General features: G+C 52.3%; 35 protein-coding genes and 1 pseudogene. 21 read left to right on the top strand and 15 right to left on the bottom strand.

All coding sequences use genetic code 11. The annotated features are described in order from the left end of the window. Positions 1 to 445 precede the first annotated feature (445 nt). The 5 genes from CA13_RS19870 to CA13_RS19855 all read left to right on the top strand — a co-directional run bounded on the left by CA13_RS19870 (position 446) and on the right by CA13_RS19855 (position 5081). Positions 446 to 2275, top strand: a complete 1830-nt coding sequence (locus CA13_RS19870) for a carbamoyltransferase family protein (RefSeq protein ID WP_146399572.1) — start codon at positions 446 to 448, stop codon at positions 2273 to 2275. Further along, on the top strand, positions 2275 to 2697 hold the full coding sequence (locus CA13_RS19865) for an SxtJ family membrane protein (RefSeq protein WP_146399571.1): 423 nt from the start codon (positions 2275 to 2277) through the stop codon (positions 2695 to 2697). Before CA13_RS19870 ends, CA13_RS19865 begins: the two co-directional genes overlap by 1 nt. An 8-nt stretch (positions 2698 to 2705) precedes the next feature. After that, a complete protein-coding gene (locus CA13_RS19860) occupies positions 2706 to 2924 on the top strand; it encodes a DUF5989 family protein (protein ID WP_146399569.1) in 219 nt (72 codons plus the stop codon). Between the two features lie 673 nt (positions 2925 to 3597). Further along, complete coding sequence (locus CA13_RS35425; protein ID WP_419194602.1) at positions 3598 to 3774, top strand: hypothetical protein; 177 nt, start codon at positions 3598 to 3600, stop codon at positions 3772 to 3774. A 113-nt stretch (positions 3775 to 3887) separates the two neighbouring features. After that, on the top strand, positions 3888 to 5081 hold the full coding sequence (locus tag CA13_RS19855; protein WP_146399567.1) for a DUF1559 domain-containing protein: 1194 nt from the start codon (positions 3888 to 3890) through the stop codon (positions 5079 to 5081). 160 nt (positions 5082 to 5241) lie between these two features. Here the strand turns inward: CA13_RS19855 and CA13_RS19850 are convergent, their stop codons facing one another. Continuing rightward, positions 5242 to 7878: a glycoside hydrolase 5 family protein gene (locus tag CA13_RS19850; RefSeq protein WP_146399566.1), complete on the bottom strand. Its 2637-nt coding sequence runs from the start codon at positions 7876 to 7878 to the stop codon at positions 5242 to 5244. Positions 7879 to 8214: 336 nt separating this feature from the next. On the opposite strand from CA13_RS19850, the gene CA13_RS19845 reads away from it, so the two are divergent. Both CA13_RS19845 and CA13_RS19840 read left to right on the top strand, forming a co-directional pair. Next, positions 8215 to 11703 carry an alpha-galactosidase gene (locus CA13_RS19845; protein WP_419194601.1) on the top strand — a complete coding sequence of 1163 codons (3489 nt, stop codon included), beginning with the start codon at positions 8215 to 8217 and terminating at the stop codon, positions 11701 to 11703. A 175-nt stretch (positions 11704 to 11878) separates the two neighbouring features. Next, complete coding sequence (locus CA13_RS19840) at positions 11879 to 14563, top strand: glycoside hydrolase family 127 protein (protein ID WP_146399564.1); 2685 nt, start codon at positions 11879 to 11881, stop codon at positions 14561 to 14563. Positions 14564 to 14651: 88 nt separating this feature from the next. On the opposite strand, the gene CA13_RS19835 is transcribed toward CA13_RS19840, so the two are convergent. Both CA13_RS19835 and CA13_RS19830 read right to left on the bottom strand, forming a co-directional pair. Further along, the gene (locus CA13_RS19835; RefSeq protein WP_146399562.1) at positions 14652 to 15227 is read right to left on the bottom strand and encodes a hypothetical protein; all 576 of its coding nucleotides are present in this window, start codon (positions 15225 to 15227) and stop codon (positions 14652 to 14654) included. A gap of 183 nt (positions 15228 to 15410) precedes the next feature. Beyond that, positions 15411 to 16280 (bottom strand): DUF6807 family protein, encoded by an 870-nt coding sequence (locus CA13_RS19830; RefSeq protein ID WP_419194600.1) that lies wholly within the window; start codon positions 16278 to 16280, stop codon positions 15411 to 15413. A 599-nt stretch (positions 16281 to 16879) separates the two neighbouring features. On the opposite strand from CA13_RS19830, the gene CA13_RS19825 reads away from it, so the two are divergent. The 3 genes from CA13_RS19825 to CA13_RS19815 all read left to right on the top strand — a co-directional run bounded on the left by CA13_RS19825 (position 16880) and on the right by CA13_RS19815 (position 19494). Beyond that, complete coding sequence (locus CA13_RS19825; RefSeq protein ID WP_146399558.1) at positions 16880 to 17899, top strand: glycoside hydrolase family 43 protein; 1020 nt, start codon at positions 16880 to 16882, stop codon at positions 17897 to 17899. Between the two features lie 75 nt (positions 17900 to 17974). After that, positions 17975 to 18742 (top strand): ThuA domain-containing protein, encoded by a 768-nt coding sequence (locus tag CA13_RS19820; protein WP_146399556.1) that lies wholly within the window; start codon positions 17975 to 17977, stop codon positions 18740 to 18742. A gap of 212 nt (positions 18743 to 18954) precedes the next feature. Continuing rightward, positions 18955 to 19494, top strand: coding sequence for an NADPH-dependent FMN reductase (locus tag CA13_RS19815; protein ID WP_146399554.1), 540 nt, complete (start codon positions 18955 to 18957; stop codon positions 19492 to 19494). On the opposite strand, the gene CA13_RS19810 is transcribed toward CA13_RS19815, so the two are convergent. The 3 genes from CA13_RS19810 to CA13_RS19800 all read right to left on the bottom strand — a co-directional run bounded on the left by CA13_RS19810 (position 19466) and on the right by CA13_RS19800 (position 25667). After that, complete coding sequence (locus tag CA13_RS19810) at positions 19466 to 20395, bottom strand: GyrI-like domain-containing protein (protein ID WP_146399552.1); 930 nt, start codon at positions 20393 to 20395, stop codon at positions 19466 to 19468. The two genes, CA13_RS19815 and CA13_RS19810, sit on opposite strands and share 29 nt — an antisense overlap. A 164-nt stretch (positions 20396 to 20559) precedes the next feature. Next, the gene (locus CA13_RS19805; RefSeq protein ID WP_146399550.1) at positions 20560 to 24006 is read right to left on the bottom strand and encodes an efflux RND transporter permease subunit; all 3447 of its coding nucleotides are present in this window, start codon (positions 24004 to 24006) and stop codon (positions 20560 to 20562) included. Then, entirely contained in the window at positions 24003 to 25667 is a 1665-nt protein-coding gene (locus tag CA13_RS19800) for an efflux RND transporter periplasmic adaptor subunit (RefSeq protein WP_419194599.1), read from the bottom strand. Before CA13_RS19800 ends, CA13_RS19805 begins: the two co-directional genes overlap by 4 nt. A gap of 106 nt (positions 25668 to 25773) precedes the next feature. Here CA13_RS19800 and CA13_RS19795 point away from each other — a divergent pair, with 106 nt between their 5' ends. After that, the gene (locus tag CA13_RS19795; protein ID WP_146399546.1) at positions 25774 to 26403 is read left to right on the top strand and encodes a TetR/AcrR family transcriptional regulator; all 630 of its coding nucleotides are present in this window, start codon (positions 25774 to 25776) and stop codon (positions 26401 to 26403) included. A 34-nt stretch (positions 26404 to 26437) separates the two neighbouring features. Here CA13_RS19795 and nadD read toward each other — a convergent pair whose 3' ends face one another. Next, positions 26438 to 27055: a nicotinate (nicotinamide) nucleotide adenylyltransferase gene (nadD, locus tag CA13_RS19790; RefSeq protein WP_146399544.1), complete on the bottom strand. Its 618-nt coding sequence runs from the start codon at positions 27053 to 27055 to the stop codon at positions 26438 to 26440. Between the two features lie 200 nt (positions 27056 to 27255). Between nadD and priA the strand changes: the two genes are divergently transcribed. After that, entirely contained in the window at positions 27256 to 29670 is a 2415-nt protein-coding gene (gene priA, locus CA13_RS19785; RefSeq protein ID WP_146399542.1) for a replication restart helicase PriA, read from the top strand. On the opposite strand, the gene CA13_RS19780 is transcribed toward priA, so the two are convergent. Together CA13_RS19780 and CA13_RS19775 are read right to left on the bottom strand one after the other, a co-directional pair. Then, on the bottom strand, positions 29667 to 31034 hold the full coding sequence (locus tag CA13_RS19780) for a sulfatase family protein (RefSeq protein WP_146399539.1): 1368 nt from the start codon (positions 31032 to 31034) through the stop codon (positions 29667 to 29669). The two genes, priA and CA13_RS19780, sit on opposite strands and share 4 nt — an antisense overlap. 38 nt (positions 31035 to 31072) lie before the next feature. Further along, complete coding sequence (locus CA13_RS19775; RefSeq protein ID WP_473087470.1) at positions 31073 to 34504, bottom strand: family 78 glycoside hydrolase catalytic domain; 3432 nt, start codon at positions 34502 to 34504, stop codon at positions 31073 to 31075. A gap of 306 nt (positions 34505 to 34810) precedes the next feature. On the opposite strand from CA13_RS19775, the gene CA13_RS19770 reads away from it, so the two are divergent. From CA13_RS19770 to CA13_RS19750, 5 genes are all read left to right on the top strand, one after another. Continuing rightward, entirely contained in the window at positions 34811 to 35740 is a 930-nt protein-coding gene (locus CA13_RS19770) for a helix-turn-helix domain-containing protein (protein ID WP_146399538.1), read from the top strand. Between the two features lie 241 nt (positions 35741 to 35981). After that, positions 35982 to 37331 carry a dihydroorotase gene (locus CA13_RS19765; RefSeq protein WP_146399536.1) on the top strand — a complete coding sequence of 450 codons (1350 nt, stop codon included), beginning with the start codon at positions 35982 to 35984 and terminating at the stop codon, positions 37329 to 37331. A gap of 87 nt (positions 37332 to 37418) precedes the next feature. Further along, the gene (locus CA13_RS19760; protein WP_146399534.1) at positions 37419 to 38123 is read left to right on the top strand and encodes a 3-keto-disaccharide hydrolase; all 705 of its coding nucleotides are present in this window, start codon (positions 37419 to 37421) and stop codon (positions 38121 to 38123) included. Between the two features lie 86 nt (positions 38124 to 38209). Then, positions 38210 to 38881: a sigma-70 family RNA polymerase sigma factor gene (locus CA13_RS19755; protein WP_146399532.1), complete on the top strand. Its 672-nt coding sequence runs from the start codon at positions 38210 to 38212 to the stop codon at positions 38879 to 38881. Between the two features lie 35 nt (positions 38882 to 38916). After that, positions 38917 to 40560: a serine/threonine-protein kinase gene (locus tag CA13_RS19750; protein ID WP_146403778.1), complete on the top strand. Its 1644-nt coding sequence runs from the start codon at positions 38917 to 38919 to the stop codon at positions 40558 to 40560. 4 nt (positions 40561 to 40564) lie between these two features. On the opposite strand, the gene CA13_RS19745 is transcribed toward CA13_RS19750, so the two are convergent. Both CA13_RS19745 and CA13_RS19740 read right to left on the bottom strand, forming a co-directional pair. Continuing rightward, positions 40565 to 41734: a metallophosphoesterase gene (locus CA13_RS19745; RefSeq protein WP_146403777.1), complete on the bottom strand. Its 1170-nt coding sequence runs from the start codon at positions 41732 to 41734 to the stop codon at positions 40565 to 40567. Between the two features lie 5 nt (positions 41735 to 41739). Then, positions 41740 to 42267, bottom strand: coding sequence for a SixA phosphatase family protein (locus CA13_RS19740; protein ID WP_146399530.1), 528 nt, complete (start codon positions 42265 to 42267; stop codon positions 41740 to 41742). Positions 42268 to 42496: 229 nt separating this feature from the next. Between CA13_RS19740 and CA13_RS19735 the strand changes: the two genes are divergently transcribed. Then, positions 42497 to 43852, top strand: coding sequence for a PQQ-binding-like beta-propeller repeat protein (locus CA13_RS19735; RefSeq protein ID WP_419194598.1), 1356 nt, complete (start codon positions 42497 to 42499; stop codon positions 43850 to 43852). A gap of 262 nt (positions 43853 to 44114) precedes the next feature. On the opposite strand, the gene CA13_RS19730 is transcribed toward CA13_RS19735, so the two are convergent. The 3 genes from CA13_RS19730 to ilvB all read right to left on the bottom strand — a co-directional run bounded on the left by CA13_RS19730 (position 44115) and on the right by ilvB (position 47458). Beyond that, on the bottom strand, positions 44115 to 44816 hold the full coding sequence (locus CA13_RS19730) for a DUF533 domain-containing protein (RefSeq protein WP_146399528.1): 702 nt from the start codon (positions 44814 to 44816) through the stop codon (positions 44115 to 44117). Between the two features lie 228 nt (positions 44817 to 45044). Next, a complete protein-coding gene (locus CA13_RS19725) occupies positions 45045 to 45455 on the bottom strand; it encodes a hypothetical protein (RefSeq protein ID WP_146399526.1) in 411 nt (136 codons plus the stop codon). Between the two features lie 227 nt (positions 45456 to 45682). Continuing rightward, positions 45683 to 47458, bottom strand: a complete 1776-nt coding sequence (gene ilvB, locus CA13_RS19720) for a biosynthetic-type acetolactate synthase large subunit (RefSeq protein WP_419194597.1) — start codon at positions 47456 to 47458, stop codon at positions 45683 to 45685. Between the two features lie 335 nt (positions 47459 to 47793). On the opposite strand from ilvB, the gene CA13_RS19715 reads away from it, so the two are divergent. From CA13_RS19715 to CA13_RS19705, 3 genes are all read left to right on the top strand, one after another. Continuing rightward, complete coding sequence (locus CA13_RS19715) at positions 47794 to 48222, top strand: fluoride efflux transporter FluC (protein ID WP_146399524.1); 429 nt, start codon at positions 47794 to 47796, stop codon at positions 48220 to 48222. Beyond that, complete coding sequence (locus CA13_RS19710; protein ID WP_146399522.1) at positions 48219 to 50816, top strand: hypothetical protein; 2598 nt, start codon at positions 48219 to 48221, stop codon at positions 50814 to 50816. Before CA13_RS19715 ends, CA13_RS19710 begins: the two co-directional genes overlap by 4 nt. An 81-nt stretch (positions 50817 to 50897) precedes the next feature. Next, positions 50898 to 51992: a hypothetical protein gene (locus CA13_RS19705; protein ID WP_146399520.1), complete on the top strand. Its 1095-nt coding sequence runs from the start codon at positions 50898 to 50900 to the stop codon at positions 51990 to 51992. A gap of 274 nt (positions 51993 to 52266) precedes the next feature. Here the strand turns inward: CA13_RS19705 and CA13_RS36145 are convergent. Further along, positions 52267 to 52393 (bottom strand): annotated as a pseudogene (locus tag CA13_RS36145) (DUF1559 domain-containing protein); the annotation flags it as partial.

The following is a 52393-nucleotide window of genomic DNA, read 5'->3' as shown; positions in this document are numbered from 1 at the left end:
AGCCACGGTTACACCAACTCAACCCAATTCAGTTGCCAATCACCCCGCGAAGCAGCGGCCGTGAATAATCCGGGCTAGGCTCATCCTGAATGATCGCAGGCTGCGATTGCGGCCCGCCCGGCGCGGACGTGACCAACGATCTTGCCCTGGCTTTCTGGCTTCCTGGATTGTTCGAGGGCTTCGTCTAGGCGTTTATGCGAACTATACTTACGCGGGAGTAGTACCTGACGACGGGCGAGACCTTTGTCGCGTACTTGAGAACTGCGTTATCAAACGGCAATCGATTCGGCAATCGCGAAATCCCGGTGTTTAACGCAGCTGTACCTGGCTACAGCATGACGCCATGCCGTCTTAGAGAGGTCGCGTTGTTACTCGCTGACTTCACACCAGATGAATCGAAGAGCGAAACAACGCTGGCCAGAGAGGCGGAAAGGACCGAATCTCCATGACTTTGATCCTTGGCATATCCGCCTATTATCACGACTCGGCCGTTGCCTTAATTCAAGACGGGCATCCGATCGCTGCTGCTAGCGAAGAGCGGTTTTCCCGAAAAAAGCATGACGCTTCGTTTCCAACTTTGGCCTTGAAGGCGTGCTTGGATCATGCCAATGTTCGGATTGCCGATATTGATTATGTCGGCTTTTACGAAAAGCCATTATTGAAGTTCGATCGGTTGCTGGAAACTTATCTGGCTTACGCTCCTCGAGGTTACCGCTCTTTCGCTCGGGCAATGCCTGATTGGCTACAAACAAAACTCCATTTGCCTCGTGAGATTCGAAAAGAGCTGGGTGGCGATTACCGGCGTCGTATCGTTTTTTGTGAACACCACCAGTCGCATGCCGCTAGCGCGTTCTTTCCAAGCCCATTCCCGAAAGCTGCGATTCTGACAATTGATGGTGTCGGTGAATGGGCGACGACTTGCTGGGGTATCGGAAGCGATCATCGCTTTGATTTGAAGCAAGAAATTCGTTTTCCGCACTCGCTTGGCCTACTCTATTCCGCGTTTACATACTTTTGTGGATTTCGAGTCAATTCGGGTGAGTACAAGTTGATGGGACTTGCCCCCTACGGAAAGCCAAGGTTCGCGTCTCTGTTTCACGAGGAATTGGTAACGCTCTTTGACGATGGAAGTTATCGACTGAATATGGATTTTTTCGACTTCTGCCACAAGTTGCGAATGACGGGCCGAAGACTTGAGCGATTGCTAGGGGTCCCACGCCGATTGCCGGATACGCCTGTGCGTGAAGTTGACATGGATATCGCAGCAAGCATCCAATCCGTTACCGAGGACATTGTCCTTCGGATGGCCGGGTATGTGCATCAGCAAACGGGTTTGGATTCTTTGTGCATGGCGGGTGGAGTCGCCCTCAATTGTGTCTCGAACGGTCGATTGTTGCGTGAGGGACCATTCAAACACATTTGGGTGCAACCTGCGGCGGGCGACGCGGGTGGCGCGTTGGGAATTGCGTGGTCCATTTGGCACCAAATGCTCGGAAACCATCGGGTGCCATGTACGCAGGATTCGCAACAGGGATCGTTTCTTGGTCCTGCCATTGATCAGCAAAACGAAATCGAAGCGTTGCTCCATCAGGGTGCAACTGCAAAGCACTACACAACCGAAAAAGAACTGTGCAGCCACGTCGCTAACTTGATTGCCAACGGCCATGTTGTGGGATGGGCGCAAGGCAGAATGGAATTCGGGCCACGCTCATTGGGGAACCGTAGCATTTTGGGTGATCCGAGGAATCCCGAGATGCAGACAACAATGAACTTGAAGATCAAATACCGGGAATCGTTCCGGCCCTTCGCTCCGTCGGTTCTTCGAGAGCGTGCCCACGATCATTTTCAGGTCGAGCCCAATTCAGACCAGCCGTACATGTTATTCACCTCGTTTGTGAACCCGGAAAAACGAATTGAACAAGACCAGTCCTTCGTTGGGGTTGAGAGGGTTCGGCACCCGCGAAGTGACCTGCCTGCGATAACACACTTGGACTATTCCGCTCGAGTTCAGACAGTCGATCCAGAACGGCACCCGCGGTATCACGCACTCATCACTGAGTTCTATCATCAAACCGGATGTCCGGTTTTGATCAACACCAGCTTCAATGTCCGCGGTGAGCCAATCGTGCAGAGTGCGGCTGACGCTTACCGGTGCTTCATGGCAACGGAGATGGACGTCTTGGTCGTCGGCGATCATGTGTTCCTGAAAGAAAACCAACCGGAAGCAATGCGTAAAACGAGCGAACATTACCTCTCTGCATTGGAGCCGGATTGATGCCATTGATTGATTTGCAGTCACCTCCTACTGAATCAATGCAGCGTTGGTTTGGATTGTCGCTCGGAGCCGTCTTGGCCATACTAGCGTTCTCGGTCGTGCCATCAGGAGCGATCCGACAGGCAATTTTAAGCATCGGGATTTTCGTTACCGTTGTTTATTATGTGATGCCGAGCACAAAATTGCCGATCATCCGGGCATGGCAACGAATCACGTTTCCGATTGCCTGGACCGTGGGGCATTTTCTGTTTGGCATCGTATTCTTTGCATTGGTAACACCGATTGGCTTACTGTTACGAGTTTTTGGCCATGACCCGCTTCGGCTGCGCAAAACCGATGGTACGACATCCTTTTGGAAAGACCGACCGGCTAGAAGTGATGCGAACAAGGAAGACCCAAGACAATATTTCAGACAATATTGAGCGAACTGATGACTAAAACAGAAGACAATGACGACGGCACACAGCAATCCGAGTTTGAACGCGAAGCCTCGCGAGGCGAAAACAGTCTTGTGCGCGAATTCGGTCACTTCTTGCTAGAGAACAAAAAGTGGTGGCTGGTGCCACTGATTAGTTCGCTGTTGCTGCTTGGACTGATCAGCCTGCTCGCTGCCGGAGGAGCCGCGCCGTTCATCTACACGCTCTTCTAGGGGCACAAGAGCTTCTAAGGGCACAAGAGCAAATTCCCATGGACGAATTCGGGGTACCTAAAAAGGAGGCATACGCCGCGTCGTATTTTCTGCCCGCCCCCTTTTTCGCAGCCTGGCGTAACAGTGCTTCAGTGAGCCTACCAACCACATTGAGCAACAATTCCGTCAGCGACATAAGGCAACTAGTTTGATAATGCTGAATTGCAGCTAGTTCCTTCGATGTAACGTTCTTCGGATATGACACGCGTGTTTTCGAAGTTGACTTATTGAAGACGGTACCTCAACCAAGGAACAAGCACTCAGAAACCGCCCCCCTCCCACCCTCTCAGGTGTGACATATTGTCCGCCTAGTCAACTCTCTAAAAAAAAGACCGATGAAGCGTTGCATCGCGTCTACATTGCGTCTACGTTGAAACAGTTACGTTTTTTTGTCCCCCCCCGCCACCACATAGCCCACCAGAATCAAATACCTCCAATTCGTTGAACGATTCGGTATAGGTATTGAACGAAATAGCAAGATGCATGCGTGCGTGCGTCTAGTCAAATTCGCTATTTGGTGCCCCCGAGAACAATGGTGAGTATCCCCTTACTCTTTGATTTATTGTTTATTGGCGCAGGGTCCGAACGAGCGTTTTCCTTGACCTCCGTTGTTTGATTGAAAGGTAGTTTCGCGATGCGTTGTATTGTTTCGATGCTGTTTGTTTGTGCATTAACATCTTTTTCCGCAGTCGGATGTGGTCGTAACACCACGCCAACGGTTATCGAACCGGATAAGACCGAGGAAGAAATGCAGGCTGAATATGATGCTTACGACAAGCAGATGGAAGAAGCTGTTCAAGACAACACATAGTTGTCACGTCGCTAGCGCGTCACGTCTTTCGTCCTCCGCGTTTAGCCCATAACAAAGTCACCCGATTGAGTGATTTTTTCGTTTCGTTTCGTTTTCTTTTTGGAGAATTTGACATGTCCAGATCTTGTCGCAAGGGCTTCACCCTTGTGGAATTACTGGTGGTTATTGCGATCATCGGCGTACTTGTTGGTTTATTACTTCCGGCTGTTCAAGCAGCTCGCGAAGCAGCTCGGCGAATGAGCTGCAGCAACAATTTCAAACAAATTGGTTTAGGCTTTCACAATTACGAGTCCGCGTTCGGTCAACTGCCTATGCAACTAGGTGGAACTTGGCAGTACGGAATCGTAAATGCAACAGGACGCAACAGCGGTGGTACCGGACGGATCTCCGCACAAGGCAACAACCGCTTTCGACTCTCTTGGCTGATCGGCATTTTGCCATTCGTTGAGCAACAAGCGCTTTGGGAGCAAATAAGCAACCCATTCGCCGACGGCAATCCCAATGACCCTTGGCCGGCAATGGGTCCCGCTCCTTGGACGACAGGCTACGATCCTTGGATGACCGACGTTCCAACCTTCCGATGCCCAAGCGATCCTGGGTTCGGTTCACCAACCATGGGGCGCACGAATTACACGGTGTGTCTTGGTGATGCAACTCACCGCAATGACACTGGATTAATCCGGTTTGATAACAATCGGTGGCACGACGGTATTGCCGCAGAAGTCCGTGAATCTTGCCGCGGAATGTTTGTTGGTCGCCAAGTCATGAGGTTCCGCGACGTACTTGATGGCTTGGCAAATACGATGATGGGCGGCGAAATCGCAACGGACCTTGGCGACCGTGACACGCGAACGGCTCCACGGACCGAACGAGATTGGGGACAGATGCATGGTGGCATATTGCCTTGCAGGGACGATCCAGATCCTTTGCGTCCTCAGTTCTGGCGTTCAACGACTAGCAACATCCGTTCAGGAAACCAAACTCGCGGTGGACGTTGGGCAGACGGTGCGCCATTGTACACAAGCTTCAATGCCATTCTGCCACCCAACAACTATTCCTGCATGGGAGGTAGCGACTCTGGAATTGGACAGCTTCCCCCATCAAGCCGACATCAAGGTGGTGCTCACGTCTTGATGGGCGACGGTGCGGTCAAGTTCATCACCGACTCAATCGAAGGTGGTAATCCCCACACGCCTACCGTACGTCGTGGTTCAGGCTATACAGCCCCCGGATCGATGAGCCCCTACGGTTTGTTTGGAGCACTTTCAACGAGAGGCGCCAAAGAAACGATTGAGACGGAGTTCTAGCAAGCCTTGCCGTTGCGCAAGTCTGCTTTAGATACTGAGAGTTTTGAAACCGCGTTTCTTGCGAAACGCGGTTTTTTCGTGCTTCGGCAAAACCAGAGGAAACAACGATACGAACATAGACTTCCACGTTGTCTGACATCCGAGTGTTAGCCGAAACAATTCAGATGTCGATTTCTGCACCGCTACCCTCTTTTGCTCGATCAACAACCAAGACCGGTGCTGGCATTTTTGGGTCGCCACCGAGCAACAGTCGAACGCGCCCTTGCGATGCCGGTTTCATTTCCCGTTGACCGCCCACCGAAACAATTTGCACATGATCGCCGATGACAGGAAGATCGATCATCGCGTCCCCCGTGTCAGCTTGCGCCCAGACAATCCATACCCGCCCAGCCTCAACCCCGTCGCCATCGAGACACTGAAAAGCAACCGCGCTGCCATCGACTACTTCGATTTGATCGCTTGCGGCCAACATGGGAAATGGCCTGGGAAGGACTTCGACGTAGGCCTTGACCGCAATTTGTTCTAGTGGCGAAGCATCCATCACGACCACTTTCCGGATCCCCGCAGCAAAGGCTCTGGTAAAGAACTGAAACCGCCACGCGGCACGACGCTCTTCGGACAACGCACCGACGAAATCGAAGTTGCCTTCGGTGTGCCAATATTCTTTTTTTCGAGAGTATTCATATCCGAGCGAACGGTCCTCCCATTTTTCGAACACGCCTCGCACTTTTTGGAATGCACGACCCACGGTCATATCGTGACCTGAAAAAAACGTGTCGAGGCCTTCGTAATTGTGAAAGCTAACGACATCCACCGCAGGACCGATCGAGTAGGAATTGCCGTTCTGTTTGAAGGTCGGAGAGCCGTTCTTGCCTTCCACATCCAATGTGGATTCAAGCCAGGGGACCACGTGATCACCGCTGGCGACACCGGGTGCCACAATCAACGCCTGAGGGTCAGCCGCCTTGATCCGCGAACTCGCTTTGGCCACAAACTCGGCATAATCCGCTGCTTGGCCTTTCCAATGCGTACGGTAGGCTTCCGGCTCATTGTCCAACTCCCATGCTCGGATGCCATAACTTGTATCCCAACCCTCGCGCTGCGCAAGTGTTCCGCCGGGGCGATACCGCTCGGCTAGCTTACTCGCAAAATCGGCCAATGCGTCCATGTTCTCGGGTGCCGACTTACCGGGTTCTCGCCGGCCAGCCCAAGGCGGAGGCCCACCCGCATTGCCGCCAACAACCGGAGCTTGCATCAGAACATTCAGTTGCCGCTGATGAGCAGCGATAACAAATGAGTCAAGTGCTTGCCAAGCGGGCGGAATTCCTTTGCTTAAATCGACCGGTCCGTCCGGTTCCATGGAACTCCAGTAAACGCTCATGAATGTCCAGCGAAGCCCCATCGCCACTTCCGTATCCAAGTCCGACAACTTAGACGATCCAAACATTCCGCCGCCCTTGCCATCCCAGCTTCCGGTGTGCCCGACATAAGGTGAATCGAAACCCTCAAGCCCACCACCAAGATTGGCCGCTAAAGGGGGCGCTGCGATTGGATGCTCGATCGTCGGATACGTCTTGGGGACCGAATGGCCAATCAAAATGTAGATCAAACCCAGTAATGTGGCGAACAAAAGGCCAACACCACCACATCCAAAACCCGCCAAACGTGTTGCTCGTCGCAAAAAAGATCTGGGCTGTGGTTCCTCATCAAGCTTGTCGTTTGGACTTGCTTTGCCATCGCGAAACCAAGCCAAAATCGTCAGCAAAAACCCCAACGGAGTCCATAACGCAAAGTTCAGCATGATCGGTACAAACAAACCGGGCCATCCCGCGAACGACGACAATACTAATGAAAGTGACATCAAGACAACAAAAAAGGTTTTGACTCGCCGCATTTCCATTGGATCCACCGGAACCGATTCATCAGGCATCGGTTCGCGAGCAGTGTGCCGCCAAAGACCGATGATGGCCAAAGCGTAAAACACACCCGTCGCCAACTGGACAGAGGCTGACGGCATACCTTCCGGGCGCAGGCCAAAATAGGTGACCAAGTACAGTAACACCAAATAGATACAAAGCCCCACAAAGCCCCGCCGACCGAACACCACAATCCGATCGCAATTTGGTCCCGCCAGCGCAGGCCGTGACAGCCGATTTAAGACGAACAGTACAACGATCACCACAACCAGATTGCGGACCAAGTTCAACGGACCACCGGAATTCATCGCGATGATCGGCGGCAATGAGAACAGCAAATAGCACAGAAACAGTCGCACGCCCCGGGTCTTTCCAGTGAACCACACCAGATCCGGAAATAACCCACGCAACGACGGGCACACCAAACATGTCACCGCTAACGGAAGCAGGAACGAGGCTACTGGATGAAACAGGAAGACCATGCTTAATTCAGAGAACCCATATGGCCCGATACTTCCCAATACAAGTTTGCCATCGCCGCCGTAGCCGTGCCAAATGACTTTCGTAATCCAAGATTCGTAAAGCCCAAACAGCACTCCCCATAGATACAGAGACGCCAACGATGTACGGCCCGTACGCACAGCCAACGTTGTGAACAGAAAAAAATGAGCAAAGTACAACCAATACGTAACGATTAACGTCCACGGATGCCACAGGCCCATTTTCAACGACGCCCCCGAGAAGACCTCGGCGCAAATAAGCACGATCCAGCCAACCAAGAGTCGTGCCCAAACGATTCGAATCCAAGAGACATTCGCGCAATTGGACGACAATTCACTGCTATGATCAACGCGTTGCGTTGAACTCCCTTTGCTTTCCATCAGTTTGTGTCTCTTACGAGTTGGGGGGTTCGACACCTCGATGGCGACCGAGCCGTTTCGGCAACTTCCTCAACGAATCGGAACAAACCGCCCTATATCCGCCTTTCCATGTGCTCTCGTCATGGCCGAGAGACAGACTCCGAGTGTGCTTCGCCGATTGTATCATTCACGGGCATTTCCGAAGTGATCTCCAACTTGGCACGACCGAGAGCTTGCCCCCACCCGGGTGCCCCAGAGAGACTTCGTCGCCAAAGTAGTCATCCAAGACCCCGTCTGTTAGGATTTTGGATTCCTCCCTACCCATTCGCCTGCCATGCCTGCCGAGACGCCCCCCCAATGAGCATTCGTAAACTCTGCAACTATCTTGTTGCTTGTCTGATTTTTCTGGTAACAACTTTCGTCTGCAATGCACAAGAACCCACGCAGCCTTTCCGTGTCGTTGCTTATGTTCCGAATTGGATTGATTTAAGCGAGTTTTCGCAAACGATTCGCTATGAGGCATTAACGCATATCAATATCGCGTTCGAAAATCCGATTAACGACGAGGGAAAGCTATCGTTCAATTCAAAGAATGCCTTACTTATCAAACAGGCACACCAACATAATGTGAAGGTGTTAATTTCGATCGGTGGCGGTTCCGCCGCTGGCAACGCAGAACTTAAAGCACGCTATCAGAAACTTCTTTCATCGGATCATCGCAAACGATTCGCAGAGCATCTGATTCGGTACGTAAAGGAACACGACTTTGACGGTTTGGATGTCGACATCGAAGGTCCGTCAATCACGGAGGACTACGGACCGTTTGTAGAAGAACTGGCGAAGGCCTTTCAACCAGAAGGCAAACAGTTGACCGCGGCGCTTTCAAAAGGCTATGGCGGCGCTCGAGTCTCCGATTCCACACTTTCCCGTTTCGATTTTGTCAACATCATGGCCTACGATGCAGCGGGATCCTGGAACCCTAACGCACCAGGTCAACATTCCTCGTTGGAGTTCGCAAAATCGAATACGGAATACTGGATCGGACGAGGACTGCCAAAATCAAAGGCGGTTTTAGGCGTTCCCTTTTATGGATATGGATTCGGTGAAGACTTTAAAAACGGCGGAATCGGCTACGACACGATTTTGTCCAAGTATCCGGGAGCGGAACTCGTTGACGAAATTGGAACGACCATTTGGCACAACGGAATCCCTACGATCAGAGCGAAAACCGAATATGCAATCGACCAACAACTTGGTGGCATAATGATTTGGTCGCTCGACAATGATGTGCCAGGCGATAAGTCATTGCTGCAAGCGATCATTGATGCAACCCGGACAGTACCGGTATCGTCTTTGGACCTTTCACAAGTAACATGCGGGTGGGGAGCGATCAAAGCCGATCGCGGCATCACTGGTAATCCGCTTACTATCCGTGGTGACGTTTTCGAACATGGTATCGGGACGCATTCACCGAGCAAAATGCGAATTAAGCTAAACGGCAAGGGCGATCGGTTTACCTGTGTTGCCGGAGTGGACGATAGTGCAAACGGCAAGGGTTCAGTTGAATTCGCAATCATTGCCGATGGAGAAACGCTTTGGGAAAGTGGAACGGTCCAAGGAGACAGCCCTGCGAGCCCGATCGATCTGGACGTGCGTGGAGTCGATGTGTTGGAGTTACGCGTTGATGATGCCGGCGACGGCTCAGGAGACGATCACGGCGACTGGGCGGAAGCGAAATTCACGATGCAGCCGAACGCTCCAAAACCCATTGCACTTCCGCCTTATGAAACGATCGAAATCAAAGGAAAATCGTTGGCGTTCGAGTTCGTCGTCGCTGATGACGGCCGACTGAACCAAACAATGATTGGGGGATCAGGAGCCGAATTTGCCAATAGCCCCCAAGACACGGCTTACCCACAAGGAGGTTACGGCTATGTGTTTGAACCGGCACTCCAAGTCGTGCATGCCGACGGCAATCGCTCGACATCCTTGAAGTATGTCCGGACCGAACGCAAATCCCACGGCGACATCGAAGTGGTTCGAATTCACTTACGCGACGAGGCCCTTCCGCTTGATGTCGTGATGTGTTTTCGCATCTATCGCGACCGTGATCTCGTTCAGCAGTGGACGGAGATCACGCATCATGAAGACGGTCCTATCGTATTGGAACGGATGGCGTCATCGTCACTGTTGCTTTCGTCCGACCATATTCGGCTTCAGCACTTTCACGGTGACTGGTACGACGAGATGAATCCGATCAGCGAACCGCTGACGCCCGGCACAAAAATCCTTGATTCCAATTTGGGTGTGCGGGCTCATCAATTCCGAACTCCTTCCTTTGTGCTTTCGCTCGATGGCGAACCAAACGAATCGTCTGGCCGCGTACTGACTGGGTCACTTGCCTGGTCGGGCAACTTCCAGTTTGCCTTTGATCACCAGGGTGACCGTGTTCGCGCTCTGTGTGGCGTGAACCCGAATGCCTCCGCGTATACCCTGTTGCCAAATGAAACATTTACGACGCCCACCATGATTTGGGTCTGGAGTGAAAACGGTCTTGGCGAGATGAGCCGCAAGTTCCATGCGTGGGCACGCGAGCATGGCATTCGCGATGGGGACGAGCCCCGAGCGACGTTGCTCAATAATTGGGAGGCAACCGGCTTTGACTTTGACTTTGATCGTATTGTTCAATTATACGGCCCGGCAAAACAGATGGGTGTTGAACTGTTCTTGCTCGACGACGGATGGTTTGGCAACAAGCATCCGCGGATCAACGACAGAGCGGGATTGGGTGATTGGGAGCCAAATCGCAAGCGTTTTCCCAAAGGACTCGCACCGCTAGCACAAGCAGCAGTGGACTGCGGCCTGCGATTCGGCATTTGGATTGAGCCTGAAATGGTGAACCCAAAGAGCGAGCTCTATGAACAGCATCCTGATTGGGTGATCCGCCAACCGAATCGCGATCTCCAACTCCAACGTAGCCAATTGATTCTCGACAACACTCGTCCTGAAGTCCGTCAACACGAGTGGGCCGTGATCAACGGCGCATTGGGCGTTCCCGGAGTCAGCTACGCCAAGTGGGATGCCAACCGCTATGTCACTCAACCCGGATCGTCGTACCTATCGGCCCAGCAACAGACACACCTGTGGATCGATTACACACGCCACTTATACGATTTGATGAAGAAAACCGCCGAAGCGTTTCCGGAGGTTGAGTTGATGCTATGCTCGGGCGGCGGTGGACGAGTGGACTACGGCGCACTGCAATACTTCCACGATTTTTGGCCAAGTGACAATACCGATGCTCTTCGCCGCGTCAGGATGCAATGGGACTATTCTTATTTCTTTCCCTCGATTGCGATGTGCAGTCACGTAACCCATTCAGGCAACCGGCCGATGCACTTTGCCACCAGTGTTGCGATGAGTGCTCGATTTGGCATGGACATTGATGTCGCCTCACTTTCCGCAGCGGATCGGGCCGTATGCCGCAATGCGATTGATTCCTATAAGCAGATTCGTGAGGTGGTTCAATTAGGCGACATGTACCGCGTGGAGCCGCCCCATGATGCACCCCGTTGCGTCCAAAATTACGTCACCGCTGACCTTTCGCACGCGGTGGTTTTCATCTTTCAATTGCAGGACGAAACGCTTGGTCCCGTAAAGCCCCAAGGGCTGGACCCCAATCGCACCTACACGATTACTGAAACACATTGCGTCGAAGGACGAGCCCCGCTGGTTGACGAAGGCAAAACCCGATCCGGTGCCGACTTGATGGAAAACGGTATTCAACCGTCTGCCTTTCAAGCGATGCAAGCTACCATAGTGGAACTAAAATCCGCTACGATGTGATCTCGACCAATCGTTGTGATAAAAGCACTACGCTTTCAACAATCGATGGATGAGCCGCCACAAACCGTGGTGTGTCCTTTGGGTAACGGTTCGTGGACGTCGCTGTCCCCTTCGCTTTCATCTCGTCTTGAACTCCTGAATATCTCAAGTTGCTCAGTACAAGGCCAATCAAACCATGTGTTTAAAAAAATGCTTCGCCATCGTGATATTGATCGCATCCTATTTCCACTCTGCTGCGGTTGCTTCCGATGTGAACATTGCTGTGGTAGCTACCCCCACTAGCTCGCATGTGTCGGGGGACACGTCTTTGGGAGCACTCAATGACGGCCACTCGCCAGACAGTTCCCACGTCCGCGGACAGGGAAGTTACGGGAACTGGCCTAGCCGAGGGACTCAATGGGTCCAGTACGAATGGAGCCAACCCATCAGCACCAAAAAAGTGGACGTCTTCTGGTGGGACGATCACCAAGGAGTCCGGCTCCCCAAGGAATGCCGCCTGCTGTATTGGGATGGTGAAAATTTTGTGCCTGTAAAGAAAGCTTCGGGCCTCGGAGTCGCGGCCAGTCAATTCAATACGACGACCTTCGAAGAAGTCGATACGTCTGAACTTCGACTTGAGATAGACGGGGATGGCAACTTCTCAACGGGCATCCTTGAATGGCGAGTCTACGATTCCGGCAAATCGCCTGCCTTCCCCCCAACCGTAGACGCCGGTATCGATCGCACGGTTGTGTTGGGCGGGAAGTCATTCTTAGAGGCAAAACTAAAAACACTAGGGACGACGGACGACAGGCAAACGAAAGTGACATGGACGAAGGCCTCGGGGCCTGGCGAGGTGAACTTTGCCAATCCCGCTTCGCTGGTGACGACTGCCACGTTTTCTACGTTGGGCGACTACGTGTTAGAGATGACGGCCACGCAAGGTCCGTTGCTTGCTTCGTCCACATTGGCGGTAAAAGTGGTTGCACCGCCACCAAAACAACAACTGGAACTCATCGACACCAAGCACTACACGATCGACAGCCCATTGTGGAATCACCGTGCAAAAGCGTTGATCGTGAATTGGATTCCACACTGCATTCGCAAAATATCCGACCCCGAATTGCGGGAAGGCGGCATCAATAATTTCGTTGACGCCGGTAACAAGTTGGCAGGGAAACCTTTTCAGAAACATCGCGGGCATGTCTTTTCGAATGCCTGGATTTATAACACGATCGAATCAATCTGCATCGCCCAAATGGTCGATCCGCAAGGCGATGCCGAGATCATCGAAGCACAACAGTCGATGCGGGCTACGATGGACGACTGGATTCCCAAGATCTTGGCAGCCCAGGAGCCCGATGGTTATATCCAGACATTCTTTACGCTCGGTGACTATCCGCGCTGGTCACCCAGGCACCGAGCGGATCACGAAGGATACGTCGCTGGGTATTTCCTTGAAGCGGCAATTTCCCACTACTTGCTAACCGAAAAAACCGACGCACGACTTTACGACGCAGCAAAAAAATTGGCGGATTGCTGGTGTGATCACCTAGGCCCCGCGCCAAAAAAACCTTGGTACGACGGACACCAAGCAATGGAAATTGCGTTGGTACGCTTCGGCCGATTCGTCAACCGGATAGAAGGAGCCGGCAAAGGCGACGACTACATCGAACTTGCAAAGTTCTTGCTAGATAATCGCAAAGACGGAGACGAGTACGACCAAAGCCACGTGCCTGTGACCCAGCAGTACGAGGCAGTTGGACACGCCGTACGTGCTTCCTACTCCTACGCCGGCATGGCTGATGTTGCCATGGAAACCGGCGATGTGGATTATCAAAGCGCCGTGATGTCGTTGTGGGACAATATGGTCAACCGGAAATACTATGTCACCGGCGGACTCGGCAGCGGCGAAACCTCCGAGGGCTTTGGACCTGACTACTCACTCCGTCATAACGCATATTGTGAATCGTGTTCCAGTTGTGGTGAGATTTTCTTCCAACACAAGTTGCATTTGCCTTACCATCAAGCCAAGTACGTGGATCTGTACGAAGAAACGCTTTACAACGCATTACTTGGTTCCATCGATCTAGAGGGAAAAAACTTCTACTACCAAAATCCACTTGATATCAATCAACTTCGCTACGATTGGCATGGATGTCCATGCTGCGTTGGGAACATTCCTCGCACGTTGTTAATGCTGCCCACATGGATGTATAGCAAGAGCGCCGACAGTATCTATGTCAACCTATTTGTTGGTAGCACCGTTTCAGTCGGAGACGTTGCCGACACCGATGTCCAAATGATCCAGCAGACCGACTACCCTTGGAGCGGTGACGTGTCGATCACCGTCAACCCGACCGAGCAACGGGAATTCAGCGTCCGGATTCGAGTTCCTGATCACTGCGTCAGCGAACTCTACACCAGCGAACCGCAATCAGACGGAATCACATCCATCGCGGTCAACGGTTCCGTAGGCACACCGCAATTGGAAAACGGATATGCCGTGATCACACGAGTCTGGAATCCCGGCGACAAAATCGATCTCGTGCTGCCCATGAAGATCCAGCGGATTCGGGGGATCGACAACATTGAAGCGACCCGAGGACAAGTTGCTCTACGGCGTGGCCCTTTGATCTATTGCGTTGAAAGCGTGGACCAGGAGTTAGGAAAGTCGTTGGACCGAAAGGCCACTTTGACATCGGATTGGCAGGCGGATCTTCTGGACGGAGTCACCCTCATCCGCGGCGCATGGGCCGACGGCACACGATTCACTGCTATCCCGTATTATGCGAGGCAAAATCGCGCCGCCAAATCCAGCAACGGTCGTTCGACCACTCGATCATCCGTCTGGATAAGGGAAACGGATTCACCAAAGTAACGAGCTACATCGAAAGAGCGTCCAAGTGAAAATGCGGCTTCACGATGGAGCTTGCCGCAGCGCCGACGCCGTACTTCCATGGCAAAAGTCACTGTTTCGATACGCGCAACTGGTTTACACAGACTGGACACACTGTATATCGCAATTCAGGAACCGTTTGCCTTTCGTACTGTCGTAGCTTGAGTGAGATATTTTCCATCTCCAACCAACCCGATGGCTCGACCAAAGACCGCTTGCAGAAACTGCACATGGTAAGAAATGCATTGGACCGTTTCTGTTGAGAATCCAGTACTGCACAACGAGCCTGAGGCACAGCGCGAATCAGGGAGCTTTCATACAACAATTGACCTCGCGGATTTTTCCCTATCGTCAATTGCATAAAGCGTTTTAACGTTGGTGAATCGCAACGAAATGGAACCGTGATCGGAATCCCAGATTTCCGGACCTGCTCGTGAATTTCCTTGTACAACATTCGTGTGGGTTCATCAGCGATAAAATCCCAGACCGCATGCCCAACCACCGATGGTTCGTCTAGAACCGCCGCGTTGTTTTCTTTGGCAAATGCGATCCACCAATCGTTTACGCGGATGATAATATCCGCTTCATCAACGCTGTACTGATAAACGGGCTGGACGTGGGCGACCATATCTTTGCCCTCAAACATGTGTGGAATTCATACCCCATTTGACACATTGATTGTAACACCAGTGCATAAGATAGGGTGACCGGCCAGCCCCAAAACCAACATCTTTGACATGCACTGGAATTGCATGTTAAGGCATGCCGTTTGTTCACCATCGAACTTAGAGGTGTACGAAAGCATGCCTACTGATTACGTAGGCCCGTGTTAATTTGCATTGGACGAATAATCTTCGTAGGCTTTTTTAAGCTGCTCGAGTTCTGGTAAACCGCGGTGAATCCAAATTCGGTAATCCAGCTGAGTTGTTTCGCCTGGCACAAGCGTCTGAGCTTCGACACCAGGCCACCCCACGCACTGTGGACCATAGTGCCGCGTTAACCACATCGGTGGATAATCGGGATGCTGAGGGTGAATCATCACGGTGGCTCCACTCATGTCGTCGGCATCAGAATGCTTTGATGTGTAGTCCACCCATTGAAGCGGCGTCATTTTAAGGTCTTCTCGGGTGCGCCCAGTTGGGACGGTGATCGTCACGTCTTCCTTAGCTTTGCTACGAAACCGCATCGTCAAACCACCGTAACTTTTTCCACCCCTCCCTTGTAGTGTCACCGGCTGTTCCGTAGGCGTCAGTAGCAAACGCACATCGACTGCTTGTGAATCGGCGCCAGCCCGATTCACAGTAATCTCGACCTGTTCGATCATTACTTTCTTCTCGCCAATGAACCATCCATTCTCGACAGCTAACGTGACGGCATCAACACCCACTTTGCGGTCAATCCAACGGACAAACCGTTGATCCATACCGGTTCCTTGCCAGGTATCAAAAGTTTTGTCTTCTACTTTGACGTAGGGCCAAGTCCAAAACACGCCGTGATGGTGATAGTGATCTTTCGGAAAGTCCTCGGTCAACACATCACCGCTAAGATCATATACGGGATGAATATAGCAGGCCCGCTTCCAACGATGGTCTTGCTTGGGAACATGCTCACCGACCATCACGCCATGGTTATAAACCAACACCGGTCGCTCACCATCAAAAATCCCAACCGACTTATCCGATAGGTCGCGAATCGCCATGTCTTGACCCAGAACGGCCGCACTAGGTCCAACAACAAACCACAAAAAAGCTGTCCAACAAATAGTTCGCAAACAAACGCCGATCGAGTGTACCAGTTGAAAGGGAGGGAGCATGGATTCAGTTCCAAGGAGAGATAGTGGAAGATGGTAGGTAAGCATTGAAGTTCTGATTTACTGCAATAGCCGAGCAATATCTTAGCAAAGAACGCCGAGCCATTCATCTGATCGGCATTGGAGTGATGAAGCGGTCAGACGCACCAGGCACTGTCTCGGCGTGGGAAAAACCGACGGCTTGCGTCATACAGCGAATAATGGAGCATCCCAAATACGCTAACGAATTGACCCCGCAAGCATGAATCGAAGCGTTGGCTCCGAAACACTCGCTTTGGTATACTCGCCAACAAAGAAACCACCAACGAAACAAGAGAACAATTGGATCGGACAGAAAGATGCGTTTTTTTGCCCCTCCCCCTTTGCTCTTGGACATCGTCGCTAGCGTAGTCGAGCACTCTGCTTGCGGTCGCGACGTTTCCATTGGTTCCGTGTTTGGATCTTCACCCTGCGCAAATGATCTACCTGAGACAAACGAGAAATTCTTTATGAAAATAAAGTTTATATTCCCCCTTTTCCTCAGCTTGCTTGTTCCTGTTTCTCATTTGTTTACGCAGCAAACAGCCCTAGGCGATACCACTTCGGAAAAAGCGACTTCTGGAAACCCAGTCGTTCCCGGTTGGTATGCGGACCCGGAGGGTATTATTATTGGTGACGAATACTGGATATTCCCCACCTTTTCCGCGGCCTATGATGAGCAGTTGCACCTCGACGCATTTTCCTCGCCGGATCTTGTGAATTGGACGCGGCACGAGCGAGTTCTGGATAACAAGATTGTGAAATGGGTTCGCCGCGCTCTGTGGGCTCCCGCGATCATTGAAAAGTCAGGAAAATATTTCCTTTTCTTTGGTGCCAATGACGTGCATGATGGAGAAATCGGAGGCATCGGCGTTGCCGTGGCCGACCATCCGGCGGGGCCGTACACGGATCATCTCGGCAAACCGCTGATCGGCAAGATTCACAATGGTGCACAACCAATCGACCAATTTGCATTTCTTGACGAGGACGGCCAATACTACATGATTTATGGCGGTTGGTCGCACTGCAATATCGCAAAGTTGAAGGATGATTTCACGGGCTTCCTACCCTTCGACGACGGAACCGTGTTCAAAGAGATTACTCCCGATGGTTACGTGGAAGGCCCCACCATGTTTCGTCGAAATGGGAAGTACTACTTCATGTGGTCGGAAGGCGGCTGGGGTGGGCCCAACTATTGCGTAGCCTATGCCATCGCCGATTCGCCATTGGGCCCGTTCAAACGAATTGCCAAGGTATTGCAGCAGGACCCGAAGGTAGCCACAGGAGCGGGACATCACTCGGTCATCCATGAGCCTAATGAGGATCTCTGGTATGCCATCTATCATCGGCGACCCCTTGGTGAAACGGACGCCAATCATCGAGTTACTTGCATCGACCGGATGGAGTTCGACTCCAATGGACACATCAAACCGATTCAACTCACCTTTGAAGGTGTAGAGAAACACACGATTACGTCTTTAACTAAATAGACGAATCCCTATCACGGACAAATACCTCGCTGAACTCTACCTACGTTTTGACAGTGGGGAAGATTAGGAGTTGCCATGAGACTTCGGATTTGGCCAATTCTATTGGCATTGACTTCGGCTATTTTTTTCAGTTCCTGCTCGGGACCGACAACGCCATCCCCTGAACCGAACGACGATGGAACTCGGAACGAAACCGATAGAGTTCGTATTGCCGTCGTTACCGGAGGACATGCGTTTGATGTGCCGGAGTTCTATAGGCTGTTTCGCGAAGTGCCGGGCGTGGATGCCTACCCACAACACATGGAGCATTTCGCATCAAGCTCGGAGGAAGTCCGTGACGCCTACGATGCTGTGGTCTTCTACGGGATGGAGCGAGGAGAGGCCCCAGAGGTCGGCCCCCATTTTGCCGGTGACGCCAAGGCGACCTTGGAACGGATTGTCCAGCGAGGACAGGGGATTGTGATCCTGCATCACGCAATTTTGGCATGGGAAAAGTGGGATTTTTGGGATCGGGTGATTGGCCACGATGAACGCAACTTCAGCTGGAAGCCGGAGCTCGACCTGAAAATTGAAGTGGCCGACACGGAGCATCCGATCACCCTTGGGATGGCAGATTTCAACACGATTGACGAGGGCTACGTGCTGCATGGCAAGCATGACGGCCAGAGCACCATTCTGCTAACGTCAGAACACAAAGACATCATGAAAGAAGTTGCTTGGGCCAGAGAATTCGGCAAGTGTCGTGTGTTCGTATTGACATTGGGCGACAATCCAGAAGCCCAAAGCAATGCGGGTTTTCGTGAGGTTCTTGAGCGTGGAATCAAATGGGTAGCCGCCCAATAGAGCTTGAAGACATTGTCATGCCTGCAAACATGTTCGGGCCCGCTAGAGATTCATTTCAAGTGTAGTGGACGAGGCTACGAGTCCAATATCGTAGCCTCGGCCGCGAAAGACTCGTTGCCACTTTCACTTCGGCAAACGCAAGAATCAAAGTTCACGAAGCACTACAATAGAAATATCGCTTCTCAACCCAATCCCAAAAGGCCTTGACCCTAATGTTCTTAGTTCTCAGTGCTAGCTTGAACCCCGATAGTCGCAGCCGCATCCTGGCGAAAGCCTGCGCTGACGAACTCCGGTCAACGGGACGCGAAGTCACGATGTTCGATCTATCGGACACGCCGTTGCCCGCCTGTGATGGTGCTGCCGCTTACGGCGACGAGAACGTCAAACGACTGTCATCCTTGATTGAATCTGCCAAAGCGATTTTTATCGCGTCACCCGTTTACAACTTTGACGTCAATGCGGCTGCGAAAAATGCGATCGAGCTAACGGGACAAGCGTGGACCGAAAAAGTGGTAAGCATGATGTTGTCTGCGGGCGGGCAAGGCAGCTACATGTCGGCGATGGGATTGGCGAATAGTTTGATGTTGGATTTTCGCTGCCTGATCGTACCACGATTTATCTATGCGACCGGCGATGCATTCGAAGGCGACTCGTTGGCCAACGATGAAATCGCCGATCGTGTGAAGACGCTGGTGAAGGAAACTACCAGGCTTGCCGATGCGGTCATTTTATCGGCAGATAAATGTCGGTAACCAGCTCCGCGACCGGCGTCGTCTTGGGGTCGTTGCGATAAACTTCATACCCAGCCTGCTTCAGAATTTTTATTTTCTTGTAGCGGGCGTATTGATAGGCCCCACTCCACGCGTTGCCCAAGTTTCCATAACTGCCAATGTGCCGCAAATGTAGCACCTTGCCTCCAGCCAAATCGCGGGACACCAAGCCGGATGGCAAATGACAACCCGGTGCAACCGCAAATCCACTTGTGAATTCAAAACGCCCGCTTTTCATATCGAAATCGTGGTAGACACTGATCATCTCAGTCTCTGTCGAGATTCCCGCTTCGGAAAAACTATCGATCACTGCAGTGAAAGCTTTTTCCATTGCAGGGCTGATTGCTTCGAGAACGCAGGAATTATGAGCACCCACGACGGTGATAGGATCGGCCGATTCAACCCCCACAACTTCCGTTTCCGAGAGCACCGTGCCAGTCTCAATGTACTCTTTCAACATTCGCAAACCACGGTCATAGTCCATCGCAATGAACGTTTCCATTTGCGATCGCATCCAGAACATGAACCACGGCAAATTGCCATCCATTATCCATGTGATCTTCGCACCTTGGCCAATCGACTCAAGACGAAAGCTAACGTTGGACTTCGACTTGAACGGTTTCACGAACCGAATTTCGTCTGCAATGCTTCGAGGTCGATCCAACCGAAGATGTTCCATCTCACCTTGACCAACAACTTCGCCGACCCAGGCATATTGGGAACCCACCGAATTTGGATCGGCGCTGACAGTCACTTCAGCGCTCTTATCCACGCATAACCACGGTGACCACGTCGTCCACGTACTGAAATCGACAACCGTATCGAAAACTTTCTCCACCGGAGCATCAATCTGTATCGATCGCTCAACGTGATAAGCCGGCATGATTACAATCTCCCAATCTTTCGAAAACAACACGTTGGACACTTCATCATCACGATTCTAGCCGTTTTCGCGACTCATAACCAAGCAGTTTCAATTGATACGGAGTCATTTTCTGAATTGCGTCTGACTTCGTTTGCGTCCGTGATGCGTGAGCCCGATTTTGTCTACACGCTCTCTGCGACAGTGGCTCCCTGCGACAGCGGTGACAAGGACGTGGATGGATACGGAGAAGTGTTCGCTATCGGTTTGACGCCAAAGCTTTCGACCAAAACGGCATAGAATGCCGGCACGACAAACAGTGTCAAAGTGGTCGTGAACAACAGCCCGACAATCATACACCACGCCAACCCAACCCAAAGCGGACCACCGCTTAGAGCTAACGGCAACAAGCCTCCCACGGTCGTTGCCGTCGTTAGGAAAATAGGTAGCATTCGCTGCTTTCCCGCTTCGACAAGGCAGGTGCGGAACTCTTCTTTCTCAATTCCACAAATGGGGCCATTGCCGTCGGAGCTCGCGGATTTTTCGGCAATCAGAATATCCGCAAATTCGACAAAGATGATCGCCGTATTAAGCACGATCCCAAACAAGGCGAGGATGCCAAGCTGAGGCATGAACCCGAGCGTATTGTCCGTCAGGCTCAGTCCCAACCATGCGCCAACCAAAGCCAATGGTAACGTCGCAAGAATCATGATTGGCTTGGACCATCCGTTGTATTGAAAGATCAAACAAAGCACGATCAACACAAACGAAATTGCGAACGACGTCGCCATCTGACCGCCCGACTGTTTGCTTTCTTCGTAAGCTCCACCTGGTTCGATCCAGTATCCCATTGGCAGCGACGCTTGAAGCTGTTTCATTTCATCCGACTTCAAGACACGCGATACCACGTCGTTGCCCGTCACCCCGGGTTCCATTTGCGACGACACCTCTATCGCGCGGTTCATGTTTCGGCGTTGGATCTTCGCGGGTTCCCAAGAGAATTGAAAACTGGCCAGTGACTCTAACGGCGTCTTTCCGTTATCGCCTTCGACGAACGCCTCTTGCAAACGGCGGATCGACATTTCGGCCTCGGGTTCGCGGCGTAACCGAAAGTAAATCGGAACCTGATGATCCCCCTCGCGAAACGATGTCAACTTCAATCCCGAATAGTACGAGTTCAATGTTTTGGCCACCTGGGCGTTAGTGACTCCTGACAATGTCGCGCGGTCCTTGTCTACATTCACCCGCACTTGATATCCGTTGACGCCCCAAGAATCGTGAACATTCCATGTTTCAGGCTGTTCATCCACAATCTCCACCAATCGGCGGCTAGCACGATGCAAAACATCCCTATCGGCGAATCCGTTACCAATAATCCGAAACACCAACGGATCCGCAGGCGGGCCAAGCGCCAATTTGACGGGGACAATTCTGGCATTCACCACCGGCAACAAACCCAACTCGGTATCACCTCGTTCACAAACCGTTCGCAATTGATGAGCAAAATGGGTGGTGAAACGGTTGTCGGTCGTCCGGACTAAGATTTCAGCATAGTTTCTCGCTGGCGGTTCGGGACTCCATGCCAACGCCCATCGGGAACCGCCACCTCCGACGATGGTACGCATCGCCCGCAATCGTTCGACGTGACCATTGTACGCCGTTTCATTTTCACCCACCGGACTAAGCCGCCGGATGATATCTTCCACTTGCTTGGCAATTTCGTCCGTCTGCTGGATCGTAGCAGTTTCAGGCAACCAGATTTTCACCGCAAATTGATCGCGTGCCGCTTCCGGAAAAAACTCGGAGCTAACGGGCAGCATCAAGATGGCAATGCAAACCGCAACCGTAGCGACCAACGTCAGCCATTTAAACCTGACCGCCCACATGCCAATCACGCCGTAGAGGCGGAACAAAACATTCTTGTCGCCTCGATTTTCTTGGTTTGCAAGCCCACGCGAACCGTTCGGTTCCTCGATGCTGTTACCCAAACGTGGCCCCCTCCCTAATAACCGACGAACCGTCGCTGCGACGAGGTTACTTGTTGTCAACAACAGCCGAACCAGCGGCGAGGCTGGCTCGTGATGTTTGGGAGCACGAATGAACAGTCCCGCCAAAATCACACAGAGCGTCATCGCCAGCAGCCAGCTTAGCGCAAGCGTTGTCGATACCGTTACGGGAAGACTATAGACATACTCCTTCGCACCGCCTTCGAGCGCAAACAGCATCGGCACGAAGGCAGCCATCGTTGTCAACGTACCGACCAACATTGGAATGGCTAACGTATTCGCACCTTCGATCGCCGCTTGGAACGGTTTCATACCAGCAAGTTGATTCGTACGAGCTTGATCACATACTTGAACGGCATTGTCGACCAACAACCCAAGGGAAATGATGATCGCAGCGAGCGAAATTTGCTCAAGCTGGACGCCGAACAGCGTGATCACTCCGATCGAAGCAATGACCACCACTGGAATATTTGCAGCCATCACAAACGAAGTCCGGACACCAACGACAATGTAGACCACGATGACCACGATCAAAATTGCTTCGATAAAGTTAACAATGACATCGTTGACCTTCGCCGAAACGTTCTCGGATTGATCCGATACCGGTGTGACCGCCACGTCGGGCGGCAAACGGTGTTGAACTTCAATTAGCTCTCGAACGGTTTGCTTCGACGCATTGCAAATGTCGATGATGTTCGAACCCGACCGCATCGTTATCCCAAGGGTCACAGCGGGTGAAGACAACTTCGAGTCACCAAATCGACAGATATACTTTGGCGGATCTTCATAGTCGCGTGTCACAGTAAGCCCCAAGTCCGACAAATAGACGCTATTGTCATCCTTGTCCGAACGCACCGTGCTTGCGATCTGTTTGATTTCATCAATCGCGTCGAATTCGCCACCTGGTTTGACTGAAAAATGCCCCGAACTGGTTGAGATTTCACCGCCTGGTTGGATGATGTTTCGATCCGCAGCCAATTGCTCTAGCTGCTTTGTCGTCAATGCCAATTGTGCCCAATTGCCATGATCGGACTCAATAAAGACCGCTTCTTCGCGAATGCCAAACTTTTCGACTTTTGCAACGCCAGGTAATAGTCGCACAGCATCTTCGATGGTCTCTGCGCAAATTTCCAATTGCCGTGGTGTATAACGATCCTGTGGTCGAACTTCGTCTCGTCCGTGAACGGGCACTTGGTGGACCGCTAAAACCAGCACTGCCGTATCGCCAAATTCGTCATTGACGACGGGGTGAATCGAGGGATCGGGCATTGGTGCAAGTGCAACGCGGGCGCGAACTTTGTCCCACACATTTTGAATATCCGCCGGAGCGACTTTGTCATCAAGCTCCACAAAAATGGTCGATTGGCCTACCAGCGAAGTCGACCGGACCGTCTCGACCTGTTCGATGCTGACCATTTGCTGCTCGATCTTTTCGGTCACCAACTCCTCGACCTTTTCCGCAGGAGCACCCGGCCACGCGGTTGAAATCACGCAAACACGGATCGTGAATTCCGGATCTTCGCGTCTTGGCATCGTAAAAAAAGCAAACGTTCCCCACGCCATCGCCATCACCGCAAGCGACACGACAATTGGCTTGTATTTGACCGAAATCGCTGGCAAGTTCATTCCTTTTCTCCCAACACGAAAAGCTTATCGCCGTCTTTCAAAAAATGAACACCATCGACGACGATGCGTGTGGTTTCGGAAAAGCGATCCGCTTCGAGTGGATCGATACGAAGCGTCGATGCCGTATCAAGCCTATCCGGCAAATCCACTTTAATTTCCGTTTTTCGTGCGACGTTCTCGTCGATCACAAACACGAATGTTTCACCCGACTCTTCATAAATTGCTTCCACAGGAACGTAATAGCCTTCTTTGATTTGTTCGCGACCAAGATTCACGTGGACGAGGTCACCCGGACGTAGCATCCAATGTTGGCCCGAATCGAACACAACCGATTGACCATCCCATTGGTCTTTGTTTCCTTCTGGGAATTCGAGGTTGCCTGCAATCAATGTTCGCGAATTGATGTCGTTTCCTGCGTCCAAAAACTTCACCGGTTGGAATACCCAGTTTCCCAAGAACGGAATCCGCACGCCCAATCGTTCAACATAATGCTTTCGCACTTTCATTACGTCAGGCATCGTTTGCATCAGTTCGATGCCGTCCATCACCCACAAAAAGTGCCCTTGATCATCATGCTCGAGCATATTCTCTTCGACCAAAAAGGCGTCGCTGTCGGTTCCCATGACTTCATTCAGGTTCAACGGCCAAATCTTCGCGGCCCTAGCAACCGATAAGCTCCTTAACGATTCGGGTAATTCCGGACGATACTGTTTATTCAAAATCAGCAGCGTTACGGTAAACGTTCGCGTGGATGCATCGGCACTTGGATCGACGACATAAACCATTGCCATTTGAGACTCATCCGTTCCTTCGGGCATTGTGAATCGGACCGGCACTTGTCGACGACGCTGAATCAATCGCGACTGTTCCGCGGAGACTTCGATTTCGACCTTGATCGGGTCCATCATCTGCAAAGTCAACACAGCAGAACCGGCGCTAATGACGCTTCCCGGAACGACATGAACTTCTGAAATTTGTCCACGGTATGAGGCATAAAGAACGGTGTGTTCAAGGTCACGCTGAGCGTCTTCAAGGTTTTGCTGCGCAACGGTAATGCGAGCCTCGGCTGCCTTCAATTCCGCGCTCGCCTGTTTCAAGCTTGAGCGAAGATTCGTCAGTCGCAGTTTTTGTGTTTGCAGCCGGGTGGACACTTGATCGTATTCGGCCTGAGAAACAGCATTTTGGTTTTGAAGCCGCTTGATACGGGCAAAATCATCTTCCGCGAGTCGGGCGTCCGCGCTGGCCGATTCGATGTCGGCGGGAATGGTATCCTGATACCGGATCTGGACGATCTGTTTGTCCATCGTTGCAACATCAAGAGCGGCTGTGGCCGATTGCACCGCAATTTCGTACCGAACAGGATCAATTTTGGCCAACGGAGTCCCTTCCGAAATCAAGTTCTGATCCGCATCGGTAATCCGACCGTCCACGTTCTTGCCCGGTTCAAGAACCCACTGAACACGTCCAGCGACCTCAAAACCGATTTGCTCGGTTTTCCAAGATTTTACGGTTCCCGATACTTCATACGACGTCGCCGGTGCGGACTTCTTTAGCGTCATCGCGTTGACGGGATGCGCCGCCTTTGGCGAAAACTCGACCGCTGGCTTTTCGCAACCAATCAAAAGCAGAACGAATACGGACAAAAAAGATAAGATTCGCATAAATGATAACTCATGGATTCGAAGAGAGCCGACCTTGCCTCTTCCGGAAGTATACCGTAGAGTGTACTTTCGGCAACACCAAAGTAAACTGTCCAGTGTATTTTCTATGAAACCTGCCAGCGCACCAAATATCCGAATGACGGACCGCAAAAAGAAGGCTGTACTCGACGCAGCGGTCAAAGAGTTCATTGCCAACGGATACGACAACACCAGCATGGACATGATTGCGACGACCGCAAATGTCTCCAAGCGAACGGTCTATCATCACTTCCCCAGCAAAGAAGACTTGTTCGCCGCTATCATCGACGAGATGGTCAACCGAATCGAACTTGTGTCCGAGTTTTCCTACGATTCAAAAAAATCTCTTGTCACTCAGTTGAATACGATCGCTTTGGAAATCGTGCGTTCCGTCAGCGATGTGGACTTTCTTGGCTTGTCGAAAGTCATCGTTTCTCGGTTGATGACAGCCCCCGAGTTCAGTCAATTCATGTCGGACCAAACGGCCCGAATCGACAATCGATTAGCGGAATGGTTACGACTCGCTCACGCGGACGGGCGGATGGCCATCAAGCAACCCGAGGTTGCCGCAGAACAATTGATGGGACTGTTGCTCTCGTACGCGTTTTGGCCTGCCTTGTTGGGAATCAAAAAGAAAACGAGCGTTAAACCGCAAAAGCAATATGTCAAAGAATGCGTAACGATGTTCGTGAACGCATATGCTCAGAAAAAGAAATGATTCATCGCTTCGAAATGCAGTAGAACAACGACCTCTAGCGGCTTGAATCGTGATAGATTTTTCTCGCCTCGAGCAGTGCCTCAACACTTCGCGGGACGCGGTAACGAATGCTTCGCCCCTGGGCGACTCGCTCACGAATCTCGCTACTCGAAATTTCGATCACTGGCATCTTGATCACATGATCGCGAATCATCTTGACGCGTTTAGGATCAACCAAACCATTGAGCACAGAGAAGTCGATATCCGGCTCTCCCCCTCGCTGCACCACTGCCGGGAGGATTCTCTCGAGCAATTTCTTGGCTTGATACCATTTGTGAATCAATGCAAGGGAATCACTACCGATAATCAGGCAGAATTCGTCCGTGGGAAACTCTGCCTGAAGGTCGGCCACGGTATCAACCGAATAGCTGATCTCTCCACGTCGAATTTCCCGGTCGTCCAGGCGATGCTTCTCGGCTCCTGAAATCGCTAACCGCACCATTTCCAAACGATCTTGATCACTGGCAACGGGCCCATGGGGTTTGAGCGGAGACTTGGCCGCAGGGATCCAACGGACTTGGTCAAGCCCAAGCGTTTCGATAGCGGATTCGGCAATCCACAAATGTCCAAGATGTATAGGATCAAACGATCCGCCAAAGATTCCAATTTTCATGACTACCCTGCCCTGCCCTTGCCTGCCCTGCTGACTAAAAAAACGCGGATTATTTCGTAATGATTGTAGCGATTGACCAGACTTGTCACGGGGAGTGCGAAAAATAGCGTTAGACACCCGTTTCGCTCTCACCAGGCTCATCCGGTATGCTAACCACATTATCGCCCCCATTCTCCCTGCGCATCCTCAGCAAACCCGCTATGGCCTCCGTGGATCCACCCTCGAACAGCGACCCGGATGACGATCCCCCTCGTCATCCGCGGAATCCATTTTCCGAGAATCCGTTGGCAAATGACGTATCGCAGGCGCCCCAAAACACGCCCCAACAAGCCGAGCTGTTCGAGACCGAACCCCCTCCGTGGGAATTGACGATTGCCGACGACATAGCAACGGCAAAAATCGTCTTTAGCGAGGCGCCTTATGGCCCTTACGATTACCGAATCCCCGAAGAATACCGCGATTTAGTCAAACCAGGGATGCGCGTCAGCGTCCCCCTTGGGCATCGTCGCAAAAAAATGATCGGTTGGTGCATTGAAACACAACTTGGCCCGACCAAACGAAGCGGCAAACTAAGAGACATCATCGAAGTCCTCGATGAAGAGCCGCTTTGCGATGCCCATTTGGTTCGCCTCGTGTCGTGGATCAGCCATTATTATCAAACACCGACCGGACAGGTTTTCGACACACTCATCCCATCGAGCGTGCGAGCAAACGCAGGGACACGAGAACGCACCTACCTGACACCCTGTAAGCAAAAATCGGACGACAAATCGATCGAGGCTCTTCCCGCAAAACAGCAAGCGGCTTTCCGGTTTTTGATCGCCGCAGGTCGGCCGATGACCGCATCGGAATTGATGGTTCACGCCGAGTGCACTCGCGGGCCAATCAATGCGCTGCAATCCAAAGGCTACGTCGAAGTCGCGGTTCGCCGCGAAATGACCACAGCGATGCCAATGCGTTGGCAAAAAGACGACGGCGAAAATCAGCAAATCCACACACTTAGTAACGAACAAGTCAGCGCACTTGAAAAAATCGATGCGGCGATCGATTCAGGTGAAGCCAGGACGTTGCTACTGCATGGTGTCACCGGCAGCGGCAAGACGGAAGTCTACATCAAAGCGATTGAGCATGTCGTTCGCTTCGGTCGCAGTGCCATTGTGATGGTCCCGGAAATCAGCCTAACGCCGCAAACTCGCGGACGATTCGAGCGTCGGTTCGAGGGCGTCGCAGTATTGCATAGCCAAATGACGCCGGCTGAACGCCATTATCAATGGCAACGGATTCGCCGCGGGGAAGTCCAAGTGGTCGTCGGCCCGCGAAGCGCCGTGTTCGCCCCCCTGCCCCACCTCGGCTTGATCGTGATCGATGAAGAGCATGATGCATCGTTCAAGCAAGACACCCAACCACGTTATCATGCTCGCAAAGTCGCTCACGCCCGAGCGATGTCGCTTGGAATTCCATTGATTCTAGGCAGTGCAACGCCTTCGATGGAATCGTGGCACGCGACCGCAACGGGACATGCCGAGCTGATTACGATGAAGGATCGAATTTATCAGCGGCCGATGCCGAATGTTGAACTTGTCGATTTGCGTATCCGTGATGATCGAACGCGCGGCGCGATCAGTCGCCCCTTGCACCAAGCAGTCCAAGATACATTGAACGAAAACGGACAAGTGATCTTGCTGCTAAATCGACGCGGGTTTGCAACAACGATCCAATGTCCGTCGTGTGGTCATGTCGTTTCGTGTCCCGATTGTGACATGCCACTCACGCATCATCGCGACGGAGGAAAAGCGGTGTGCCACTATTGTGATTACACGATCGCCACGCCGCCGTGGTGCCCGGCGTGTCGTTTCGATGGAATTCGCTACGGCGGTTTGGGAACGCAAAAGCTTGAAGTCGAAGTGAAAGCCCGTTTCCCCAGTGCAAAGATTGCACGAATGGACAGCGATACAATGCGACGCCCCGGTAGCCATCAACGTGTCTTGGCTGCGTTTCGCAGCGGTGAATTGAACATCCTTCTCGGCACCCAAATGATCGCCAAAGGGCTTGATTTTCCGAATGTTTTACTGGTCGGCGTGATCAACGCGGACTCCGCCCTGCACTTTCCCGATTTCCGTGCCGCCGAGCGTACATTTCAATTGGTCACGCAAGTCGCCGGTCGAACCGGACGCGGGGAACGAGGCGGACGCGTTGTAGTACAAACCTTCACACCCGAGCATCCTGCGATCCAGGCCGCATCCCGGCACGATTACTTGCAATTCGCGACGGATGAAATGGTCAGTCGCCGGAAATTCAACTATCCGCCTCTCGGCAGCGTGGCGAGAATCATCATTCGCGGTACCGTCGAGGAGGTCACCGAAGCGGTTGCCGATTCGCTACTCGGTCGTCTCGAAGCCGCCCGGTTGGCACTTGGGGTCGAAGTCCGCCTGCTCGGCCCCGCTCCGCCGCCGATTACAAAACTTCGCGGCAAGTACCGTTTTCATATTCTGTTGCAAGCGACCGATGCGGCAGTCTTAGGAGCCACCATCCGACGAGCCACGGACTCGTTCACAATCCCGGAAAAGGATGATGTTCAATACGTAGTCGACATCGATCCGATGGACATGCTCTAAGGTGTCGCGATTTCTTGGTGCAACCTTAACGACGAATCATCGGTCGCTTTGCACCACTGAACCAGAGCGTTCTGAAGCCGGGCGAGATTTTTGGCAAACCGCTCATCGCTAGCCAGATTATTCATCTCATCAGGATCCGACGCTAAATCGTATAATTCCAACGGTGGCACCGAAGCGTCGAAGTTTTGCGGATCCATTTCGACAAGGATTTGGAACTGGCGTGGAAACTTATCTTTCAACCGTATCGTTTCAGCATAGGTTCGATTGCCCCAGGTTTTGAATTGCCGGCTGTCAGCGTTGACCTGACGCCACTTCTTTTCGACGTTTTCACGATAGATCAATTTCCAACGTCCATCAAAAACGCTCCGCTCTTGGATACCATCGTTGGGTAACGGCCCCAAATTGGAAATCTCAGCAAACACATACTCTCGCGGATTCTCATTCGGCTGACCACGAAGCACAGCTGCCATTGATTGTCCATGAAGCGGATAGTCGATTGGCGATTCAAGCTGACAAAGATCAACCAACGTCGGAAGCAAATCAAGTTCACTGATCAACGCATCGCTGACTTGGCCTTTCTTGATTCCCGGTCCACTAAAGGACAACGGAACTCGCAAACCTAGGTCATAGAGAGTCATCTTGCCGTGTTGGAAAGTCGGTCCATGATCGCTCATAAAGACGATGATCGTGTTTTCCCTTTGCCCCGATTGGTCAAGCACGTCGATCGCTTCGCCCGTCAAGGCGTCCGTTTCTTCGATGGCGGCTAAGTACTCGGCCCAATCTTTGCGAATGACCGGAGAATCGGGCAAGTATTTTGGCAACTCCACATCCGTCGGACTCACACGAATCGATTTTTTGTCGCTATTGGGATAGGGCCGATGCGAATTTGCGATATTGACCATCAAAAACCATGGCTGCCCCCGCTTCTTTGCCCGATTGAGAAAACCTGATAGCTCGGCTCGTCTGCCATGCAGAAACTCGTCGTAAGGGAACTTTTCATTCGGATAGACATGCAATTTGTGAGTAACACCCTGATAATAACCATTGCGTTTGAGAATTTCGGTCATCGTGACAAACTCATCTCGGACGCGGTTAATTATCGCTAGCCGGCGATTGCGTTCTTCTTCGGTTACTCGCTCGGCGGGTTTGTGATAGTTATGGGTATTGTTGAGAATACCATTGGTATGGCTATGTAGCCCCGTATAGAACGCCGCTTTGGATGCCGAACAAACCGGATACGCAACGAACGCATTCTTGAAATACGTCCCTGATTTAGCCAGCGAATCCATGTGCGGCGTCCGAAGCCCTGGCGTACCGAGAAAACGGGTGTGGGCACCTTGGTCTTCGGTCAGAACGAATAAGATGTTCGGATGCGAGGAGCGACCCGTATGACCATTCTCAGTTACGGGCTGTTCTTTTTTTTTTCGGGTAGCTCGAAGAGCTTAATCGATTCAATCAGCAATTGCTTCGAATCGCTGTGCTCATCGTATGCCTCGAAGGGGTCGAAGCGAAGCTTTCCAATCGGTCCGTTGCCAGCGATTGAAAACAAATAGTCGTTGAATTGATCTGATGCGGCCAATCTTCGTTTGGATTGTTCGGCTCCGTTAAATGAACGCGATGGCCCCGCCCAAAAAAATTGACTTGACGAAGCTTTGGAAGGTTTCGCGCGTAAACAAATCACCAATGATCCCGAACAAGGGTTCGATAGCGTCGTGGCAATTTGAGGATCGCTACCGGTACCGACCAGATAGACTTTGCCATCGCGTACTTCAATCTCTGTATTATTTCGCTCACTCCATTTCGCTCGATCAGTTGCTTTTCCAAAATCCCAACTCACGACTTCTTTTGCACCGCTCAGATCGATTCCGTCTGGATTGACCGAACGGTCCTTGGGCGTTGAGGTTGTCAGTGCTACCACCTTCGCTTTGGGTTCGTAGACCGTCGTGAACTGGTATTCGCCCGAATCAACCTGAAACACAGCCCGATCACCAAAGGCACGGACAAATTTCACGTGAGCTGACACATCACCATCGTTCCCACTTTTGGTAGTTGTGCTATCGGCTTTCGTGGTTGGCAAGACAACCGTGGCGGTTGTGTTAGTCGGGATGGTCACATTGAGTTGAAAGTGTCCATCCTTCAATTTCCATTCGCTACATATTTCTCCACGGATAGAATCGTAGGACGCTTTGACCCAATCGATCGGCGTGTGCAACGCGTTGCTGCCGGGCATCGGGGGATTAGGCGCAATGCGGATCTTTTTGTAGCCAGGACCATCCGATTCGATCCCAGCCAACGTGCGGAACATCCATTCACAAACGGCACCAAATGCGTAGTGCGAGAACGAATTCATCGCGGCATTGTGCCGGCCAAACGCGTCTGCTTTGGTATAGCTGTCCCACCGTTCCCAGATCGTCGTCGCCCCATTGGAGATTTCGTATCCCCAGGACGGAAATTCTCGCGATTGCAATAAGAAAACCGCCAAGTCGTTCTGGCCTGAATCGGACAATACCGGCAACAACGGCCTCGTTCCAAGAAAACCGGTTGCCATGTGGTTTCCATTCTCAGCCAACATTTTGGCTAAGTGGCGACCGGTCGCTTCGCGTTTGTCAACTGGAACAAGGTCCGCGAACAAGGCCAGTGCGTGAGCGGTTTGTGTATTCACATTCACGCTGCCATCGCCTTGAACGTACTTCGCTTGGAAGGCGGCTTTTGTCTTTTCAAATTGTTCGCCATGTTGGACGGCTTCGTCGCTTCGACCAATGGCTTCGGCCATTTCCGACATCATCTTAGATGAGATTGCAAAGTAGACCGTATCGATAAAGTCCAGCGGAGTGCTAGCACCTTGTGCTAACCAATCGCCCCATTGATTGCCATGCACAATCCCTAAATCATCGACACTCGTTGTCTTGCGCCACTGCATAAACCGTGTCATAGGTTCCCAACACTGCTCGATCACACGAGTATCCCCGTAGACTTGCCAAATCGTCCAAGGGCAGATCACGCCGGCATCCGCCCAGGCGGTTCCGAAGTCTTGGCCATGTTGGAACGGGAACGGGGCATAACCGGGAAACGCACCACTAGGTCGCTGGGATTCCATCAATTCGCGAAGCCACTTGGTGTAGAACGCTCCGATGTCGGAGTTGTAGGCCGCCGTTGCAACGTAGGCCTGGGCGTCGCCGGTCCATCCCATTCGCTCATCGCGTTGCGGACAATCGGTCGGCAATTCGAGAAAGTTTGCCCTCTGAGTCCAAAGCACGTTCTGGTAAAGCCGGTTGACCATCGGGTCGCTGCATTCGAACTTACTGGTCATTGGCGTGTCACTATGCATTACCAAACCGGTGACGGTATCAAGCGTTGGCTCGCCAGGAAAATTTTCTAGTTCAACATACTGGAATCCATGGAACGTGAAGCGAGGCTGGTAGGTTTCGCCGTTCGGATCACCGTTACAGATATAGAAATCCGTTGCCCGCGCCTTACGAAGATTTTCGGTCATCAGGCGGCCGTCGGGATGCAACATTTCACCATAGCGGATCTGAATCTTTTGGCCCTTGGGGCCTTTCACTTTCAATCGAATCACACCCGCAAAGTTTTGCCCGAGATCGAAAATAAATTCCCCTGGTCCGCGGCGAGAAATCTTCTTGGACGGAATTTTTTCGATCATGCGAACCGGCAAACCGGGAAACGACTCAAGTTTCGGCTTTTGGAATCCGAATTCACACGGCGTCCCAACCTTGGTGACGCCCTGCCCTGCCCCGTTGGGATTTCGGTACTGATAAAAGTCTGCGGTAATCGATCCATTGTCTTTCGCTGCAATCGCTTGTGGCCAATGACTATCATCAAAATCGGCGGTCGACCAACCCGACATCTCATTACGTGCATCATAGGATTCCCCCATCAACAAGTCGGCCTCTTGGATCGGTCCTTCGCCAGTCACTTTCCAGGACTTGTCCGTTGCAACCACTTCGCGCGTACCATCGCTATATTCGATCTCAAGCTGGGCCATCAACGAAGGTGTCTTCCCGTAGGTTGCGCGTCCCGTTTTTTCGGTTCCAATTCCAGTCAGCAACCCGAAACCGACGTATCCGCTATACCATCCGTCGGCCACCCAAGCTCCGATCGCATTTTCACCAAGACGAACCTGATCCGTTACGTCGTAGGTGTTGTAATAAGCTCGTTGTCGATAGTCGGTCCAACCAGGAGCAAAATAGGCATCGCCAACTCGTTTGCCATTGAGATGCAATTCGTAGATACCAAGAGCGGTTGCATAAACCGTCGCACGTTTAATTTGCTTTGCCGCTTCAAAATCTTTGCGATATTGGCGTGCCGATGGCAAGTACAAGCTTTTCGTATCGGAATAGATTGGCGATTCGTCACGATAGCTTATGTAGTCGGCTGACCAATCCGACTCGTCCAGCAACCCCATCGTCCACTTTGCGGGCTCACTCCACTGAGCTTCGGATTCACGTTCGGACCAAACCCGAACTTTCCAAAAACACACTTGGCGGGCAGGAAGCGGCTTGCCGTCATATTCGACAAAGAGAGTTTGCCCCGAATCGACTCTTCCGGAGTCCCACAAATCGCCTTGATTTGCATTGAGAATTTGGGCAGTCGATGCCACTAAGATACGATAGGCGGCTTGTGAATCACCCTGGTTAGCGGACGCGACCTTCCAACTTAACCTTGGACGCAAAATATCGAGCCCAAGCGGATTCTCACGATACTCACTGCGAAGATCGGACGGCATCATCGCACCGATTGGCGACTCCGCAAACCCAAAACCGACACACAGACAAACAAACGAGTAAACAACAAAGGTGATCCAAAGACGATTCATCAGTGAGTAATTCTCAAGCAAGGGTTTGCGACCAGCTCCAATTGGCATTCACGCAAGAAAACTTCACCAATCCAACATTCAAAAGCGAAGCAATCGTTGTAGAGTGCGCCATCTCCAAAAATACAGAATAGTGCTATCGGGTCGCGAAACCTTCACCTGAGTGCCGCACAACCAGGACAATCGTGCCAAAAACACTCGCCACCCATGGGGCATCACCATCCCATTCAAAGTACGATAGTGGTGCCTCAACAGTCTGTACGTCTACCCCTTCTATCCAGCGGTGGATCCCACCTGAACAATCGTCACATGACATCTCTGCCACCAAACACCGAAACAGAAACCGAAAGTGCGACCATCCCCGTCCTGCGCCGAGAGGATTGGTTTGACGCCGATGGATTTCCAATCAATGTCCAACGTCGCGACCCTCAAGAGCCGTTTGGGATTCATTGCCACGACTTTTGCGAAATTGTGATCGTTACCGGTGGATCGGGGCTACACATCACTGGCAAAGACGCTTGGGAGCTTTCTCCAGGGGATGCCTTCGTGATCGGCGGGTCGCGACCACACGATTACGTGAACATGGATCAACTTCGATTGATCAATATACTCTTCGACCCCGCATCGATTGACATGCAACTTTATGACCTGCCGTCACTGCCGGGGTACCATGCGCTTTTTCATCTCGAACCGGCGTGGCGACAAAGGCACCAATTCGAAAGCCGATTGCGACTGACCGCCCGAGACCTAACCACCACCATCGGCCTAGTCAACCAACTCGAAGGCGAGCTGAAGCGACGCGACAAGGCGTTTGGCTTTACGGCCACGGCAATCTTTATGCAATTGACGGCTCACTTGTCTCGTTGCTACGGAAATAGCGAGGGATCGGATTCCATCTCACTCCTTCGCCTCGCCGAGACCATTACATACATCGAGACTCACTATGCGGACCCTCTTCAACTAAAGGACTTGATCAGCGTATCGCGAATGTCGCGTCGAAGTTACTTACGGGCGTTTCGCACCGCGACCGGACGTACGCCGATTGCCTATCTATTAAAAATCCGCATCGCCAAAGCCGCCGAACTATTGCGAAGCACGCAAATGAGCGTGACGGAGATTGCGTTTGAAGTCGGGTTTAGCGACAGCAACTATTTTTCTCGCCAATTTCGCGGCATCATGGGAAAGACACCGAGTCAATATCGACAAACATCAATGCGCATCAATGACCACCGTTCGTAACGACAAAGGGAGCGGCCGAGAATGAGGGCGGAATGGTAAATTTGGTCGATTTCATGCCGTCGTCCACGCGCTGCCCACTGTTATTTTGACGTTTAATGCCTATGTTGGAGTTTAACCTTCTAGGGTGCTCCGTTTGGTGACGATGTGGTCAAAACAACCTACCGATGCATTGAAGCGATTGGCCAACGCCTGAGCACGCTGAAGCGTCAACTTCAACTCCCGCGACTTCATTGGAACGACTATGGCTCGCACACTCTTTCAAAACACTCGTATCGTTCGATCGGACTCAGTTTCGGAAGGCTGCGTCCTGGTGCAAGACGGAATCATTGTGGATGTCGATGCGAGCAAATCGGTGCAAGCCGACGAGGTCATTGACGGACAAGGCAAGGTCCTAATGCCAGGCGTGATCGATGATCAAGTTCATTTCCGCGATCCCGGATTGACGCACAAAGAGGACCTCGAAACGGCCTCGCGTGCCTGCGCTGCCGGAGGGGTCACATCCTTCTTAGAAATGCCCAACACCATTCCACCGGCAGTCACGATCGAAGGGGTGCGAAAAAAGGAAAAAATCGCAGCTCAAAAATCTCGCGTTAACTATGGCTTTTACATCGGCGCGACACCGGACAATGTCAAAGAGCTAGCTGACGCCAACGATGTTCCCGGGATTAAGATCTTTATCGGCAGCAGTACGGGCAACTTACTTGTCGACAACCAAGATGCACTCGAGGGTATCTTTGCCGAGACGACGCTTCCAATTTGTGCACATTGTGAAGATGAGTCGACCGTTCGAGCCAATGCAGAGCGGCTCAAGGGAACGAATCAAGTTGCCGACCATTCGAAGATCCGGGATGAACGGGCAGCCATGATCGCAACCAAACGAGCGACCGATTTGGCTCGCAGACATAAGCACCGTTTTCATGTGCTACATGTTTCCACGGCGGCGGAGCTGGCACTGTTAAACGATCCACAGCCCTACATCACCGCCGAAATTTGCCTACATCACCTGCTCTTTAACATCGACGACTACGATCGCTTGGGCAGCCGGATTCAAATGAATCCTTCGATCAAAACCAAAGCCGATAACGAAGGACTATGGAAAGGCTTACTCGATGGCAGAATTCAAGTCATTGCAACCGATCACGCGCCACACACGCTCGAAGAGAAGGCACGACCGTATCCCGACAGTCCGTCAGGGTTGCCGGCGGTAGAAAACAGCTTGGCGCTGATGCTTGACCACGTCAACCAAAACAAATGCTCACTCGAACAAGTTGCGTCGTGGATGAGCGACGCGCCAGCCCGGATTTGGGGCATGGTTGGCAAAGGCCGAATCGAAGTGGGCTACGATGCCGACTTGGTCTTGGTCGACATGAACGAGCGGCGAACGATTCGCGACGCGGACCAACATACGAAATCCCAATGGAGCCCCTGGGATGGCGAAAGCCTGCAAGGCTGGCCAATCGCCACGTACGTAAAGGGCCATTGCGTTTGGCATATCAACCACGGTTTTGATAATTCGCATCGCGGCTCCAAATTGCGGTTTGATCATAGTCGCGGTGGTTTCTGGAATACTCGAAATGGCATCGGGACGTGACTATGATCCACGCTTCGATTACACTCAAATCGCCCCGTATCTAAAAACCCCTTTCACTCCCCTACCCTTCCTTGAATGACCTACCTCATGAAACTCACTGCTTTGACACCGCTCACGCTCCTTTTTTTGATCACTCCACTGCTTGCTCAAGAACAGGTTGCCCAAGACTCCAAAGCGAAGTCGATCGTCCTATTTGATGGAACGAAAACCACCGAATGGGAAGGTCGCGAGGAACTATGGTCGTTTGAGAATGGCGAAATCGTGGGCCGCACGTCAGACGAAAACCCAATCCAAATGAACACGTTCTTGGTGTGGAGCGGTGATATGCCCGAGAACTTCGAATTGACCCTTTGGTTCAAAATCGAAGGAGGCAATTCCGGAGTTCAATATCGCAGCATAGTTGTCAACCAAGAACAATATAGCGTCGGTGGTTACCAAGCGGACATTGACTTCGCAAACACTTACGCTGGCATTTTGTACGAGGAACGAGGACGGGGAATCCTTGCCCACCGAGGCCAAAACGTCACGATCCAATCTGACGGAAAATTGGCTGTCGAAAAATTCGCGGACACCAAAAACATCGGAAAAAGCGTTCACCCAGGCCAATGGAACGAATTCCGCATTGTGGCCGACGGCAATCACATCCAACACTTCATCAATGGAACCAAAACAGTCGACGTGATCGACGAACAAACCGAAAAAGCAGCAACCGACGGTGTGATGGCATTGCAATTACACCGCGGCCCGGCGATGACGGTTCGCTTCAAGAACATTTCGCTATCTAAACTTTAGGACGCGTGAACGTTCGGTCGGATGAATTGCAAGCTGCCCAGAGCATCGGTAACACAACGCCGCCGACGGAATCACATTTAGAATTTATGGCAAAATCGATTTGGCCTAATCACGATCAAACCGAGACCCTGCTCGCAGCGGTTCGCGGTGGAGATACAGATGCGGTCAATCGATTGCTCGAACGGCACCGCGAATCGGTCCGCCGACTCGTGCAAATGCGACTCGACCGAAAGGTCCAACGACGAGTGGATGTGAGCGATGTCGTCCAAGACGTTCTCGTCGAAGCAAACGGACGTCTGGAAAAGTACCTTGATGACCCTGCGATGGCGTTCCATTTGTGGATTCGCCAAATCGCGTGGGACCGAATCATTGACACTTACCGGCGACACCGCGTCAGCGCAAAGCGTAATATGGATCGCGAACAAGCGATGTCGGCACCGGCGGGCCATGACCAATCATCGGTTCAGTTGGCGGCCCAGCTTTGCGATCCCGCCTTAACCCCGGCTGCGGCGGCGACACAGCGTGAAATTGCGTCAAAGGTCGAAGCGGCGATCGAACAACTTGGCGACCAAGATCGCGAGATCGTTTTGATGCGACATTACGAACATCTCTCGAATCTTGAGATCGCCGAAGTCTTGCGATTGAATCCCCCCGCAGCAAGCATGCGTTACCTGCGTGCAATCCGGCGACTCCGTGAACTACTCGATGTTGGGGAATCCGATGAAGAATCCTCCGACGATAACGAGTCTTCCACGTGAGTGAGAGTCGCCAGACGCCTGATTCGGGCGATGACATGATCAGTCGTGATGATCAAGAAATCGCAACGATTCTTGCGAATCTCACTGACTCGGTTTGCCGTGGCGAAATCGTTGATTTTGATTCGATTTGTCGACAATATCCCCAACATGCTGTAGAGCTACATCGATTATGGGGAGCGGTATTGGTGACCGATACCGCGGGCGCGACACACGAAGAGCGACCGCCTGCCAGCGACGAAGATTCGTCCGCGCAATGGCGAAGTTTGAAATTGCCGGTCCGAATCGGCGATTATGACTTACTCGACGAGATCGGCCGCGGCGGGATGGGCGTGGTTTTTCGTGCCAAACAAATCAGCCTCGACCGCGAAGTCGCAGTCAAGATGATATTGCGTGGACGCTTAGCCAGCGAAGCGGATCTACAGCGATTCATGGCCGAAGCTTCTGCAACCGCGCGGCTTGAACACCCAGGAATCGTGCCAGTGTATGAAGTGGGCGACATCGACGGTCGACCCTTCTTTAGCATGAAGTACATCGAAGGAAAAACACTCGCCCAACTTGCCGCTGATCATCCGATGAATCAACGCGAAGCGGCAAGAATCGTTGCCTCGGTTGCTCGCGCGATTGACTTTGCTCACGAACGGGGCATCCTGCACCGCGACATCAAGCCAAGCAACATCTTATTAGCCGGCGATGATACGCCGATGATCACCGATTTCGGCTTGGCCAAACGAACCGGCACGCAAACCGATCTGACGCGTAGCGGCATGCTCGTGGGCACACCGGCCTACATGTCTCCTGAACAAGCAGGCAACCGACGTGACCTAATCGGGCCGACCACCGACATCTATAGCCTTGGCTGCGTTTTGTACTATGCACTTACCGGACGATCGCCGTTTGTCGCCGAGACCCCGATGGAATTGGTGATGATGGTGATCGAACAAGACCCAAGCCCACCGCGAATCCTGCGTCCAAATATTGACCGCGATCTGGAGATGATCGTCATTCGTTGTATGCAAAAACCGGTCGATTTGCGATACGAAACCGCCGCGGCATTGGCGGACGATTTAGACTCGTACCTCGCTGACGAACCAATCGCCGCTCGCAGCGGGCGTTTTGGTCAAGTGATTGCCCGCGTCTTTCGAGAGACTCATCACGCCACGGTCTTAGAAAATTGGGGACTATTATGGATGTGGCATTCGCTCGTGCTGCTCGTCGCGTGCTTATTCACTTGGCAGCTTGATTATCATCACGTGACCAATCGAATAGCCTACGAATCGGTATGGATTGTCGGCTTAGGAGCGTGGGCGGCTGTGTTTTGGAAACTACGTCAACGAATGGGTCCCGTAACGTTCATTGAACGACAAGTGGCACACGTTTGGGCTGCCAGTATGATGGCGATTGGAATGCTATTTCCGTTGGAGTGGTGGTTAGGAATGCCGGTACTGAGTCTGTCACCGATGCTTGGCGTGATCACCGCAATGATTTTCTTGATCAAAGCAGGAATGCTAACCGGCGCGTTCTATTACCAAGTCGCCGCGCTTCTAATCGCATCGGTGTTCATGGCGTTATTTCCACCTTGGGCGCATCTGATCTTTGGCATCGTCGCAGCCGGGTGTTTCTTTGTCCCCGGCTACCAGTACGCACGTCGACGAAAAGTCAATCGTCCAAGGACGATGTAACCACTTAACCGACAGTCAACGTGACCAACGAGAGCTCTGGGCGGCAATGAATTCGCAGCAGATGGCAACCACCGAGACCGCGAGACACGTGCATCGTCGTCGGGGCCTTATAAAAATCACCCGACGCGAAACGAGTGCCGTGATAACTTGGACTTAGCAGCGGTCCAATCAGCGGCAAGCGACCTTGGCCTCCGTGCGTGTGACCGGCAAACATCAATTGAATGCCATGTTTTCTTGCCCACCAAATCTGGTCGGGACTATGGCTCACTAAAATTCGGAACTGCCCCTCTTCGCTCGGCGGTAAACGAGGACGATCAAACCAAGGATATTCGTTCCCAATCATTTGCACGCGTTCGCCACGGAGAAGACAATCCACTTGCGTGCACCCCAAATCAGTCCAACCAGCCCAATCCATTGCTTGACGAGTTTGCCGTGAATCTGCAATACGAGTGTCGTGATTTCCCAGCACGTAGTAACAACCGTCAACCGCTTCGGCTTGAGAAAAAATCTCGGGTAGCCAATCGACACAAACCTGCTTGTCGATAATGTCGCCACTAAGAATCATCATGTCAGGCCGCCAACGCATTGCCTCGGCCACCGCATACTTAGCGTAGCTTGGGTGAATGTGCCCCGTTAAGTGAATGTCGGATAAATGAGCAATTCGATAACCGTCAAGTCGCGGCGGCAATCCAACCACCGGCAATGTCACCTGCTCTTTGGCCATCTCAAAAATTTGGTTGAGCGGCAATTTGGATTCAAATTTACAGCGAGTCGTCAATGCCAACGGCAAACCTACGACGGTTTGCACATCGACGCTCTCAACGCTCCTCTCTGCTTTAACCCATTCGACACCCAAAAGGGGTCGCCACATCAACCATGGTATGCCTAGAAACAACCAACTAGCCAAACACAACACACCATAAATCGTCACGTACCAAGGACCAATCAGCGTGAAGGTACCATCCACAAGCCATTGCCGAAGCGATGAGAAGAACAACAACGTAATCAGCGTCGGAATTGAAATCGCAAGTACGAAAAAGAACTTCGAGATTCGCTTCGTAACACGTCGCGGTAGGCCCGTCGCGTTGACTCGGTTGTAGATCGCCAAATGGATACCGAAGTGACCGATGACGATCGCGATCAAAAGGAACCAGGCTAGATTTGGCCTTAACATGTCGATCAAAGAGCCTTCGGTCGCATGTTGTGAATCATCGTCATGGGCGAATTCGCTTGAAGTTGGCCCCATTGGGAAATGGACGTCTCAAAGACCACCATCGCCGCAGTTGACATTCCGATAAATTGGTCTGAGAAATGAGACGCCAATTCTGAAATACCAGGATTGTGGGCAATCAACAACAACGTCCTCGCCTCACCCGATTCGCTACGGATCACATCCAAAATTGTCGCGGCGGTGGCGCAGTAAAGCAAATTTGAAAAACAGATAACAGGATCCGTCTCGAATTCGTCCTTGAGCAATTCGAGGGTCTCACAGGTCCGAACGGCCGACGAACATAGAACTTTGTCGGGCCAGCAGTCGATGGAACCGAGCCAGCCAGCCATTCGAGGCGCATCGCGTTGCCCACGCCGATTCAAAGGTCGATCATGGTCCGATAGCCCCGCATTGGACCAATCGCTCTTGGCATGACGCATAAGAATGAGTCGGCGAGGCGCCAAGGCGGCGGTTTCGTCAGGATTCGATGGAGTCATTCGTGAAAAATGTCTGTTTCGAGAGGAATTACAGGAGCCCTCGGTTTTTCGGGCGTTCCTTTCTTCGATCGAGTCCCCGGAATCATGTCAGGACCCACTTTCTTCATCCAGGCCACTGTTATTTCCGATCCGATGACTCTGGTCTAGAGTGATACAATACTTCCGAGCGTCTTTTCTAACTTTTCAACCTTCCCTCCCTGTATTCATCTTCGGCAACATGACTAAAACAATGACGATTTCCATCCGGCCACTCTTTGATTGGAGCTTCTCTTGGGCAGCCCTGTTTTTCCTCGGTTTTGCCAACAATTCGCTTGCTCATGCTAACGATTGGCCGCAGTGGATGGGAGAAAACCGGGATGGCGTCTACCACGAAACAGGGATTGTCGAGGAAATTCCCGACGAAGGGCTAAAAATCAAATGGCGAGTCCCGATCAGTGGCGGATACGCCGGTCCCGCCGTCGCCGACGGACGCGTCTTTGTGTTTGACTATAAACGCGATTCGGGTGAAGCATTCAACAACCCCGGTCAACGTGCCAAGCTAGATGGAAAAGAACACCTACTTGCACTGGATGCGAAAACGGGCAAACCGATTTGGGAATACGAATACGATTGTCCCTACAGCATTTCCTATCCCGCTGGGCCCCGATGCACACCAACGGTCGATGGCGACCACGTCTATCTATTGGGCAGCGAGGGCGACCTGAAATGCTTGAAGTCCGAAAATGGCGAACTCGTTTGGAGCCGCTCGTTCAAGAAAGACTTTGCAGTGGAAGTGCCCATTTGGGGATACTCTGGGCATCCGCTTGTCGATGGCGACATGCTTTACTGCATGGTTGGTGGCCCAGGACAAGGCGTCATCGCGTTTGATAAAAACACTGGCGAAGTGAAATGGAAATCACTCGACTGCAAAACCGGATATTGCCCACCCTCGATGGTCACATTCGCAAGCACCAAACAGCTACTCATTTTTCACCCTGACGGAATTGTCAGCCTTGACCCCACCAATGGGTCACCCTACTGGGAAGTCCCTCTCACACCGCTATACGAAATGTCGATCACGCGACCAATGATCGAAGGGAATCTAATGTACGCCAGTGGGATCTACAGCGAGGGCGTGTTACTAAAAATGTCGTCCGAGAAACCAGAGGTGACTGAAGTATGGCGTGGTAAGCCGAAACAGGCTGTCTACACGTGCAATAGCACACCGCTAATCGTTGACGGTGTTATCTACGGCGTCGACACCGGCACCGGAAAACTCATTGCCGTGGATACCAAAGATGGATCGCGGCTTTGGGATACCTTTGACCCAACCCGTCGAGGTGAAAAACGTCTCGCCAAACAAGCAACAGCATTCATCACTCGAATCGGAGAAACCGATCGCTATCTAATCATGAGCGAAATTGGCGATTTGGTGATGGCGACGTTAACAGCTGACGCCTACACCGAACATGGACACATGCATGTCCTCGAACCTACCGGTGAAGCGCATGGACGCGATGTCGTGTGGAGCCACCCCGCCTACGCAAATCGCACCGCCTATATACGCAACGACAAAGAACTCGTGGCGGTCGACTTGGCAAAATAGCCGCACCTTGCGCAAAGTTATTTTTCGCGAATTCCATTCGCTACGACACAGATACCAACGGGCCTATTGCTACCGAAGGGCATGTTGGCAATGCGTTATCAGTGGCTATGAAGAATCGCAGCGATGAAAAATGAATGAGGATGCCATGCCCTGAATTCTCCCCAAAATGACACGTGCAACTCATTGCATCCCAGCAACATCCACCGGCCCAGCAAACGGGCTATCACCCCGTGAACCAATACTTCACTTTGCGTCAAAACAACTAAAACGCCGTCGGCGCTCCGTAGCGCCGGTGCATTTGATTGCATGTTCGTGGGTCAATGTTCAATGCATTGGCTAGCGTCCGCAGATACATCAGTTCTTGGCGTGTATCGACATCCATAGCCAAAAGCGAAACCGCATAAACTTCGTACTCCATCCCACGTGGGACCGCACCGGCAAGATCGCTGATCCGATGGATCCGATCGAATTCGCGACGCAAAAAGTCGATCTCGAACTGATCGAGCGGATAGAGCTTTTCGATTATCTTATCTCGTTCACGCTGATCGACCCTACCATCGGCTTGGACTGCCATGATCATTGCCAAAATCAACACCTCGGCTCTGCGGTCACACTCCAAACCGCTCGGATGTGGTTGCGTGGGATAGTTGACCTGAGGACGATGTGAATGAGGCCGTTGTCGCGATGGGGGATGTTGTGCGGGCGGGTAATGCTGCTGAAGCCAACGGTCGGTATCCGCCGGATAACGACCACCCGAGCGATGATGCCGAACAACGGAATCGCGCACCATGCTCTCGTAGTGCGGATGATAATCGCGAGTGAATCGTGGATCCACATGGTCGCAGTGATCGTCATCAGCCGCCGCGGCAATCCCCTCAAGCACGCGTGATAGAACCTTTCCGTTCGCCCCCCCACGACCGACTCGCTGTCCAATCATGGCTCCTAGAATTTTGCCAGCGTCCATCGATATATATCCCGCTCATTCGAAAAATTTGAAAATAGGTTTGCGCCAAGTAAGTCTATCATAACGAAGGTGTGCAAAATGCCAGCTAGCAAAGAGACCTCTGCAAAAGAAAATCCGCCGCTTTCACCCACAACGGTCGTTAACACGTTTTGGCAAACACGGCGGACGTTTTAATTCACTTGATTCGCTGACTTATCAATCCAGCGAACTGGCAACGAGGCGACTGGCTTAGAATCCAATTCCAATCGAGACTCCGCCTCGTCCAATCGTAACCCCACTACGGCCGTACGATGGATAGCCGAAGCCACCACCGTAATACGATCGGTAAGGCGAAATACTCGGATACCCATAACTTCGATAGGTCGCCGAATAGCGACCGAAACCTGAGTGATATGGAGTGTAGCCGTAGCCGCCCACAGGCCCACCACGATAGAGCCCGCCGCTGTGATGACCAGAGTAGCGATGGCCAGAGTAGCGATGGCCAGAGTAGCGATGGCTGGAGTAGCGATGGCTGGAGTGATGATGTCCATGTCCGCCGTAATAGCTTGGTCCATAGCATCCGTGGTCCGCTTTCGCGTCAGCTGACCACACAGCCGTACCGACAATCATTGCCGCAGCAACCAAAATTTTCTTAATCATATCTTGTGTCCTGAAATGAGGAGGGAGAGGGTCTTGCAGCCGCGCAGAGGTTAAACCTATTCGAGAAGCGACAGCTCTTTCAGACAAAAGAGCATGAGACGTGCCAACCACGCAACATTTCGCACTAAGTGCTTTCTTGTTAAGCACTTATCACAAAAACGGGACACCGACTGCAATTCAATAGCGCAGTCGTTTTGACTGCGCATTAATTCCATTCTGAGAGTGAATTACTCCAAAATCATGTCATCAACGGTCATATTGCCCGGAATCATCGGCAACACGTGCTCTTGGTACGGCACTTGGACATCCAATAGATAGGGCCCTTTGTGGTCGATCATTTCTCGCAGCGCCGCCTCCAAGTCGCCCTTTTCGCGTACCGTTGCAGCGCCGCAACCGTAACCTTTGGCGATCTGCACATAGTCGGGATATCGGTCTTCGGCGTAGGTGAAACGGTCCGCATTGCTCTTGCCTGACGCCTCGTCATGCCGAATCGGGCCTAGATAGGTGTGAGCGCGATTTCGATCCATGAAACGGTCTTCCCACTGAACCACCATTCCAAGGTGCTGGTTGTTTAGTAGCAGAACCTTGACGGGCAATTCTTCGCAGAAGCAGGTAGCCAATTCCTGGATATTCATTTGAAAACTGCCGTCGCCATCGATATCGATGACCAATGCATCCGGGTGCGCCGCTTGAACGCCCATCGCTGCGGGAAGCCCGAATCCCATCGTCCCAAGCCCACTGCTGCTGTGCCATGTCCTTGGGCGACGGAATTGAAAGAACTGGGCAGCCCACATTTGATGCTGTCCGACACCCACCGTTACATAGGTATCCATGTCCGCGGTCATATCACTGAGGGTCTTGATTGCATGTTGTTGCAAGATCCCATCGAAATTCTCGTCGTAACGGAACGGATGCTTTGCCTTGAGTTTATCGCAGTGGTCCTGCCACTGAGCGATTTCCGGTTTTTGCACCACCTTGTTAAGTTCCGTCAGCACTTGCTTCACATCACCACGAACGGCGATGTGCGCTTGTTTGTTCTTGTTCAGTTCCGATGAGTCGATATCAACATGAATGATCTTGGCGTCTTTGGCGAATGCTTCGACCTTGCCCGTCACACGATCATCAAATCGAACGCCCAAGGCAATCAACAGATCGCAATCGCGAACGGCGTAGTTGGCGTAGGCAGCGCCGTGCATGCCAAGCCAAGACATCGCATGATCGTCTTCGGGTGGAATCGCACCGATCCCCATAATCGTTGTTGTAACGGGAATCCCTGACTTACGAACGAATTCGCGTAGTTCTTCACTCGCCCCGCCCATCACGATGCCACCGCCCGCGTAAAGGATGGGTCGGTGCGACGACTTGATCGCGGCGGCAATTTGCCGGATTGTTTCGGAGGGAACCGTCGGGGGCGCCGGTTCGTAGCCCGGCAAATTCATCGACGGATCCATGTCGATTTCCAGCGTGCTGAGTTGGATATCTTTTGGCAAATCGACCAACACGGGTCCCGGCCGTCCGCTGGTGGCAATGAAGAACGCCTCCTTCATCACTCGAGGCAAATCGGCGATGTCGGTCACCAAATAGTGATGTTTGGTGATGCCGCGACAAATTTCGACCATCGGTGTTTCTTGGAACGCGTCGGAACCAATCGCCCCGGTGGCAACTTGGCCGGTGATACAAAGCATCGGAACACTATCGAGCTTGGCATCGGCGATGGCGGTAACAAGGTTTGTCGCCCCCGGACCACTGGTGGCCATCACGACGCCGACTTTTCCGGTACTTCGCGAGTATCCTTGAGCGGCGAAACCGCCGCCTTGTTCATGTCGCGGCAAAATCGTGCGGATCGAATGTCCAAAGCGGGTGAGCGCCTGATGCAGCGGCATACTGCAACCACCGGGGTAGGCAAACAGCACTTCGACGCCATGATCCACGAGGGATTTGACCAGGATATCGGCTCCGGTCATCACTTGGGGCTCAGTAGCGGCAGCTTTAACAGTACTCATCAGTTCAGTCAGCACGGAAAGGGGAAAACGGGGTTAACATGATCGACCGATACATGTTAACGGAGTGGAATACAGATGTTTTGAGTTTCGCTCGCGTCTAGTTCTGACAAAGATCTTGGTGCAAAGGTTTGCCAGGACAGCCACGAATTAGCGGGAATTTACAGAATTTGGGGGAGAGTCGTAAGCTTTGAGATTCGAAAAAGCGGTCAAAAAGCGACGAGATCGAGCCCGCTATCGACCTCACAGAGCGAAGAAGGCAAAAAATTGGAGTTTACGCGGCGGGCGAAAACCCCGAATCTACGCAACTTGTAGTTCGATGCATCTAAAGTAAGTTCGTGCCCCAACTTAGGCAATGGTTAAATCGGTTAGTGATGATGACAAGTTGGCTCAATCTAGCAGCCGTCGCAGCAGGAGGAGCCATCGGAGCGGTCGCTCGCTACCTAATCACCCTGGCAATGGTCTCGATTCCCGGCAGCAGCGCAATGCTAGGTACCACGATTGCTAACGTGGTCGGCTGCGCCGCAATCGGCGGCCTAGCGGAATATTGTGTCGCGTCGGACCTCTTTTCGCCTCGCGCAGTGCTGGGCATCCGAGTCGGTTTCCTAGGCGCCCTGACGACGTTTTCCACCTTTGCAGCCGAGTCAATGTTCTTGGCGAGTGAGGAGCGATGGTTCGCTGCAGGCACCTACGTCGGTGCAAATTTAATTTTAGGCTGGGGAGCTCTCTTCACAGCCATGATTTTGGTCAAAGGATGGATGGGATGAGAATCGTCGCGTTCCTAGCCGTAGCGCTAGTAGGGATACTTTCAAACTCAACGAAGCTTGCAGCGGAAGCGTTTCTCGATTCGCCACCGAGCTATACGCAATCCAAATCGCTGCGAGAGGATGCGTCGCTGCAAGCCATCACGTTTAGCCCGAACGGCCTACGCGGTTTAGCCGTCGGAGACCACGGCACGATCCTGCTAAGTGACGACGAGGGCGAAAATTGGCGAACCCAACCGAGCGGCGTTACGTGCGGTTTGACCGATGTCGTTTGGCTAAGCAATCTCGAAGCGGTCGTCATCGGCGGGCAATATGACCGTATCACTCGAATCGGCCGTGGCGTCGCGTTGTGGACCAACGACGGCGGCAAGCATTGGCACCCCAGCAGTAGTCAAGAGCTACCTTATTTGCGATCGTTACAAAAACGTGACGAAGATAACGCTGTGGTCGCCGTAGCCGATTGGTCGCCCGTTGCCGAAAGCCACGAATTTGAAACGCATGATCGCGGACGTTCATGGGAAAGCACCGGAGAACTCGACGGTGCCCCGGAATTGGCCCCGGAAACAAAATCCTCGGTTCGTCTAGCGTGGGTCCAATCGACGGGTGCGTTAACGATCGTTCGCGATGTCGCACAAACCGACACCACTTGGTTTGCCGCGTGCGATCATGGCATGATTTTAAGGGGAGAGCGGGGACCCAAACAATGGAAAACCATCCGAGGCGACGCTCGTCGATGCTCGATCCTTGTTGTCGCCAAAACCCCTTCCACAGTGCCTTGGCCGCTGATCGGCAGCGAGGCAATGGAGAATCGACAACGAGTCTCGATTTTGGTCCGTGATCCCGTGTCGCCACATACTCACGTCTCTCCGAACCGAGATGCATCAGCCATTGATTTGGCGATCGCCAAACAAGCAGCCGCAAATTTAGCGGCTGCCTCGTTGGATCAAATCGATCCCGATGGACAAAACGCCCAAGCCATCATCGCCGAAGCAAAAAATTGGATCGCAATCCATCGACCGAGTGTCGTGGTGCTGGATCATTCGCTTGACCGGCAAACAGCCAATGCGTTTTCACAAGTCGCTATCACAGCCGGCGTTCCTCGCGTGGTCCGCTACACTTTCGCAAAAGGGGGCGACCATGCGATCCACAGCAGCGCCATGATGACCGTCGCTGGTGCTCTGGCGGGCGATCTCTGGGAGGATGCATTGCAGCTGGTTGCTCCGATGTTATCAACCGAGCCGATCCTTTCGCTTCGGTTTACCTATGATTCAGCTGGCAAACCAACGCGAGGCGAATCGCTTACCACTGGAATCCCGATCTCGTCGGGTCAAAAATTAGCCTCGGGGTTCGCTAAAGCGAATCGCCGACAACTGCAGGTCGTGCAAGCTCGACTTGCCGAACCACGCCGTATCGATCAATTGATCCAAGGTAGCCCCACGACCGATGCTTTCGCGGCATCCTTGAAACAACTTCTTGACCACACAGCCAACGAGGATCAACTGCGATTGAGTTGGGTGATAAAAAAGCAAGTTGAATCGCTGGACATGGAAACCTCACCACAAAGTCTTGCATTTCAAGAGTCGCTGCTCGCCGAATTGGCCGAACGTTTTGCTGGGCACTCTTACGGGAAATGGGCTTCCTTACGGCTCGAAGCGATTCAAAGAAGCAGTGAATGGCGAAACCTACGCTACCTTGTCGGCCACACCTTGGCGGCTCAAATGACCGAATCCGCCACAAATCCCGCCGTACAACAAGTGGCCGTCTCTCCGTTTCAAATCCAAGCCAGTGGTATCGTTCAGGCATCCGGCAACTCGCCGTTGTTGGTCGTCGATCAAACGCCGCTGCCACTGCACCGAAACAGAACAAAAGCGTCGAGCGAAGTCGATCTGGCTTGGGAATTTCATCCCATTATGCTGATCGCAGGCGAAGCTGCTCGGCTGCGTGGCGATGAGCAAACGTTGCAATCAACGGTCGCCTCGTCCGGTAACTTCCAACGACTATCCAATAGCGACTCACGCAACCCTTGGACGAACCTACTTGCCGTCGACGGCATACAACAAGTGATCGCCAAATCGACAACCAAACCACCTAAACTTGACGGTGTTGCAAACGAGCGGTTTTGGCAAGATGCTTTGGCAACAAATGGCCCCACAGCACCGATCCAAATCGCCTACGACGAAAAATTCGTCTACTTGTTTGTTCGCTGCGATCGAGAATCATTTTCCGATTCACAAACCATCGATTCGTCGTCAAAAAACCGTGACCATGATTTGCGGTTGTCAGACCGATTAAAGATATCGATTGACACCGATCGTGACTTTTTGACCGCCTTTGAATTGCAAACCACGGTATCAGGAAAAACTCACGATGCCATCGACGGACAAGCGGCTTGGCAACCAACGTGGTATGTCGCAGCGAAGGAACAAGGCGATTACGTCAGCTTTGAGTTGGCCGTGCTGCGACGAGACTTGATGGAACTTCCAATTCATACCGGTCAAAGTTGGTTCCTATCCGCCAAAACACTCGCAGCAGGCGATTCTTCGGCCAGATCCCCCATTGCGGATCCACGACAATGGCACTCGGTGACGTTTCGTTAGGCTCACTTGATCGTTAGATTATGTATTGCAGGGACGCAAATGTGATGACATTAATCCAATTCGACGATCGAGACGAATCAAGTGGCACCAGAAACCCCGACTCCCGAACGACCTCAGACACACCAAGGCCATGACCTGGAAACCGGTATTCTTGGCCGTGTGCGGGAATGGATTGATGTGTTTGCGTGGTTGCGTTTGGTGCGAACGCTTCGGCTTGCCGGTTCGCCGCCAATGATCTTGATGGGCGTGGTCACGCTCTTAATTTGGTGGTTGGGCCAGCACTGGATTCTTGGCGAACAACTTGAATTAGTCGCGATCGATGGTAAATCCGCGTCGGCGGTCAGTGCGTCGCAAGATTCACTGATGACGACAATGCGTTTTGTTCGGTTGATGAACGCAACCACTGTCCTAAGCCCCACGATTAACGACATCCGCATTTTGCGCCAATTCGGCTCGATCCTTTGGACCGTGTTGATTTGGTCACCGGCGGCGATTGTGTTTGTTCGCCAAGGCGCGTTGTTGACGGCCGGTCGATCGATGATGAGTCTGAGGGACGTTTGGCGAATCGCGCTGCGCCGTTCACCTGCCGCATGGGTAACCGCTATCGTGCCCTTGGCGTGTGTACTGGTCATGGGCCTAGCGATTTACTTGATCACGCTCGTAACACAAATGGCCCCAGAATCCCCATGGCTGCTTGCACCCGCTGCGGTCGCGATTGTCTTGATCAGTATACCGTGCGGAATCTTGGCCTTCGGTGCGAACGTCGCAGTACCGTTGGCTTGGTCCGCATTGGCGAACGAGCGCGACCCCGACGCACTCGATTCACTCAGCCGTGGTTATGAATACCTTTATCGCCGGCCTTTGCATTTGATACTTAACGCATTGGTTGCGTTCATTCTGTTGCTAGTCGTGACGTTTCTGATCACGGGGATTGTTTCGGCTGCAGGCATGATCGCGTTAGCTATTTTGCAATGGGCAGGTGCACCCGATGGTCTCGAACGATTGATCGGTCGCATGCTTGCCATCATCCCCATGGCTACATGTTTTGCATTTTCATGGGCCCTCGTCGGCGGAATCTATCTACTCGTCCGAGCCGAAGCAGGTGGTCAACAAGTCGAAGATTTGTGGGAACCAAAGCGTCCCCCATCAAGACGTTTGCCAAAACTACCATCGTAAATCATGCAGCCATTTGGCTGTCCTGAACCGAGCGATTGGAATTCTCCTTCGAGATCACCGAATCAAAGGGTCAGTCGACCATGAGGGCATTGTTGGCAAAGACGAAAGTCTCCAACATGAGGTAAAAGGACGAGGTACTTCTCCCCTTTTCCAATCTCACCTTATTGAACTGCTTTAGTTTGTCCAAAGGACAAAAAAAGACCCGATTGCACGAGATGTACAACCGGGTGGAATGATTTGAATCTTGGATTTCAAAAGCGTCGCTCACGCGAAACTAGTCTTCCAATGATTCGGTTTCTTTGCTCGCTCGCGTGCCCAATGCACCCCACAAGCCGTACGGGCTCTTGATTCCCGCGTTGCCAGCACCGAGGTAAACGGTTTGCGCACGTGAATTACCAGCT

The sequence above is a fragment of the Novipirellula herctigrandis genome (assembly GCA_007859835.1).
In the GTDB taxonomy this organism is placed as follows: domain Bacteria; phylum Planctomycetota; class Planctomycetia; order Pirellulales; family Pirellulaceae; genus Novipirellula_A; species Novipirellula_A herctigrandis.
Note: the sequence above shows the minus strand (reverse complement) of the source record. Positions and strands in the feature narration are given on the sequence as shown.

Excerpts from the sequence above, each read along its gene's own strand:
- CA13_RS19860 (WP_146399569.1), top strand. The coding sequence starts at position 2,706 with ATGACTAAAACAGAAGACAATGACGACGGCACACAGCAATCCGAGTTT.
- CA13_RS19845 (WP_419194601.1), top strand. The coding sequence starts at position 8,215 with ATGAGCATTCGTAAACTCTGCAACTATCTTGTTGCTTGTCTGATTTTT.
- CA13_RS19775 (WP_473087470.1), bottom strand. The coding sequence starts at position 34,504 with ATGAATCGTCTTTGGATCACCTTTGTTGTTTACTCGTTTGTTTGTCTG.
- CA13_RS19820 (WP_146399556.1), top strand. The coding sequence starts at position 17,975 with ATGAGACTTCGGATTTGGCCAATTCTATTGGCATTGACTTCGGCTATT.
- CA13_RS35425 (WP_419194602.1), top strand. The coding sequence starts at position 3,598 with ATGCGTTGTATTGTTTCGATGCTGTTTGTTTGTGCATTAACATCTTTT.
- CA13_RS19835 (WP_146399562.1), bottom strand. The coding sequence starts at position 15,227 with ATGTTTGAGGGCAAAGATATGGTCGCCCACGTCCAGCCCGTTTATCAG.
- nadD (WP_146399544.1), bottom strand. The coding sequence starts at position 27,055 with ATGAAAATTGGAATCTTTGGCGGATCGTTTGATCCTATACATCTTGGA.
- CA13_RS19740 (WP_146399530.1), bottom strand. The coding sequence starts at position 42,267 with ATGACTCCATCGAATCCTGACGAAACCGCCGCCTTGGCGCCTCGCCGA.
- CA13_RS19800 (WP_419194599.1), bottom strand. The coding sequence starts at position 25,667 with ATGCGAATCTTATCTTTTTTGTCCGTATTCGTTCTGCTTTTGATTGGT.
- CA13_RS19745 (WP_146403777.1), bottom strand. The coding sequence starts at position 41,734 with ATGTTAAGGCCAAATCTAGCCTGGTTCCTTTTGATCGCGATCGTCATC.
- CA13_RS19710 (WP_146399522.1), top strand. The coding sequence starts at position 48,219 with ATGAGAATCGTCGCGTTCCTAGCCGTAGCGCTAGTAGGGATACTTTCA.
- CA13_RS19735 (WP_419194598.1), top strand. The coding sequence starts at position 42,497 with ATGACGATTTCCATCCGGCCACTCTTTGATTGGAGCTTCTCTTGGGCA.
- priA (WP_146399542.1), top strand. The coding sequence starts at position 27,256 with ATGGCCTCCGTGGATCCACCCTCGAACAGCGACCCGGATGACGATCCC.
- CA13_RS19870 (WP_146399572.1), top strand. The coding sequence starts at position 446 with ATGACTTTGATCCTTGGCATATCCGCCTATTATCACGACTCGGCCGTT.
- CA13_RS19850 (WP_146399566.1), bottom strand. The coding sequence starts at position 7,878 with ATGGAAAGCAAAGGGAGTTCAACGCAACGCGTTGATCATAGCAGTGAA.
- ilvB (WP_419194597.1), bottom strand. The coding sequence starts at position 47,458 with ATGAGTACTGTTAAAGCTGCCGCTACTGAGCCCCAAGTGATGACCGGA.
- CA13_RS19815 (WP_146399554.1), top strand. The coding sequence starts at position 18,955 with ATGTTCTTAGTTCTCAGTGCTAGCTTGAACCCCGATAGTCGCAGCCGC.
- CA13_RS19830 (WP_419194600.1), bottom strand. The coding sequence starts at position 16,280 with ATGGCGATTCGCGACCTATCGGATAAGTCGGTTGGGATTTTTGATGGT.
- CA13_RS19770 (WP_146399538.1), top strand. The coding sequence starts at position 34,811 with ATGACATCTCTGCCACCAAACACCGAAACAGAAACCGAAAGTGCGACC.
- CA13_RS19760 (WP_146399534.1), top strand. The coding sequence starts at position 37,419 with ATGAAACTCACTGCTTTGACACCGCTCACGCTCCTTTTTTTGATCACT.
- CA13_RS19865 (WP_146399571.1), top strand. The coding sequence starts at position 2,275 with ATGCCATTGATTGATTTGCAGTCACCTCCTACTGAATCAATGCAGCGT.
- CA13_RS19810 (WP_146399552.1), bottom strand. The coding sequence starts at position 20,395 with ATGCCGGCTTATCACGTTGAGCGATCGATACAGATTGATGCTCCGGTG.
- CA13_RS19725 (WP_146399526.1), bottom strand. The coding sequence starts at position 45,455 with ATGATTAAGAAAATTTTGGTTGCTGCGGCAATGATTGTCGGTACGGCT.
- CA13_RS19840 (WP_146399564.1), top strand. The coding sequence starts at position 11,879 with ATGTGTTTAAAAAAATGCTTCGCCATCGTGATATTGATCGCATCCTAT.
- CA13_RS19750 (WP_146403778.1), top strand. The coding sequence starts at position 38,917 with ATGATCAGTCGTGATGATCAAGAAATCGCAACGATTCTTGCGAATCTC.
- CA13_RS19730 (WP_146399528.1), bottom strand. The coding sequence starts at position 44,816 with ATGGACGCTGGCAAAATTCTAGGAGCCATGATTGGACAGCGAGTCGGT.
- CA13_RS19855 (WP_146399567.1), top strand. The coding sequence starts at position 3,888 with ATGTCCAGATCTTGTCGCAAGGGCTTCACCCTTGTGGAATTACTGGTG.
- CA13_RS19805 (WP_146399550.1), bottom strand. The coding sequence starts at position 24,006 with ATGAACTTGCCAGCGATTTCGGTCAAATACAAGCCAATTGTCGTGTCG.
- CA13_RS19765 (WP_146399536.1), top strand. The coding sequence starts at position 35,982 with ATGGCTCGCACACTCTTTCAAAACACTCGTATCGTTCGATCGGACTCA.
- CA13_RS19825 (WP_146399558.1), top strand. The coding sequence starts at position 16,880 with ATGAAAATAAAGTTTATATTCCCCCTTTTCCTCAGCTTGCTTGTTCCT.
- CA13_RS19755 (WP_146399532.1), top strand. The coding sequence starts at position 38,210 with ATGGCAAAATCGATTTGGCCTAATCACGATCAAACCGAGACCCTGCTC.
- CA13_RS19795 (WP_146399546.1), top strand. The coding sequence starts at position 25,774 with ATGAAACCTGCCAGCGCACCAAATATCCGAATGACGGACCGCAAAAAG.